38 protein-coding genes are annotated in these 43,699 nt (G+C 61.1%); 26 read left to right on the top strand and 12 right to left on the bottom strand.

Features of this window, described 5'->3' with window-relative positions; all coding sequences use genetic code 11:
• Positions 1–391: 391 nt before the first annotated feature.
• On the top strand, positions 392–1,867 hold the full coding sequence (locus tag LQ220_RS21675; protein ID WP_230190185.1) for a lipopolysaccharide biosynthesis protein: 1,476 nt from the start codon (positions 392–394) through the stop codon (positions 1,865–1,867).
• Positions 1,868–1,873: 6 nt separating this feature from the next.
• Here LQ220_RS21675 and LQ220_RS21680 read toward each other — a convergent pair whose 3' ends face one another.
• A complete protein-coding gene (locus tag LQ220_RS21680) occupies positions 1,874–2,302 on the bottom strand; it encodes a CBS domain-containing protein (protein ID WP_230190186.1) in 429 nt (142 codons plus the stop codon).
• Positions 2,303–2,389: 87 nt separating this feature from the next.
• Here LQ220_RS21680 and LQ220_RS21685 point away from each other — a divergent pair, with 87 nt between their 5' ends.
• Together LQ220_RS21685 and LQ220_RS21690 are read left to right on the top strand one after the other, a co-directional pair.
• Complete coding sequence (locus tag LQ220_RS21685; RefSeq protein ID WP_230190187.1) at positions 2,390–2,689, top strand: hypothetical protein; 300 nt, start codon at positions 2,390–2,392, stop codon at positions 2,687–2,689.
• On the top strand, positions 2,682–3,053 hold the full coding sequence (locus LQ220_RS21690; RefSeq protein WP_230190188.1) for an acyl-CoA thioesterase: 372 nt from the start codon (positions 2,682–2,684) through the stop codon (positions 3,051–3,053). Before LQ220_RS21685 ends, LQ220_RS21690 begins: the two co-directional genes overlap by 8 nt.
• On the opposite strand, the gene LQ220_RS21695 is transcribed toward LQ220_RS21690, so the two are convergent.
• The 6 genes from LQ220_RS21695 to hisS form a co-directional block, all read right to left on the bottom strand.
• Positions 3,023–4,591, bottom strand: coding sequence for a hypothetical protein (locus LQ220_RS21695; RefSeq protein ID WP_230190189.1), 1,569 nt, complete (start codon positions 4,589–4,591; stop codon positions 3,023–3,025). The genes LQ220_RS21690 and LQ220_RS21695 overlap by 31 nt on opposite strands.
• Positions 4,592–4,596: 5 nt before the next feature.
• A complete protein-coding gene (locus LQ220_RS21700; RefSeq protein WP_230190220.1) occupies positions 4,597–5,934 on the bottom strand; it encodes a DUF4139 domain-containing protein in 1,338 nt (445 codons plus the stop codon).
• A 181-nt stretch (positions 5,935–6,115) separates the two neighbouring features.
• Positions 6,116–7,111, bottom strand: a complete 996-nt coding sequence (locus LQ220_RS21705) for a DUF4167 domain-containing protein (protein WP_230190190.1) — start codon at positions 7,109–7,111, stop codon at positions 6,116–6,118.
• A gap of 341 nt (positions 7,112–7,452) precedes the next feature.
• Positions 7,453–8,277: a peptide chain release factor N(5)-glutamine methyltransferase gene (gene prmC / locus LQ220_RS21710; RefSeq protein ID WP_230190191.1), complete on the bottom strand. Its 825-nt coding sequence runs from the start codon at positions 8,275–8,277 to the stop codon at positions 7,453–7,455.
• Positions 8,278–8,419: 142 nt separating this feature from the next.
• Complete coding sequence (gene prfA, locus LQ220_RS21715) at positions 8,420–9,517, bottom strand: peptide chain release factor 1 (protein ID WP_230190192.1); 1,098 nt, start codon at positions 9,515–9,517, stop codon at positions 8,420–8,422.
• The gene (gene hisS / locus LQ220_RS21720) at positions 9,514–10,761 is read right to left on the bottom strand and encodes a histidine--tRNA ligase (protein WP_230190193.1); all 1,248 of its coding nucleotides are present in this window, start codon (positions 10,759–10,761) and stop codon (positions 9,514–9,516) included. The genes prfA and hisS overlap by 4 nt, the downstream gene beginning before the upstream one ends.
• Positions 10,762–11,032: 271 nt before the next feature.
• Between hisS and LQ220_RS21725 the strand changes: the two genes are divergently transcribed.
• Positions 11,033–12,955 carry a peptidase M61 gene (locus LQ220_RS21725; protein WP_230190194.1) on the top strand — a complete coding sequence of 641 codons (1,923 nt, stop codon included), beginning with the start codon at positions 11,033–11,035 and terminating at the stop codon, positions 12,953–12,955.
• A 40-nt stretch (positions 12,956–12,995) separates the two neighbouring features.
• The gene (gene ppa, locus LQ220_RS21730) at positions 12,996–13,544 is read left to right on the top strand and encodes an inorganic diphosphatase (RefSeq protein ID WP_230190195.1); all 549 of its coding nucleotides are present in this window, start codon (positions 12,996–12,998) and stop codon (positions 13,542–13,544) included.
• Between the two features lie 78 nt (positions 13,545–13,622).
• On the opposite strand, the gene LQ220_RS21735 is transcribed toward ppa, so the two are convergent.
• Together LQ220_RS21735 and LQ220_RS21740 are read right to left on the bottom strand one after the other, a co-directional pair.
• A complete protein-coding gene (locus LQ220_RS21735) occupies positions 13,623–14,132 on the bottom strand; it encodes a hypothetical protein (protein WP_230190196.1) in 510 nt (169 codons plus the stop codon).
• A gap of 61 nt (positions 14,133–14,193) precedes the next feature.
• Positions 14,194–15,696, bottom strand: coding sequence for a PLP-dependent aminotransferase family protein (locus tag LQ220_RS21740; RefSeq protein ID WP_230190197.1), 1,503 nt, complete (start codon positions 15,694–15,696; stop codon positions 14,194–14,196).
• Between the two features lie 61 nt (positions 15,697–15,757).
• Between LQ220_RS21740 and LQ220_RS21745 the strand changes: the two genes are divergently transcribed.
• Entirely contained in the window at positions 15,758–16,360 is a 603-nt protein-coding gene (locus tag LQ220_RS21745) for a hypothetical protein (RefSeq protein WP_230190198.1), read from the top strand.
• Between the two features lie 20 nt (positions 16,361–16,380).
• Here the strand turns inward: LQ220_RS21745 and bamE are convergent, their stop codons facing one another.
• The gene (gene bamE / locus LQ220_RS21750) at positions 16,381–16,842 is read right to left on the bottom strand and encodes an outer membrane protein assembly factor BamE (RefSeq protein WP_230190221.1); all 462 of its coding nucleotides are present in this window, start codon (positions 16,840–16,842) and stop codon (positions 16,381–16,383) included.
• A gap of 245 nt (positions 16,843–17,087) precedes the next feature.
• Here bamE and LQ220_RS21755 point away from each other — a divergent pair, with 245 nt between their 5' ends.
• Positions 17,088–17,618, top strand: a complete 531-nt coding sequence (locus tag LQ220_RS21755; protein ID WP_230190199.1) for a ubiquinol-cytochrome C chaperone family protein — start codon at positions 17,088–17,090, stop codon at positions 17,616–17,618.
• Positions 17,615–18,142: a YceD family protein gene (locus tag LQ220_RS21760; protein WP_230190200.1), complete on the top strand. Its 528-nt coding sequence runs from the start codon at positions 17,615–17,617 to the stop codon at positions 18,140–18,142. The genes LQ220_RS21755 and LQ220_RS21760 overlap by 4 nt, the downstream gene beginning before the upstream one ends.
• Here the strand turns inward: LQ220_RS21760 and LQ220_RS21765 are convergent.
• Positions 18,091–19,194 carry an acyltransferase gene (locus LQ220_RS21765; RefSeq protein WP_230190201.1) on the bottom strand — a complete coding sequence of 368 codons (1,104 nt, stop codon included), beginning with the start codon at positions 19,192–19,194 and terminating at the stop codon, positions 18,091–18,093. The genes LQ220_RS21760 and LQ220_RS21765 overlap by 52 nt on opposite strands.
• 93 nt (positions 19,195–19,287) lie before the next feature.
• On the opposite strand from LQ220_RS21765, the gene LQ220_RS21770 reads away from it, so the two are divergent.
• Positions 19,288–20,343, top strand: coding sequence for a glycosyltransferase family 2 protein (locus tag LQ220_RS21770; protein ID WP_230190202.1), 1,056 nt, complete (start codon positions 19,288–19,290; stop codon positions 20,341–20,343).
• A 32-nt stretch (positions 20,344–20,375) separates the two neighbouring features.
• Complete coding sequence (locus LQ220_RS21775; protein ID WP_230190203.1) at positions 20,376–21,812, top strand: oligosaccharide flippase family protein; 1,437 nt, start codon at positions 20,376–20,378, stop codon at positions 21,810–21,812.
• 39 nt (positions 21,813–21,851) lie between these two features.
• Here the strand turns inward: LQ220_RS21775 and LQ220_RS21780 are convergent, their stop codons facing one another.
• Entirely contained in the window at positions 21,852–23,285 is a 1,434-nt protein-coding gene (locus LQ220_RS21780; RefSeq protein WP_230190204.1) for an O-antigen ligase family protein, read from the bottom strand.
• Between the two features lie 317 nt (positions 23,286–23,602).
• Here LQ220_RS21780 and LQ220_RS21785 point away from each other — a divergent pair, with 317 nt between their 5' ends.
• From LQ220_RS21785 to LQ220_RS21860, 16 genes are all read left to right on the top strand, one after another.
• Positions 23,603–25,006 (top strand): hypothetical protein, encoded by a 1,404-nt coding sequence (locus LQ220_RS21785; RefSeq protein WP_230190205.1) that lies wholly within the window; start codon positions 23,603–23,605, stop codon positions 25,004–25,006.
• 90 nt (positions 25,007–25,096) lie between these two features.
• The gene (locus LQ220_RS21790; RefSeq protein WP_230190206.1) at positions 25,097–25,933 is read left to right on the top strand and encodes an alpha/beta hydrolase; all 837 of its coding nucleotides are present in this window, start codon (positions 25,097–25,099) and stop codon (positions 25,931–25,933) included.
• Positions 25,934–26,071: 138 nt separating this feature from the next.
• On the top strand, positions 26,072–27,295 hold the full coding sequence (locus LQ220_RS21795) for a glycosyltransferase (protein WP_230190207.1): 1,224 nt from the start codon (positions 26,072–26,074) through the stop codon (positions 27,293–27,295).
• Complete coding sequence (locus LQ220_RS21800) at positions 27,292–28,251, top strand: hypothetical protein (RefSeq protein ID WP_230190208.1); 960 nt, start codon at positions 27,292–27,294, stop codon at positions 28,249–28,251. Before LQ220_RS21795 ends, LQ220_RS21800 begins: the two co-directional genes overlap by 4 nt.
• Complete coding sequence (locus tag LQ220_RS21805) at positions 28,248–28,778, top strand: DUF2141 domain-containing protein (protein WP_230190209.1); 531 nt, start codon at positions 28,248–28,250, stop codon at positions 28,776–28,778. Before LQ220_RS21800 ends, LQ220_RS21805 begins: the two co-directional genes overlap by 4 nt.
• A 4-nt stretch (positions 28,779–28,782) precedes the next feature.
• On the top strand, positions 28,783–29,952 hold the full coding sequence (locus LQ220_RS21810; RefSeq protein WP_230190210.1) for a glycosyltransferase: 1,170 nt from the start codon (positions 28,783–28,785) through the stop codon (positions 29,950–29,952).
• 118 nt (positions 29,953–30,070) lie between these two features.
• Positions 30,071–31,159 (top strand): sphingomyelin phosphodiesterase, encoded by a 1,089-nt coding sequence (locus LQ220_RS21815; protein ID WP_230190211.1) that lies wholly within the window; start codon positions 30,071–30,073, stop codon positions 31,157–31,159.
• Positions 31,156–32,310: a TonB-dependent receptor gene (locus LQ220_RS21820; RefSeq protein WP_230190212.1), complete on the top strand. Its 1,155-nt coding sequence runs from the start codon at positions 31,156–31,158 to the stop codon at positions 32,308–32,310. The genes LQ220_RS21815 and LQ220_RS21820 overlap by 4 nt, the downstream gene beginning before the upstream one ends.
• Positions 32,300–33,805, top strand: coding sequence for a glycosyltransferase family 87 protein (locus LQ220_RS21825; protein ID WP_230190213.1), 1,506 nt, complete (start codon positions 32,300–32,302; stop codon positions 33,803–33,805). Before LQ220_RS21820 ends, LQ220_RS21825 begins: the two co-directional genes overlap by 11 nt.
• Positions 33,806–33,874: 69 nt before the next feature.
• Positions 33,875–34,684, top strand: a complete 810-nt coding sequence (locus LQ220_RS21830) for a hypothetical protein (protein ID WP_230190214.1) — start codon at positions 33,875–33,877, stop codon at positions 34,682–34,684.
• Between the two features lie 127 nt (positions 34,685–34,811).
• Positions 34,812–37,325 carry a TonB-dependent receptor gene (locus LQ220_RS21835; protein WP_230190215.1) on the top strand — a complete coding sequence of 838 codons (2,514 nt, stop codon included), beginning with the start codon at positions 34,812–34,814 and terminating at the stop codon, positions 37,323–37,325.
• Positions 37,326–37,362: 37 nt separating this feature from the next.
• Positions 37,363–38,589 (top strand): YdcF family protein, encoded by a 1,227-nt coding sequence (locus LQ220_RS21840; RefSeq protein WP_230190216.1) that lies wholly within the window; start codon positions 37,363–37,365, stop codon positions 38,587–38,589.
• A complete protein-coding gene (locus LQ220_RS21845) occupies positions 38,586–40,538 on the top strand; it encodes a glycoside hydrolase domain-containing protein (protein WP_230190217.1) in 1,953 nt (650 codons plus the stop codon). The genes LQ220_RS21840 and LQ220_RS21845 overlap by 4 nt, the downstream gene beginning before the upstream one ends.
• Positions 40,539–41,069: 531 nt before the next feature.
• Positions 41,070–42,290: an integrase arm-type DNA-binding domain-containing protein gene (locus tag LQ220_RS21850; RefSeq protein WP_230190218.1), complete on the top strand. Its 1,221-nt coding sequence runs from the start codon at positions 41,070–41,072 to the stop codon at positions 42,288–42,290.
• A gap of 113 nt (positions 42,291–42,403) precedes the next feature.
• Positions 42,404–42,985, top strand: coding sequence for a site-specific integrase (locus LQ220_RS21855; protein WP_230190222.1), 582 nt, complete (start codon positions 42,404–42,406; stop codon positions 42,983–42,985).
• Between the two features lie 120 nt (positions 42,986–43,105).
• On the top strand, positions 43,106–43,489 hold the full coding sequence (locus LQ220_RS21860; RefSeq protein WP_230190219.1) for a DUF3768 domain-containing protein: 384 nt from the start codon (positions 43,106–43,108) through the stop codon (positions 43,487–43,489).
• Positions 43,490–43,699: the final 210 nt, after the last annotated feature.

Here is a 43,699-nt window from a genome sequence, read left to right on the forward strand (position 1 = left end):
TGTGGATATGTAAATTGAGACATATAGGAACGGCCTAATTTTAACTGATCTCGCACGCCATAAAACCGTACGAAACCAGAGCCGTCGCCCACATGTCCCTTCATCAAACTAACAATGTCAAAGAACCGTTTACACCGACACAAGAGGCGGACAACTAGTGTTCCCCGCTATTGCTATCGGGGGACAGGCTGTCCGTTTATGGTGGCGACCGTAGAGAGCGCTGTCTGTAGGCAGCGCCCCGTCCGGTGAGAGGGCATATATGGGGGAGGCGCCGACCCGTCAAACGGTTTTTGCAATTTTATTTCAAATTAATTTCAGCCACCCCCATTAGGATGGTCTTCAACATAGCTGTGTATACCTCCCCCATCAGTTTACTTTAGTCAGGAAAATCATGAGCTTGGATGACGCCGACGCCACTGATGCCCGCTTTGCTGCGCGCATCCGCAGCGCGGTATTCTGGCGATCCGGGAGCCAGATCGTCGCCCAGATGGTGAGTTGGGCGTCTACTTTGGCGGTCATTCGCCTGCTCGATCCGTCGGATTATGGCCTGTTCGCCATGACCCAAGTCATCCTGAATTTCATGGGTTTTCTTAATGGATACGGCTTGGTGAGCGCACTTGTGCAGTCCGAGACTCTCGATTCGCATAAGCTGCGTCAGGCTTTTGGTATCATGCTCCTGCTCAATGGTGCGCTCGCGCTGCTGCAATTGGCAATCGCGCCAGTCGCAGCGGACTATTACGAACAGCCGATGATTGCGGATCTCCTGCGCGTGCAGGCCCTCATCTATCTCGCAACGCCCTTTATCGCGATTCCCGAAGCGGTGATGGGACGATCGCTGGACTTCAAACGACCTGCCGTCGTCAATCTTGTTGCCGCAGCCGCAGCAGCCGCGATGGCCATCGGCGGCGCGCTGGCCGGTTGGGGGGTATGGACGCTGGTTTTCGCGCCTCTCGCCCTCTTCTGGGTCAAGGGCATCGGGTACAGTATCGCGACTCGGTTCTTGCCGGTCCCCAGTTTCAATTTCCGCGGTACAGGGGCGATGGTCGCTTTCGGCGCATCCTTGCTGGGGTCACAGCTTTTCTGGATCGTGCAAAGCCAGGCCGACATATTCATCGCCGGACGAGTCCTCTCGCCTCATGCGCTGGGTCTCTACGCCGAAGCGCTTTTCCTGACGCAGATATTCGTGAGCAAGTTCATACCCCCGCTCAACGAGGTCGCCTTTCCCGCTTATGCGCGGATGCAGAAAGACCCGGAGCGAATCGCTGCCTCTTTCTGTAAGGCGGTCCGCCTGCTTCTGCTGGTTTCCTGTCCGATTTATTTCGGCATGGCCGTTGCTGCAGAGCCGCTCGTTGCCACGCTATTCGGTGAAAAGTGGCTGGAGATGGCACCGTTCGTCACGGTCCTGGCTTTTGCCATGCCCTTCATGACCCTGCAGGTTATGTTCGCGCCGGTTTCCAATGCGCTGGGCCGACCGGGCGTTACCGCGCAAGTATCCATGGTGGGGGCGATCATCATGCCGGTGGCATTCTGGATCGGGATTCGCTTTGGCGCGATCGGCCTTGCCTGGGCGTGGCTGCTTGCCTTCCCGCTCCTGACATTCGCGACAGTCAGACTTGCCGGAAAGCCAATGGGCCTGCGCTTCCGCGACCTTGGTACAGCCATATTGCCCGCCATTCTTTGCGCAGCCGCAATGGCACTGGTCGTGGCTGGGATCGACCGGATTTTACCGCCGCTGGCGGCACCCGTTCGCCTCGGCGCACTGGTGAGCGCCGGTGCCGCAAGTTTCGCCGCCATCCTCTTTCTATTCGCGCGTGCCACGATGGACGAACTTATCGGCCTCGTCGTTCATCGCACGGCACCCGCCTGAGCATAATCACGCGCTCTGAATATAGTCCCGCATCGCGGCAGCTTCCGATTCGATGCGATCGATCCGGTATTTTACCAGATCGCCAATAGAAACGAAGCCGACCAGCTTTCCACCATCCACCACAGGCAGATGCCGCATCCGGCGTCGCGTCATGAGCGATAGCGCTGACATAACGGGCGTATCGGACGTGATCGTTACAGCAGGCGACGTCATCGCGCCGCTTACAACGGCATCAAGCATGGCCGGTCCGCCCTGACCGAGCTGGTACACCACATCGCGCTCGGAGAATATTCCGACGACTTCACCGCCGTCGACGACCGGCACACAACCGATCCGTTTCTCCGCAAGCATCGCTACCACCGATAGAACCGTGGCATCGGGTGCCACCTGCAACACGTCATTGCCCTTGGTCTTGAGAATTGCCGCTATCGTCATCGCTCTCTCCCTTCTTGCGGATGCTTTTTCATCCACTCATTGGTTGGGGGGCTTGATGATCCCATGTCCAGCCGCCAAAGGGAAGAGATGAAGCAGCCTCAAGCGCTCGATAATCCAGAAATTGCCGCAACAGCCTGGGCCCGCTACCGGCGGTTGATGATATGGATGGCGTTGGGCGCACTGCTGTGCGTCGGCGCCGCCATTGCAGCGCTGTGGTATTGGACCGGGCCCATGCCGATCCACATGATCATCGCCACAGCGCTGGGCGTGTTTTTCACCTTCATGCTGGGCACGGCGCTCATGGGCTTGCTCTTTTTATCGAGCGGCACTGGCCATGACGAGCAGGTCGAGGACCGGATGAAAGGGATGATCGACATCGATGACTGACCGAAATCCTATTTTGCGCACGGTGCCCCGACCCGGCGATATCAACGCCAACGGCCACATCTTCGGTGGATGGGTGCTGAGTCAGATGGACATCGCCGGCGGCCTCATCGCACATCGCGCCGCTGGCGGCCCGGTGGCCACAGTTGCAATCGAAGCGATGGAGTTTCTGGCACCGATCCTCTTGCATGATGTCATATCGGTCTACGCGAACATCGAACGGCGCGGGCGTACCTCTATGGCGATTCGTATCAGCGTAGTGGCAACGCGCGGCCCTGCCGATGAACAGATCCCTGTGACGAGCGGGCTGTTCACCTTTGTTGCGCTGGATGAGAATCATCGGCCCAAGGCGCTACCGTCCGTCTGACGTTGGGGCGCAGATTTAAAAGTGTAAACTAGGCGCACCCTTCCATTTGCGGGAACCGTTGTGGCCCAGAGCCACGCGCCATCCTTTCGGTGAAGTGTGCTTCCTTTCGCCGTTAAGGTGTCCCCATCGTCGGCGTTTAAGCGAATTTCAGCATATGCCGATCGATCCGTTGCGTTGGTAAGGGTGACTTCGCGAATCGGGCGCCCATTGGTTGGGTCGGAGGCAAGGCCCAATTGATAGCGATGTTGAGCGCTTATCCCGGCTTCCAGCTTCACTGTCTCGCCAATGGCATGGTCGCGCAGACGGCTATCCGCCAGCAAAAGCGATTCACCCTGACGCGGCGCGAAGATCGCAACTCCTCCGGACGGCAGCGGCAGCCCCAAACCTTGCGCTGTCTCGTTCTTCATCCGCATGACGCGCTTCAGCGGCTGGCTCTCTGGTTCATTCGTCCGCGCGTCGATATCGGCTGCATAATAAACCGTGAAGGGTACGGTCGTTCGTTCCAGCAGCGCAACTTGCTTCTGCCCCTTTGCGTTGACGTCGACATGCACCGGCACCCGATAAAGCTTGAGATCGCCAAGATCTTCCTGCCGGGCCACACGCGAAGCTGTCACCACGATATTTTCCATGCGCGCCGCCATTGCCATTGGGGCTGGCGGCGGAGGGGGTGGCGGGGGTGGTGGGTAGCGTTCCGTGCCAAACCGATAGTCGGGCAATGGCCAGCATTGCAGAGCCAGATAGGGCGACGGCGCCGAAGACGTCAGTGAATCATAATCCGATTCACGATTAAGCCGCCCGGCGACAGCCAGCATCTCGGCATCAGGAAGGCTGACGGCGTTACCGTTGGCGACGGTCAACCAAGCCGACAGGTCGAGCGTTTTGCCATTGGGCGCGACCCGCGCGACATAGCTTGCAGCCCAGTCAAAGCCCGTCGTCAAATAGGTAAGAGTAACATCGACGGTGGCAGCTTCCGGACTATTGGTTGTCACCGAAAGCGTCGGGCGGGCCGACAGACCCGCTGGAATGTCATCATAGACAAGCGTTTCCGGGAGGCCTGAACATCTCAGCCCTTCAAAACCCTCCGCCGTTTCAAGCACCACGGCATTTTCCGGGCCGGATCGGATAACGACTTCCTGCTCGCGCACTTCGCCAGTAGCGCGATTCGTCCGGCGCAGATGGACGCGATGACCCAGCATGCCATCCAACAGCGCAGCGGGCGAAAGGAGCTTGGCATCGCGATTCTTCTGAATGACGCCCCCAGGCAGACCCGTAACAACGGCGCTTACCGCGATCATGCCATCCACCACAGCTTCAAATCGGATCACCGCATCCCCTTGCGGGAGTGTTATGCGCCGCTTTTCGGTGACGAGCGCGAAGCCTTGTGGATAATAGACGTTGATGTCCCCGGCACCCCTGCCGGGATCGCGATAGATGGTGACGGCCACCGAGGTGGGGGCATCGGACGTTACGATGTTTTGCGCCCTGACAGGGACCGCGAGCCACGAGAGCAGCAGGGCCAGAAGAAGGCGCACCGTCACGCGGATCAGTAACGGGTTTCGAAAACAGCCGTAACAGTGGCACGGCCATTGGCTGGCACCGCAACCTGCCAGCGCGCGGCATTGCTGTTTATCCGCTCGCTGGGCAGGCTTTCGCTAACGATGCGGGTGTCGGTGCTGTAAAAATCCAGGCCCGCCTGCGTCAGTTCGACCTGCGCCACCTTGGCCCGCGCATTACTGAGATCATAACGCATGGTTGTACGCCATTTATATTCCGACAGGCGTTCCCGCTTTTCGACCACGGGTTGCACCTTAACGTCGAACGCATCGCCGGTGGACAGCGCCAACATGCTGCCCATCGGTGTATGATCGATAGCGCTTTCGCCGATGAACTGCGGCGCGCCGGACGCATCCTTCATATAGAATCGGACGGTCCCCGCTGGAAGCGCATCACCCAACCCTGCCCCATTCTTGCCGGATGTCGAGAACGTTACGACACTGCGCGCACTTTGCGGTTCCTCGAACGTGCCAAGCCATGTGTTACGAAATGCATAGCCTGCGCTGGCGGGAACTGCCTGCACATCCAGAAAGCTCACCTGTTTGGTCTGACGATCCGCAATCGTGGTGCGACCGGCGATGGGATACAGGTAAAAATCGCCTAGCTGTTCGCGTCCTGCCGTCTCGGTTCCCGCTGTACGAATGCTGTTGCGCGGTCGTGGGCGATAATTGCCATCATTGGCCTGTCCCACACTGCCCGCGACGAGCAGCGTCTTGGCGTTGGCATAGGTGGTGCCTGAACTGTTGGTGAGCGTGACCCAACCCTGCACATCGATACGGCCCGCCGCTGCGTCGAACAACGCCACATAATCGGCATTCCATCCCAATCCCGGCGTAAGATAGCGCAACGACGCGGCACGGGTTTCCGCTCGCGCGCTGTCGAGCGTAACCGACAAAGTAGGTCGGGCACGCAAGTTGGGCGGCAGCTTGTCATAGATCACCCGAACGGGCAGGCCATCGTCTCGCAGCACCTCGATCTGGTTGCCGATACGCAGAACTACGCCACCGTTCACCGCGAGCACTTGCGCCGCCTGCCGCGTTTCCGCGCCAGTTGCAGGATTCGTGCGAACGATAGTGATCGTCTGTCCGAGGGCCTTCTCCATCAACTTCTGCGGAGAGAGCAGGTCGAAATCGAAATTCTGCTCGATTATTTCAGTGCCATCAGCGGCAAACGAGACTGTTTCGGGCCGGATGCGCGCCGACACATCAGGAAATTCGAGACGGACCTTTCCCTGACCAATTGCCAGTTGCCGTACGTCCTGCACCAGCGCGAGATCGTTATTGTAGATCGTGACTGCCACATCACCCTGCGCTGACCCAGACGGCATCGTTTGCGCGAAAAGCGGCGCGACGCCAAGCAGCAGAAAAAAAGCCAGGCAAGCAGCGCGCGACATAATATCTCTCCCGTAACGTAGGCCGACTGTGACCAATTTTAACGGCAAAGCAATGGCCAAAACGAAAAGGGCGGCACCCTTCGGCGCCGCCCTTTTCGTTTAGTTGCTGCTCAATTTATTCGGCAGCTTCAGTCGCGGCAGGGCGTGCCCGGCGGGTACGCTTGCGCGGCGCTTCTTCGGCCACTTCCGGCACACTGTCATTATCCGCCTGCACCGGTTCAGGGCGTGCAATTGCGGGCGGCAGAACAGCCAGATCGATACCCGCTGGCTCATCCTGATCCACAGCTTCCTCGCGCGGGCGACGCTGACGCTGCGCACGACGCGGGCGCGGCGCTTCCTCTGCTTCGGTCACCGCTACAGGCGCTTCCGCTTCGAAAGGCGCAGCAGCTTCGGCCTGAGCCGGCACCGCGGTACGATCGCGCGGAGGGCGGCCACGTCCGCGGCGCGGTTCGGCAGCCACCGGAACAGCAGCAACCTCTTCACGCGGCGCAGGCGCGGCTTCCGCCTTCACCTCTTCGCGACGTGGCTGATAAGGCTGCCGGTCGGCGCGACCATTATCGCGGCCATTTTCACGACCGTTCTCACGATTGCCGTCCCGACCATTTTCGCGATTACCATCGCGATTATAGCCTTCGCGACGGTTGTTGTTATCCCGGCTACCCTGCTCACGCTGGGCCTGCTCGCGGTTACCGTCACGATTGCCATCGCGGTTCCCGTTACCCTGCTGGGCATAGGCGTTCCGGTCTTCAAACTCATTGCCGCCTTCGACAGCATCGAAGTCGTCGCCATCCGATTCGGGGTCCCAGGGGCGCTGCGGCTGCGGCTGACGCTGCTGGCCCTGCGCTTCTTCCTGACGGGCGCGGTTATCGGCCAGCACCCGGAAATAATGGTCGGCGAACTGCAGATAATATTCCGCGTTCACCCGGTCGCCGGACAGTTGCGCATCGCGCGCCATGTTGCGGTATTTTTCCAGCAACTGGGCGGCATTGCCACGCGAGCGGTTATCGATGCGGTTGCCGTTGTCACTGCCGCCGCGGTTCTGGCCACCGGGACGACCATTATTGTTGTTCCGGCCACGATTGCGGCGGCCGGCCTGACGATTATTAATCAATGGTGGTTCCTAGTATCAAAGTAATCCCTAGAAGCGCCCGCGAACGGATACGCCCGATCCCCTGTTCCTTTTACGATTATCGAGCGGGTTATCTATACGCGCCTGAAATCGTTCACTGCACCGCTCCAGTCGTTTCAGGCATAGCTGCGCCGGGCCGGGCTGCTCCAAGATGGAGACCCGAACCCCCAGCCTGCCGACAGCGCGAAATTAACTGCGCCATCATGACTTTGGGAGCAGGTATCGGCCAGTCCCATACGGACCACGGCTTTCCCTGAAGCCACCTCCTAAACGGTCAAACAGGGGAAACCAAGGAAAATCGCATTGCCGCCCTGTAAATAAGGCTATTGTGGCGTAACTTCCAGACAACGGTCGCGCCCAGCCAAATCCTGACGGACGGCCACGTTCAGTCCAGCGTCGCGGAACAGTACCGCTGCCGTTTCGCCTTGGTCGAACCCTATCTCGATGGCCGCAATCCCGTCGGGTGCAAGCAGTTGGGAAAGTTGCGGGGCAATGCGGCGATAATCGTCGAGCCCGTCCGCACCGGCGAACAGCGCCATATGGGGTTCGTGGTGCAGCACATCGCGCGGCAGCATGGCCGATGTCATGATATAGGGCGGATTGGCCAGAATGAGATCGAACCGCTCGACGATACCCTCCCCCCAATTGCCCAGCCGAAACGCCGAGCGGTCGGCCATAGCGGTGCGCTGCGCATTATCGGCAGCAACAGCAAGCGCTGCATCCGAGGCATCCACGCCGAGCCCGGTCGCGCCACGCCATTCATCGAGCGCCGCGAGCAGGAGCGCGCCGGACCCAGTACCGAGGTCGAGGATGCGCTCTGGCGGCGACCGATCCTTGAAATGGTCCAGCGCCGCTTCGATCAGCGTTTCGCTGTCAGGGCGGGGAATGAGGACATCCGGCGTCACGCGCAAAGTAAGCGTCCAGAAGTCGCGTGTGCCCACGATATGCGCAATGGGTTCGCCCGATGCCCGGCGGTCGATGAGAGCATCGAAGGCGTCGGGTACGGCAACGTCGCGCAGTTTCAGGAGCAAATCGCTGCGTTCGATGCCCAATGTATGAGCCAGGAGCAGTTCAGCATCCAGACGTGGCGTAGCACTCGCCGGAGCAAGGCGCGCAGTCGCGTCGCGGAGGGATTCTGCGGCAGTCACAACACACTCCCCTCCCTTCTAGGGAGGGGTTGGGGGTGGGTGCGCCGCGTCAGCGGCGCTCCAAGCATCGACATCAGGTGCTCGCTACGCTCGCCACCCACCCCTAGCCCCTCCCTTACAGGGAGGGGAGCATAGAGTCGCCTCACGCCGCATCCAGTTGCGCCAGCCGTGCCGCTTCATCCTCAGCGATCAGCGCCGAGATGACTTCGTCCAGCCCCGGCCCTTCCAGTATCTCGGGCAAGCGATGCAGCGTCAGGTTGATGCGGTGATCGGTCACGCGGCCTTGCGGGAAGTTGTATGTGCGGATGCGTTCGGAGCGGTCGCCCGACCCCACCATCGCCTTGCGCGCGCCAGCCTGCTCGCTTTGCGTGCGCTCGCGCTCCGCTTCGTAAAGGCGCGTGCGCAGGATTTTCAGCGCCTTCGCCTTGTTCTTGTGCTGCGACTTCTCGTCCTGCTGCGTCACCACCAGCCCGGTGGGCAAGTGGGTGATGCGCACGGCGCTGTCGGTGGTGTTGACGTGCTGCCCACCCGAGCCCGACGCGCGATACACGTCGATGCGCAGGTCGGTTGCTTCGTTGATCTGGATATCCACATCCTCCGGCTCCGGCAGCACAGCAACCGTCGCGGCGGAGGTGTGGATGCGCCCACCGCTTTCGGTGGTGGGCACACGCTGGACGCGGTGGACGCCGCTTTCGAACTTCATCCGCGCGAACACACCGGTGCCGGTGACCGACGCCACGACTTCCTTGAAACCGCCGACATCGGGCGCATTGGCGGAGATCATCTCGACCTTCCACCCCTGCTCCTCGGCATATTTGGTGTACATGCGGAAGAGATCGCCTGCGAACAAAGCCGCTTCGTCCCCGCCCGTGCCTGCGCGGATTTCCAGCATCGCGGGGCGCGCATCGGCGGAGTCGCGGGGTAGCAGTTGCAGCGCCAACGCCCGTTCGGCGGCCGGAAGCTGCTCTTTTAGGATCTGCATTTCCTCCTGCGCCATTTCGCGCATCAGGGGATCGGCATCAGGATCGTCCCCGCCCCCCGCCATCGCGTCGAGCGCCATCAGCTCCTGCCGCAACCGGCGAACCTCATGCGCGGCGCGCGCGACCGGCTCCAGCTCGGCATATTGCTTCGACAGGCGGACGAATTCCTCCGGCGCAAGATCGGCACGCGACATATTCGCCTGCACCTCATCGCGCAGCCGCTCAATCTGGGCAATGCGTTCGGGGGAGATGGAGGTCACCCTTGATAGCCCAACTCAGTGAGTGCGGCTTTGACCTCGAATAAATCATCGTGCCAAGTCGCTGCATGATAACGGACGTCAACCCGCCCATCCTTCCACTGCAATGACAAAGCCACCTTAGCATTTAGCTTTAGCGCCTTGTCGAAGCGCTTCCGTGGAGAGCCGGTTGCAATCATATCAACCGACATTCCCTTATGCCGCAACTTCGATATGACCCTCCATGCATCCGGCATCGCAAGATCATCTTCCACCGCCATAGCGACCTTCAAAGGTTCGATTTGCGGCGCATCAATCAGCATCCCCAGCCGCTCGATCCCTGCAGCCCAACCCACGGCAGGCGTCACCGGCCCGCCCATATTCTCGATCAGACCATCATAGCGCCCGCCGCCCAACACGGTGCCTTGCGCGCCCAGCCGGTCGGTGACGAACTCAAACGCCGTGTGGCGGTAGTAGTCCAGCCCGCGCACCAGCCGTGCGTTGCGTTCCCATGCGACGCCTGCGGCATCCAGACCCTGCGTAACCTTCTCGAAGAAGGCGCGCGCTTCATCCGTCAGGAACGCGTCGATGTCTGGCGCACTGTCGGCGATGGGACGGTCGCGGGGGTCCTTGCTGTCGAGGATGCGGAGCGGATTGCGGGTGAGGCGCGCGCGGCTATCTTCACTAAGGTCGCCCATATGCGCGTTGAAGTGCGCAACCAGTGCATCGCGCCAGGCGTCGCGGCTGGCGGCGTCACCCAGCGTGTTGAGCGTGAGCGTCACGCCTTCGCTGATGCCCAATTCTTTCAGTAATTGGTCAGCAAAAACAAGGAGTTCTACGTCCGCACCCGGCTCCGCCGCGCCGATGATTTCCGCGTCCAACTGATGAAACTGGCGGAAGCGGCCCTTTTGCGGACGCTCATAGCGGAACAGCGGGCCATGCGTTGCGACCTTGAGCGGCGCATATTGCTGCCACCCCTCGGTGATGTAGGCGCGGGCGATGCCGGCGGTAAATTCGGGACGCAGGGTCAGGCTGTCGCCGCCGCGATCCTCGAACGTGTACATTTCCTTCGACACGACGTCGGTGCTTTCGCCCAGCGACCGCGCGAAGACGGCGGTGCTTTCGAACACGGGGACTTCGATCCGCTGAAACCCGTAGAGGCGGCGGACCCGGTCGAACGTCGCGACCACATGCGCGAAGCGGTCTGCGCTGTCGCCCAGCATGTCCTGGGTGCCACGGATCGGTCGGGGTGTTTCGATTTTCGCCATGGGGATGGGCGTGTAGCGGCATTTTAGGACGAAGGGAACGGGGTTGAAGGGTCGGAAATTAACCCCGTCGCCAATCCCAATTTTCCGTTATTCCCGCGAAGGCGGGAATCCGTCTCCTACCCTGTCGTCGCGGATCGACGTGGGGAGATGGATTGCCGCTTTCGCGGGAATGACAGGATTTGGACACAGCACTGGACGTCCACACAATCACGCGGCATGTAACACAGCAACCATCTACCGTTTTTCCCCTTCTCTTTCGGAGACTTCCGCCATGCGCCGCAGGTTTGCCGCCGTTCTTCTGTTTTCCACTTTGCTGACCGCCCCCGCCGCTGCGCAGGATGCCAATCGCTCAAAGCCCGTCGCCATCCCCCTGCCGGAAATGACTGCGCCCAAGGACGTTCCCTATCCCGGCGGCACCATCAAGCTGGACGTGGACGCCACCGACACGGTGCAGCGCATTTTCCGCGTGAAGGAAACGATCCCTGTCTCGGCCTCTGGCAAGCTGACGCTGGCAATGCCTGCATGGCTACCCGGCAATCACGCGCCGCGCGGGCAGATCGAAAAGCTCACCGGCCTCGTCTTCACTGCCAATGGCAAAGTGCTGCCATGGATTCGCGATCCGCTGGACGTGTTCTCCTTCACCATCGACGTGCCGAGCGGCGTCAAGAATGTCGTCGCGGAATTTCAGTTCCTGTCGGCGACCGCAGGCAATCAGGGTCGCGTCGTCGTGACGGACAAGATGCTGAACCTGCAATGGGAAGCCGTCTCGCTCTATCCGGTCGGCTATTATACGCGGCAGATCCCGGTGCAAGCGACCGTGACTTATCCGGACGGCTGGCAGGCGGCGACCGCCTTGCGCGGCAAGAAGACCGGATCGACCATTGCCTATGACACCATCGATTACGAAGCGCTGGTCGATTCGCCGGTGTTTGCGGGGCAGTATTTCAAGGCGGTCGATCTGGGCCAGAACGTCACGCTGAACATGGTCGCGGATAATCCCGGCGAGCTCATCTACACCCCCGATCAGATGGCCAAGCACAAGAAGCTGGTCGACGAGAGCCTCGCGCTGTTCGGCGCCATGCATTTCGATCATTACGACTTCCTGCTGGCGATCACCGACGAAATGGGATCGATCGGGCTGGAGCATCACCGCAGCTCGGAAAATGGCGTCGACACCGGATACTTCCCCAAGTGGAACGACGGCGTAGGCGAACGCAACCTGCTCCCCCATGAATTCACGCATAGCTGGGACGGCAAGTTCCGCCGCGGCGAAACGCTGTGGACGCCCGATTTCAAGACGCCGATGCAGGACAATCTGCTGTGGGTGTATGAAGGGCAGACGCAATTCTGGGGCTATGTCCTTGGTGCGCGGTCGGGGCTCTACAGCAAGCAGGAAACGCTCGACGCTTATGCGCACATCGCCGCGCGGCTCGACACCACGCGCGGCCGCGAATGGCGCGCGATGGAGGATACCACCCACGATCCGATCATGTCCGCCCGCCGCCCCAAGGGCTGGTCGAGCTGGCAGCGGTCAGAGGACTATTACAATGAAGGCCTGATGATCTGGCTCGAAGCCGATGCGATCATCCGTCAGCAGACGCGCGGCGCCAAGGGGCTGGACGATTTCGCCAAGGCATTCTTCGGCATCAAGCCGGGCGACTGGGGTCAGGTGACCTACAACCGGCAGGAAGTCATCGACACGCTGAACGGCATTGCGCCCTATGATTGGGCGGGCTTCTTCAAGACGCGCGTCGATATGCCCACCCGCGAAGTGACCAAGAACGGCCTGACGATGGGCGGCTACCGCCTTGTCTATGGCGACACGCCGGGCGCGCAGACCAAGCAAGCGGAAAAGGCGCTCAAGGGCGTGGATCAGGGCTTTGGCGTTGGATTGCTCGTCAAGAATGACGGCGACATTGCGGGCGTCATCTGGAACAGCGCGGCATTCAAGGCAGGATTGACCGTCGGCACGAAGGTTCTGGCCGTCAATGGCCGGGAGTTTTCCGGCGACGCATTCAAGGAAGCATTGACGCTGGCCAAGGACCCCAAGCGACCAGTCGAACTGATCGTGCGACAGGACAAGAATTTCCGCACTATTAAACTCGATTATTCGGGTGGCTTGCGCTATCCGCGCCTCGAAAAGACGGGCGCGGGCGACGGTAGCCTCGATAAGCTGCTGGTGCCCAGAACATAAGAATTGCCGCATTCACTTTGTGCAGACCTGAGGGAAATCCATGAATATCGAACTGATCCCGGTTGGCGACGATCCGCCAAACAGCTTGAACGTCGTCATCGAAGTCCCTGTCGGCGGTGAGCCGGTGAAGTATGAATTCGACAAGAAGTCGGGCGCATTGTTCGTCGATCGCATTCTGCACACGCCGATGCGCTACCCCGCCAATTACGGCTTCGTGCCGCACACCCTGTCGCCCGATGGCGATCCGCTGGACGCGCTGGTCATCGCCCGCTCGCCCTTCGTGCCGGGCTGCGTCGTGCGCGCACGGCCAATTGCCGTGTTGAACCTGGAAGACGAAGCCGGCGGCGACGAAAAGCTGGTCTGCGTGCCGGACAACAAGACGTTCCCCTATTATTCCGACGTCCACCAGAAGGACGATCTGCCCGGCATCGTGATGGAGCAGATCGAGCATTTCTTCACGCACTACAAGGATCTGGAAAAGACCAAGTGGGTGCGAATCGGCACGTGGGGCGGCGCGGAAGAAGCGCGGCAGATCACGCTGGAAGCGATCGCACGGTACAAGGCTGACAAGGCCGACAAATCCGCCTGAACGCAGGTTTGACCGAACAGAAAAAGGGGCGTCGCGGTCATGCTGCGGCGCCCCTTTTCGTGTCAGCGGCGGCGCACTCTATTTGGCGCTGAGCGTGATCGCGCCTTGTGTTGTGTTGGCGGCGGCGGGCTTCAGGTCGATGCGGAAAGGGTCGCCATCCTTCTGCGTACCGGTGAGCAGATTGCCGTCGGCAGCGACCGACAGCCCCTCTTCCTTCAGCGCATTCACAAAATATTCGCGGACCGAATCGGGCGACGCGGGCGCCGTGAAGGTCAGCGACACGCGACCGGTATCCTCGGTCTTGCCGGCATTGACGTTGATCGAACGAATGGACGAGCCGGGGTAGAGCTTCACCCCGTCGATATCGAAATTGTCGCTATCCAGCCGGATTTTCGGCAAAGCGATCTTGGCATCGAGTCCGGGTATCTGGATGGACATCTTGCCGTCCTTGCCATTGGCGGCGGCAACCACATTGCCCTCGTCATCGCGGATGCTGATATCGGTGCCGGGCTTACCGTCATCCTTGCTATCGCAGGCCGCCAACAGAACAAGCGGTACAATCAAAGCGGACATGGGCAAGCGGATCATCGGCAGTCTCCAAAGAGTATTGCCGATATAATACACCTTGCGCGACCCCGCGCAAGTCCGGTCAGATAATCCGTTCCGCCTCCATTGCCCATGTCGCTACGTTCACCATCGGACGGACGCGCGCGTGGAGCCTGTCCGCGGCGCTGGCAAGACGGTCGATCGCAAGCATCAGTTGCGCAGGCGGCAAGGTGAAAGGCAGGCGCACGAACCGCTCGAACGCGCCATCTATGCCAAAGCGCGGCCCCGGCACGATGCGCAGACCGTGCGCCTGCGCCATCGCTGCCAGCGCCGATGCTTCCGCACGGGGCATTTCGACCCAGAGGTTCAGCCCACCGGCAGGCACCGGAACGCGCCAGTCAGGCAAGCGGTCGGTCAGGGCCGCCACCAGCCGGTCGCGCGCATCGCGCAGCTCCGCGCGGCGCGCCCCGTCAATCTCAACGCTGCCTTCCAGCAGGGCGGCAACGGCAAGCTGTTCGACCACGGGCGTTGCCATATCGACGGTCGCGCGGATGCGGCCCAGCGCGGCAATCGTCTGTTCGTCCGCGCGAATCCAGCCGATACGCAGCCCGCCCCAATAACGTTTGCTGGCCGAGCCGATGCTGATGACCGTCCCGTCCGTATCGAAGGTCGCGACCGGCACGACGGCACCGCCCGCCCCCTGCCCGAACAGATCCGAATCGAGCGCAATGTCCGCCATCGTTTCATCGATGACCAGCGGCGTGCGGGTGCGCGACGCGGCGTCCACCAATCTGCGCCGGGTGTCGCTGTCCATGTGGCGGCCGGTCGGGTTGTGATAATCGGCAATGATATAGGCGAAGCGCGGTGCGGTCTGCCGCATGGCGGCGTCCATCGCCTCCATGTCCCAGCCCTGTGCAGGCAAACTGACCGGCACGGCGCGACAATTGTTGCGGGCGATGGCGGACAGCGCGTTGTGATAGGTGGGGTGATCCACGACGATGCGATCCCCCGGCCCCGTCAGCAAGCGCAGGATCAGCATCAGCGCATGTTGCGCACCGCTGGTGACGAGAATCTGGTCGGGCCGAGTGGGACAGCCGCGACGGGCATAGTCCGCCGCTATGGCTTCGCGCAGACGCGGGATGCCTGACGCTTCATAACCAAGCCCCGAAAGCCAGGCGGGTAGCTGCGTGAGCGCAGCCTCATACGCCTGCCACACCCCCGCCGGCGCAGGCAGCGCAGCGGCGGTCCAGTCGATCATGCCATCCTGATCGACATCCGATTCGATATCCGTCGCAGCCGCACGGCCACCAGGAACGCGCGTGACGGTCCCCGATCCCTGCCGACTGAGCAAATAGCCTTCGTCGCGCAACTGGTTGAACGCGGCGGCGACGGTCGTGCGGCTGATGCCCAGCGCCAGCGCCAGTTCCCGCTCGCCCGGCACGCGGATGCCCAGCGGAATGCGCCCGTCCATCACAAGGAGTTTCAGCGCGCGAGCAAGCTGCCGATAGGCCGGATCGCCCGCACCCTCGCTACGCCATTGCCCCAGATGCCGCATGAGGGACGCTGCGCCGAGCGCGGATTGGCTAAAAGCGGATTGAAGTGCCATGAGGCCAAATATGCATAAGTGGCCCTAACATTCAATGCCACATTGGCTCATTGGTCCGGGCATGATGATGCCACACCGCCTGTTTCAACTGTTCTGGGGCCTATGCCTCTATGGTTTTTCGATGGCTTTGATGCTGCGTGCCAATCTCGGGCTCGACCCGTGGGACGTGTTGCATCAGGGAATTGCGCCATCGCTGGGCCTCACTTTCGGCATGACCGTTAATCTGGTCGGGCTGGTCGTGCTGCTGCTGTGGATACCCTTGCGACAGAGGCCGGGCGTCGGCACCGTCCTTAACATCGTCGTCATCGGGACGGCGGTCGACCTGTCGCTAATGATCCTGCCGACGCCGGAAGGCTATGCGGCGCGCTTCGCTTTTCTGATCGGCGGTATCGTGCTGAACGGCATCGCTGGGGGCGCGTATATCGGCGCGGGGCTTGGGCCGGGGCCGCGTGACGGGCTGATGACCGGACTATGCGCGCGGACTGGCTGGCCAGTGAAGATCGTGCGGACCGCCATCGAACTTGCGGTGCTGACCATCGGATGGATGATGGGCGGAACCGTCGGTGTGGGCACCGTCCTCTATGCAGTCAGCATCGGGTGGGTGGTGCACCATGCCCTCCCCGCCCTTCAGATCAAACCGCGCAAAGAGCCTGCCGCCCCTTGATCGCCGTTCTCATGTAAAGATCAGCTACCGTTCGGGCCGGGGCCGGAGCGTGTACCCGGCGCGCCGCCTGCGCCCACCGCACCGATATTGCCGAAGATTTCGTCGAACAGGCTGCGATTGCGGCCAAGCGTCGGAGTCTTGTCACCGCTGGGCGAAATGCGCGCGATCTGATCCAGCCCGGTGCGATCCACCGCGACGACATTGCCCGCAGGATCGAAGCGCACGCGCAGCACTGTCTGTTCGACAGGGCGGGGCGACGCGAACGCAAGCTGCCGCATTTCGCGCGAGACATAATACCAGTCGGCCTGCCCGAACTGCGCGGTAAAGGTCGGACGACCCAGCGTCGCTTCCACCGATGCGCGATTGTCGATACCCGGCTGCACCGAATCGACGAGCAGCTTGTCGACCTGATACCCCTGATGCGTGCGGATGCGCGTGCATCCCGAAGCGCCCAGCACCAATGCCAGCGCGCCGACAACCATCGGGACTCGGCCCAGATAACGTGCAGGACCGGGGCGAGTATCGCGCATGAAATTCTCCTGGCGGCAACGTGCCGCGAAACATCACATAAATTGGCAAGGACATTGCCACCGTTTGGCCATTGCATTGCGTGGCCGCGCAATCAATATGGAATTGCACGGCGGCAGACAAGGCCGCTGCGGCAGGCGACCGGCTTTGGTTGCCGATATGACCCGGTTTCACTCCTTTCGTCTGGCCAATATCCTTCATGTCCTTTCTCGATCGCCTCTTCCCATCGCTGTTCAACCGCGACGATCCGCGTAGCCAGATGGCACCGCTCTATACCGCCATCGTCGCGCGCGGACGGGAGCCGCACTGGTATGCGCAGGGGCAGGTTCCCGATACGCTGGACGGTCGGTTCGACATGATCGCCGCGATTTTATGCGCGGTCCTGCTGCGGCTGGAAGGCGAAGACGCCGCGCGGCAGCAGAGCGTGTGGCTGACCGAAGTGTTCATTAACGACATGGACGGGCAATTGCGGCAAATCGGCATCGGCGACATGATCGTGGGCAAGCATATCGGCAAGATGATGGCGGCGCTGGGCGGGCGCCTCACCGCCTATCGCGAAGGCTTGGCCGAGGGTGGTGATCTTGAAGGCGCGCTGGTGCGCAACCTCTATCGCGGCGAATCGCCTGCGCCCGATGCGCTGGCGCATGTCGCGCAGACCATGCGCGCGCTATGGGTGAAGCTGGCCACCACCCCCACCCCTGCCATCCTTGCCGGGGAGCTACCGCAATGAGCCTGCCGCCGCCTGAATTTTCGCGTGTCATCCGCCTCGATCAGGCTGTCAGCAACGCGGCGGGCGCACATATCGTCGCCACGCCGCAGGAATGCGCCGCGCTGGCAAAGCGATTCGGCTTTGCCTCGGTGGACCGGCTGGATGCGGACTATACGCTGGCCGACGAGCATGGCAGCCCGATCGCGCGCGGCGTGCTGCGGTCCGCCCTGTCGCAATTCTGCGTGGCGACCGCTGAGCCAGTGGCGGAAAAGATCAACACGCCCTTCGTCATCCGCTTCGAACGCGAAGGCGAAGTGCCGCAAGACGAAGAGTTCGAGCTGAGCGCCGACGAATGCGACACGCATTTCTATGACGGTACCACCATAGATATCGGCGAAGCCGTGGCGCAGACGCTGGCGCTATCGGTCGAACCTTATCCCCGCGCGCCCGATGCCGACGAATGGCTGCGCAAGCGCGGCGTGCTGACCGAGGATCAGGCCGGACCGTTCGCTGCGCTGGCGGCCCTCAAGGCAAAGAAAGACTGAAGCCGCCGCAATATCCATCGCTCGACAGTCCAGTGCAGCGCGACGGCCACTGCCACGGCGACAATGGCGGACAGAACGAACGCCATCTCCGGCGACAGCGCAGGCAGGCGATTAAGCACGCGCATGACGACCGACAATAAAGGCTGGTGGATCAGGTAAATGAGGTAGGACGCCCCGCCCAGCAGCTTCCACAATGCCGGGAACGGCAAAGTCCAATGCTCCTCCGCTTTCGCAAGTCCGTAGATCAGCACAGCCGATGCGACGAGATAGCCCACGTCGCCCAGCGCGCCCAGCACCGACACCGAATGGTCGGTGTGATGGCCCAAAATCCACTCCATCATGCCAAGCCCAAAGAGCAATCCCCCGCCCAGCAAGACCCATAGCCACGGCGGCGCGACCGAGGGTCGCGCCAGCATCGCAGCGGTCATTATCCCCAGCCCGAAACCCAGGTTGAGCGAACTCGCCACCACCGACCATGCGCCCAGCCCGTTCTGATCGGGCGGCCAGACCAACCCCAGCGCAAAGCTGACCACGATCCACAAAAGCAGGGCCGCAAACGCCCGCCGCCCCAGCCAGATTGCCAGCGCGAACAGCGCGTAAAACATGATCTCATGCCGCAACGTCCACGATATCGACAGGATCGCATCGCCATGCGGCAACAGCAGCAGATCGCTGACGACGCCCGCCGGAGACAGTGCCCGCTCACCCCCCAGCCCCGGCGCCACCAGAAAAGCCGCAAGCATGGCAAAGGAAATCATCCAGAACATCGGATAGATGCGGATGAACCGGCGAATGGCAAAGCGCCCCAGCGCACCCGGATGGCCGATGTCCCGCCGATGCACATGGAAAATGATGAAGCCGCTCAATACGAAGAAATAAGGGACGCCGACATGGCCGGGGCGGAAGATATCGTCGAACACCACGACACCCCGGAAATTGGCGACGATGCTGGTCAGGTGATACAACAGCACCGCCAACGCCGCGAAAAAGCGCCCCGCCTCCAGCGTCAGCAGCTTGCCGCCCGTCCCTTTCGCCGACGCTTCGATATTCACCCCATGCGTCTCCCGCCCCGGTTCTGGTAAACGCAACTGACACAGGCGCTTATTTTAGTCTATCGGCATGACGCAAGGAAGTGGAGCAAGACTATGGTGCCGCCCGATGGGCCAACGACCGCCGCCACGGCAGGGCAGCCCGCCTTGGCGGAACCGCGCGTAGCGGTCGTCATCCTCAACTGGTGCCGCCCAGTCGAAACCATGGCCTGCCTGCGCAGCGTCATGCGCCTTGACCATGGCAATATCGACGTAGTGGTGTGCGACAATGCGTCGGGCGACGGATCGCTGGAAAGCATTCTGGCCGACGCGGCGGAAGCCCTGCCCGGCATCAATGCGGCGCGGCAGGCACGCGGCTTTGCACCCTTCGCGCTTCAGCAGACGCCCTCATACGAGAATGCCGCGTCAGGCCAGCGGCTCACCATCGTCCCTACGGGCCGCAACGGCGGCTATGCGTTCGGCAACAATGTCGGCATCCGCATTGCCCTGCAAGACCCGCGCATCGAACATGTCTGGGTCCTCAACAACGATACGCAAGTCGATCCCGCGTCGCTGTCGCATCTGGTCACACTGATGACGCAGCGCCCGGATGTCGGCATCTGCGGCGCGAAGGTGCTCTATGCGTCTGAAAACAGCAGGGTGCAGACGCTGGGCGGCGGACATTTCATGCCTTGGCGCGGGCGCAGTATCCAGATCGGCGAAGGGCTGGCGGCAGATGCACCGGTCGATGCTGCCAATGTGGAAGCACAACTGAGCTATGTAAACGGTGCCGCCGCCTTCGTCCGTCGCGCAGTGATCGATAAGGTCGGCTACATGAACGAAGGCTATTTCCTCTATTGGGAGGAAATCGACTGGGCCATGCGGATGCGGACGCACGGCCAATATCGCCTCGGTTTCTGTCCAGACGCCCGCGTCTATCATCAGGTCGGCAGTTCCACCGGATCGAGCGACCATGACATCCCATCGCTCGGATCGACATATTGGATGACGCGCAGCAAGTTCCGTTTTCTGCACCTGCATCGTCCACTAACGTTGCTGACTGCCTATCCGTTGCTTTTCAGAACCGTGCTGAGGGAAATGCGCGCCGGTCGCGGTCCGCGTGGCCGGATCATGCTACGCGCCGCCTTCGGCCTTTCGATGCCGTCCAACTAACGTCCCTTTTTCCGTCAACGCTGCCGAGGTTTATGTCGATCAAGAAATCGCTGATGTGGATGGGGGGCGCGCAGATCCTGTCGCTGGTCCTGCAATTCGCTTCGACCATCGTCCTCGCGCGCTATCTCTCGCTGCACGATGCGGGCATCTATGCCGTCGCGCTGGCGCTGGTGGCGGTGCTGGCGCTGGTCCAGCATCTGGGACTGCAGGCGCTGATCGTGCGCGAGGAAGTGCTGACCCCCGAAATCTCGACGACGGCGTTCACCATCAACGCGCTCATATCGCTGGCGCTTGCCGGGGTCATCGGCGCCATCGCGACTTTCGGCGGTGCGTATCTGGGCGATCCGGGGGTGCAGCGGGCCTTGTCCGTGCTAGCCATCACGCCGCTGTTTCAGATTTTCATCTTCCTGCCAGCCGCCACGCTGGAACGGCATGGCCAGTTCAAGGAAATCGCGCTGGTCGGCACGGCGGCCACCGTCTGCGGCACCATCGCCACCATCGTCTTCGTGCTGCTCGGCTACAGCTATATGAGCGTCCCTTATGCGCAATGGGTGAACGGCGGCGTCAATGCCGTGCTGATGACCATCGTGGGCTTTCACCATGTCAGCTTCCGCATCGGCTTTCGCGCGTGGCGGCGGATCGGCGATTTCGGGCTGCAGATGCTGGCCGTCTCCGGGATCAATTCGCTGTCGACCCGATTGTCCGACATCATATTGGCCCGCACTTTGGGGCTGTCGGCGCTGGGTCTCTACAGCCGCGCAAGTAGCCTCAACGGCATGATCTGGACCAACGTGCATCTGCTCATCGGCCGCGTGATGCTGGTGGATTACGCCGTTCTCTACCGCAGCGGCACGTCGCTGCGCAGCCGCTATCTGCAGACGGTGGAGATCGTGACCGCGCTGTTGTGGCCGCTGTTCATCGGCTTTGCCGTCATCGCCAAGCCGTTCATCTTCACGGTGTACGGCGAACGCTGGGTCGGCGCAGCGGTGCCGCTGGCGCTTATCATGCTCGGCTCGGCGATACAGGTTGCGATCACCATGACGTGGGAGCTGTTCGCCGCGACCGGCCAGTTGCGCACCCAGACGCGCATTGAGTTCATCCGCAGCGGCGTGGCGCTGGGCGCGTTCGCAATAGGCTGCATGATCAGCATAGAGGCAGCAGCAGCGGCGCGGGTGATCGACGCGATCTTCGCGCTCATCCTCTATCGCCCGCATCTCAACCGCATGACCGATACGCAGCTTGCCGACTTTCACGGCATTTATGGGCGCAGCTTGCTGCTGACGCTGCTCGCCTGCGGCCCTGCGGGCGCGCTGAGCATCGCTTATGGCTTTGCCGCCGACATACCGCCTTTATATCTTGGCGCGGCCATCGCTGTCGGCATCGGCTTATGGGGTGGCGGTCTTCTGGTGTTGCGACACCCGATGCTCACCGAACTGCGCAGACGGCCCAAGACACCTGCCGCGTCCTGACGGGCATAGGGGCCGTGCCGCAATGACGAGGAGGCAAGCCTATGTCTTCGGCCTCTGATCTCGGTCGCTATCTGTATCTGTATCTGGATCGGTCATGGTCAGTGGGGTGTAGTGATCCGCGCCATAAATGCGGCGATGCCGGATGCTGACAACCGCCATCACGCGCTGCATTACTGTTCCCTGATCGGTGGAGACAGCTTCGAACCATAATTTCTCGAACTGGAATACCCGGAACAGCGGCCCGTCTCTCAGCCGCGCCACGATCAGCATCATCAGGAACACCGCATTGGGCTCCAGCAACAGCGACGGGCTGATGACACCGAACGCCGCGCAGGTGAACGCCGTCAACTGCACCCCTCGGAATCCCGACCCGTCATGCCGCCCAAGCGACGGGACCATGCACAGATAGGTTGCCGCGATGAACACCAGCAGGCCGGGAATGCCGAACAGGATCAGCGGGCCCAATATCCCCAGATCGGAGGGATAGAGCGGCAGATACTCGCGGGTTTTGAAGAATATCTGCTGCGCATCGAAATTATTGGCGATGCCGACCCCCAGAAACCAGTGGTCCTTGATGACTCGCATCGCCACTTCATATTCGAGCGACCGGGCAAAGCCCGAACCGTCCGACGACATCTGCGCAAACGGGTTCCAGCCGGGGACGAGCAGACCCAGCATCACCAATCCGCAAATAATCATGACGATGGAAAACAGCAGCACGCGGGTCGCCATGCCGAACAGCCTGATCGACGACAGGCCCAGCACCAGCATGAATATGACGCCGTATGTGCGCGATCCGCTCAGCACGAGAGCATAAAAGGCGACGACGAAGATGATCGCGCGTACCACGATTGGTATCGACTTGTTCGTGACGCTGTAGAACGCGACGAAAGCCGCGAACACCGTGGCCAGGTACAGCCGCGCGCCACGAGCGAAATCCCCGTCCTTGATCGCCCGGTTATCGCCAAGCGATCCACTCAGGATGCGGTCATAACCCACAACATAGGTAAATATATAGATCACGCATATCCAGAACAGGATCTTCGCAATCGTGTTGATCGAGACACCACTTTTATACAGCGGTAGAAAACTTAGGAACGGTAGATAGAATAAAAGAGAATTAAAGTTATAGGACTCATCCGCCATTACGCAAAATCGGACATGTTCCACTATCAGGAATATCAGTATTATTATCGCTGAACCCACAACCGATGGGCGAATACGTGACAGCGGCAGTATCAGATAGAAGAGGAAAACCGCCGCCTGTATCCAATAGCCGACATAGGTTGCCGCAGGCCAGAACAGGTCGAATATCATCGCCGACTGAATGACGATGGCACTCAGCAACGCCGTGATCATGATGTTGTTGAACAGCGGCGACCGGCGCCACCGATGCCTGCGTCTGATGATCACCAACATTGCGCGGTCTTCATCATGGAGCGCAAGCAGGGCAGGATCGAAACTCCCCGCCAAGGCGGTCTGATAAATGGTCTGGCGGCCATCTCTTCTGTGCAAAGGGCCACCGATATCTCGGCGTCATATGCGCGACTTAGCAGCAATCGCCCAATGCACAAATGGCTGGCGTCAAAATGCGGTAAACTGATCGCCGAATATTTTCACGTGTCGACTTATTTGCTCCGGCTGGCGCACCCCACCAAAGCATAGCGCGCTTCGACCTGTCCAAAGTGGAGATACTGTCGTACCCTGCGCCAACGAACGCGGCATATGCCGAAATCACTTTTTACGTATCGACTTATTTACGCCCGCCCTATGATGACATGGACCATGAAATGCGAAAAAAGCAGGTGCGCAAAGTGGCGCTGATCGGTCTGGCCGCCGCTGCGGGCATCGCGCTGCTGTCCCTCGGTCTGGCAACGACACCCATCGATTTTTCGACGGCGCCGCCTGAAGAGGCCAGCGACATCATCGGCGATGGGGCAGCGCCGCCGTCCGATCTTGCACCGGTCGCGATCCCACGCCCCCAGCCGCTTGGCACCTTCGCGTCCCGCTCTGCCCTGCTGGCGCCCGACGCTGCAGTGACCGATGTGTCCGGGAAAGCAGGCAAGCGATCAGCGGTGCGGCTCACGACACGAGGGGCAACGGTTTACACCATTGCGCCAAAGGAGGCTCTGGCCACCCCCGTCGATATACGCCGCGGTTTCGTCATCCTGCCGTTCCGGCCAATCTCATATGTCGAACATGCGCTGCGCTGGTCGCTGCAGTTCCACTCCGCAGGCACGCCCGCTTCGCCGACCGGCAATTATCACGAGATGGACGCGGCGCGGGACGGGCCAAGCGCGCTACGCAGCGTGCTGACATCACAGGCGAAGAACGCCGCGCCCGGTCGCTGGCAGAATTTCGGCGTCAGCGCGAACGATCTCTACAAGGTCGGCACCGGCGCGGATCTGGCGCATATCAGCTTCGTCCGCCTGATCGTGCGTGGCGGCGCGGAGCCAATGGTCATCGAACTTGGCAACCCCTATTTCCAGCCCTCGGCGCTCGACAAGGCCAAGGCGATGATCAGTTTCGACGACGGCTATGCCAGCGTCGTAACCAATGCCATGCCGCTGTTCGAAGCCAAGGGGTTTCGCGGCATGTACAATCTGGGCGCGCTGCAGAATACGCTGGGCACGCCCGGCCATCTCGACCTTTCGCAACTGAAGCAGCTGCGCAAGGCCGGATGGCAATGGATGCAGCAAGCCTACTCCACTGAAGAAATCGCGCCCTATGTCTTGATGACGCCCGCGCAACGCGACGCCGACATGCGCAAGCAGGTGCAATTTGCGAAGGACAACGATCTGGGCGATCCCGGCTTCGGTTCCTATTTCAGCCAGGTCAATCAGGCGCAACTGGATGTATTCCCGATGTTCGCGCGCAACCAGCGCGCAACCCGTGCCTACTTCACGGCGCGCGGCGTCGATGCGCCGGACTATCCCATACTTTACGGCGAAAATTACCCGTTCATCGACCCGTATCTGGTCAAATCGCTCGCGGGCGATGTCCCCACCGCCAACTTTGCGCGGCTGACGCAACATGCCGAACAGGCCATCGCGACGAACGGTGTCGCGATATACACATTCCACAATACGCTCGATAACTTGCCTGCGCTGCTCGACTGGCTCGATCAGAACCGCGACCGGATCGACGTTGTGACCGAAGCCGATTTGAACGCGGCAAGTAGAAAGCCCAAGTAGCTACGCTGCCCTTCATTCGAGGACAGGGCAGGTAATATCCATGACACGAACTGCATGATAAGATGTAACCACTAACGACGGAGCATGATCATGGCATATGTCACCACCACCGACGGCGTAGAAATTTTCTTCAAAGACTGGGGGCCAAAAGATGCCCAGCCAGTCATGTTCCATCATGGCTGGCCCTTGTCATCCGACGACTGGGACGCGCAGATGCTGTTCTTTCTGGCGAACGGCCACCGCGTCGTGGCGCATGATCGCCGCGGTCATGGACGCTCGTCGCAGGTAGATACGGGCCATGATATGGATCATTACGCAGCAGATGCTGCGGCGGTCGTGGAGCATCTGGACCTGCGTAACACGGTGCACATCGGCCATTCGACAGGCGGTGGCGAAGTGGCGCGTTATGTGGCCAAGTTCGGAGAGCCACAGGGCCGCGTGGCCAAGGCTGTACTGGTCAGCGCTGTGCCGCCATTGATGGTGCAGACAGAGGCAAATCCCGGCGGCATCCCGATCGCCGTGTTCGATGGCTTTCGCAAAGCGCTTGCCGACAACCGTGCCGGCTTTTTCCTCGATGTCGCGTCCGGTCCGTTCTACGGATTCAACCGTCCGCACGAAACTCCATCGGAAGGCGTTATCCGCAATTGGTGGCGTCAGGGGATGATGGGGAGTGCGCTGGCGCATTATGAAGGCATCAAGGCTTTTTCCGAAACCGATCAGACTGCAGACCTGAAGGCAATTACCGTCCCGACACTCGTAATGCAGGGCGATGACGACCAGATCGTTCCCTATGCCGAAGCGGCGCTGCGCCAGATCGAACTGCTCGCGAACGGCACGTTGAAAATTTACGAAGGCTTTTCGCACGGTATGTTGACCACGCAGGCCGACGTCATCAACCCGGACCTGCTGGCGTTCATCCGCGGCTAAACATGAACCAGGCAGCGGCCAACCCGCCGTCGCTGCCTGGTTCAAGCATATCGCTCCGAGCGGTAAATACGCGACCGTCACGAACCCGTCACTGAACTGGCATCAGGATGTTACATTCCGCGCCCATTGGCGATCGCCATGGCGCGCACAGTTGCATCGGTCGGCCCCGATATTGCGGAGGCATCGGACGGCGCGGAAACGCGCGTGTTGTTGTACCTCAAGGGTTTCGGACCCGGCGGCGTAGAACGCATTGCCTTGCGTCTGGCCGATGGCTTGCGGTCGGCGGGGATCGACATCGCCGTCATAGTCGGCGCAGCGACTGGGCCTATGCAGCCCCCGTCCGGTCATTGCAGTGTCGCGAAGCCCTGGCCGGTCGTTGGAACGCGCCTCCCTATTGTGCGCATTTCGGTGTCGCTCTGGCGGCAAATACGGCATGCCCCGCCAGCGCTGCTATTCTGTCCGGGCAATGCCTATACGGTCGTTGCCGTCCTGTTGAAGCTCCTGCTGGGCAAAGCCTGTCCGCCAATCGTCGCCAAGATCAGCAACGACCTTCAGAGGCGCGATTTGCCCCGTGCGGTCCGTCCGCTCTATCGCCTCTGGCTACGAATTCAGGGACGAACCATCGATCATTTCGCCGTGCTGTCGCGCCCGATGGCCGAGGAAGCGTTGGCTTTCCTGCATGTCCCTTCGCATCGCGTCCATGTCGTACCCAATCCGGTGCTGGACAGCGTGGAGCCTGCGTCGGAACGCCCCCGGCACCGCTTAGAGGTTTCTGGCAGACGCTTCGTCGCTGTCGGACGGCTGGAGCGGCAGAAGAACTATCCGGCCATGCTGCGCGCCTTCGCCAAGGGCGCACGCAATGGCGATAGCCTGACCATTTTCGGCGAAGGGCGTGAACGCGCTGCGCTGGCCGCGCTGGCGACATCCCTTGGCATAAGCGATCGAGTGGCAATGCCGGGGCATTGCTGCGACGTCCGTACGCAATTGCAGGCGTTTGACGTGTTGCTGCTATCCTCGTCTTATGAAGGCTTGCCCGGAGCCGTGATCGAAGCGCTGTCGGCTGGTCTGGGGATCATCGCTACGCGATGCTGCGCAAGCATATCCGACCTGCTCGGACAGGGCGCGTTGGGCAGCCTTGTGGATTGCGGCGACGAAGCAGCCTTTGCTGTAGCTATCGAGACGGCCAGCCCCGGCACGCCGGACCGCCAGACCGCCATGCGCAAGGTTCGAGACTGCACCATAGAGGCAGCCGTACCTGCCTATGCCGCACTCTTTGCCGCCGTCATCGCCGAGCGCCAGATGCGCATAGGTAAACCGCGCCACACGCCCCTATTTGTTCCAGCGACCACGAGGCCCGCATGAGCACTGCCGATATCGCCGCAACACGCCGGATAGAGGCAGCACCGCTGATGGATGGAACGACCATCCGGGATTTGTATGTCACGACCCCACTGATGAAGTCCGGCCGAAACTGGACAGCCTGGTTTGGCCCGCTCATCTCGCTCGCTCTGCTTGCGGCGGTGTTCGTGCAACTGGGCAGCGTGGACTTCCCGATGCTGCTTGGACTGGTCCCGCGCACATTCACGTTCTGGGCGGTTTTCGCGCTGACATATAGCCTGACGCCGCTGTTCGACTGGTTCATTTTCAATCGGCTGTGGTCGATCCCGGCGGGTGGACTTGCCGCACTTTTCCGCAAGCGGCTCAGTAATGAGTTGCTGCTGGGCTATGTAGGGGACGTCTATTTCTACGCATGGGCGCGTCGGCATGTGCGGATGGACGGATCGCCTTTCGGTGCCGTCAAGGACTCCGCGATCCTGTCCGGCGTGATGGGCAATGTCGTGACACTGGCGATGCTGTTTTTTACCTTCCCGCTCTTGTCCTCGCTGCAACTGGCCATCGATGGCCGCACACTCGGCATTTCGCTCGGTATCCTCGTTCTGACGTCGCTGGTGCCGATGCTGCTGGGTCGCCGCATCTTCAGTTTGCCGGCAGCGAAGCAGCGGTTGGTCGCCGCAGTGCATTTCGCCCGGATCGTCGCCAATCTGCTTCTCTATGCGCTGCTCTGGCACCTGATGCTGCCCGATGTCGCCATTAGCTGGTGGGTGATGCTTTCCACGGTGCGCCTCGTACTCTCGCGCCTTCCTCTGGTCCCCAACAAAGACGTGCTGTTCGCCGGGGTGGCGACGTTCCTCGTCGGTCGCGAAGGAGAGATCGCCGAGATCCTCGCACTGCTCGCCAGCCTGCTGTTGGCAACCCATTTGCTGGTAGGCCTGCTGCTGGGCGCTAGCGGCGTCATCCGGCGGAGGATTGCAGCATGATCTCGCCACTCCTTCTTTCCTCCGCGCTGGCGCTGTTGTCCGTTGTCGGCATTCCATCGACGCCAAATCTGGGCAAGGCGGAAGCGCAATGCCGCGCCAACGAAAGCGGACCGGCCTTCCTGATCGACATCGTCGGCCTGAAGGATCGCAAGGGTAAGCTGAAGCTCGAAGTCTATCCCGCGAACGACACCGATTTCCTTCAGGACGACAATATCCTGATCGCGCAGGGCAAGACCTTTCGCCGGGTCGAAGTGCCTGTGCCCAGCAGCAATCCCGTAACGCTTTGCGTCCGCTTGCCCGGCCCGGGACGCTATGCCGTGACCGTTCTTCATGACCGCGACGGCAATCGCAAATTCGGCCTCTCGGTCGACGGCGTCGGCTTCGGCGGCAATCCGAAGCTGGGCCTGAGCAAGCCCAAGGCCATGAAGGCATCGATCGTCGCAGGCGGCAGCCTGACGCGCGAGCGGATCGTAATGAACTATCGCCGGGGTCTGATGTCCTTCGGCCCGACAACGAAGGGGCTGTAGCGGCATGCGCATCGTTGACGTCTGCGCTTTCTATTCCGACCGGGGCGGCGGGGTAAAGACCTACGTCCGGCATAAGATGCTGGCAGGTCCGAAGGAACATCACGAGATCATCATTCTTGCCCCGGCAGCGGAAGCAGGCGTGGAAATCATCAACGACCACGCCCGGATCGAGTTTGTACGCGCACGCCGGTTTCCGCTGGATGGCCGTTACCATTACTTCCACGACGAGCCGGCGCTGCACGCCAAGCTCGACGCGCTACGCCCCGATCTGGTCGAGGCCTCTACGCCTTGGGCCAGCGCCTCGATGGTCGCCAATTGGCGCGGATCTGCGCCGCGCAGCCTCATCATGCATGCCGATCCGCTGGGGAACTATGCCTATCGCTGGTTTCGCGCGCTGGCTCCGCGGCCGGTGATCGACCGTGGTTTCGACTGGTTCTGGCGCCACTTGCGGCGAATGGATGCACGGTTCGACCATATCGTGTGCGCCAGCGACGATCTTGCCGCGCGGCTGATCGCGGGCGGACTGCGCCATGTCGTGACCAATCATATGGGCGTGCAGCCGGGAATCTTCTCACCGGCCCATCGCGATCCCGAATTGCGCCGGAGCCTGCTGGCGTCCTGCGGATTGCCTGAGGAAGGGGTACTGTTGCTGGGTGCAGGACGTCATGCCCCGGAAAAGCGGTGGCCAATGATCATCGACGCAGCCACAGCCAGCGGCTTTGCCAGACCGATAGGACTGGTAATTGCAGGCGACGGTCGGGCGCGGGCCAGCGTGCAACGCGCTGCGGCAGGCAATCCCCATGTTCGCCTGATCGCGCCCATCACCGACCGGGCTGCCTTCGCCAATGTCCTCGCCAGTGCGGATGCCCTTGTCCATGGCAGCGAGTCCGAAACATTCTGCATGATCGCGGCGGAAGCGCGCGCCAGCGGCATTCCCATGTTCCTGCCCGATAGCGGCGCAGCAGCCGATCATCTCGTGCCGGGCGCAGGCTATCATTATGCCGCGGCGGATGGCGTGAGTCTGGTCGACCGGCTCGACCGGTTCGTAACGGATGGACCGGCATCGCATCTTGCCACCGCACGGGCCGCCGCTGCCGGTACGCGGACGATGGACGCGCACTTCGCGGACCTGTTCGCACTATATGCCCTGCACGGTCAGGCCTTGGCAGCATGACAGAGTGGCGTCGGTTCGATGACGCCTATGCAGCGAAAGTTTAACTGCACTGAAGCATAACCGAAACGCTGACGACTCATTGCTCCCTTATGCTCGCGACAAACGGGGGGCCGTCATCATGTACCGACCAATTCGCGCATTGCTTTTCGCCGGGCTTGCTTCGCTTGCTGCAGCGGGATCGACGCAAGGTGGCATACATGCCGCCGCGCGAAGGGAAAATGCGCAATCGATCCCGGCGGACGGCCGCCTGTCGGTGATGACCTACAACGTCAAGGGGCTGCCCTGGCCTGTCACGATGGGACGGGAGGAAGCGCTGGACGCCATCGCCAACCGGTTGGCCATGTTGCGTAAAACCGGGCGCCAACCGCACGTCATTCTGTTGCAGGAGGCCTTCACGCCCGAAGCGATGCGGATCGCGGCGCGCGCAGGCTATGTGCATGTGGCGCAGGGACCGGACGCGATCCAGCTATCCCGCGCGGCGGGCGATCAGGCAGACCGAAGCTATATCGCGCAAGGGCGCTGGGATCGCGGCGAGGGGATCGGCAAGCAACTGGGCAGCGGCCTGCAAATCCTGTCGGACTATCCCATTGCGCGGGTCGATCGCATGGCTTTTCCCGATTTCGCCTGCGCAGGGTTCGATTGTCTGGCGAACAAAGGTGTGCTGATCGCACATCTGCAGGTGCCGGGCTTCGACCAGCCGGTCAGCATCGTCAACACGCACCTGAATGCACGTACTGCCGCCGGTGTGTCGGTCGAGCGAACCTACCGCGCCTTTTCCCGGCAAGTCGATTTGATGACGCAGTTCGTTGCGTCCCATGTTCCCGCAACACAACCGATGATCCTGGGCGGCGACATGAATATTGGCAAAGACGCACGCAGGGCGGAGGCCTTCTTTGCTCGCTTTGCGCGCGCTGGCATGCTCTTCATTACGCCGAACCTGGGGAGTGCGCGCCGCGCACTTGCGCAATCCGCCTGTGCCGATCCGGCGATGCGGCACGACCTGGCCTATTCCAGCGGCAGAGCAAAGGACTGGATGTTCGCCCGTGATGCACGGCAGCAGCCATTGCAGGTCGTGGCGGCACGCGTTCCCTTCGGCTCCGAACCAACGGGCGCGCCCCTTTCCGATCATTTCGGCTATGTCATCGACTACGCACCGCCCAGCCGCACCCATCTTGCCCAACGAACCGAGGCGGGAGAAACGCTGTGAAACGGGGCTACGCGTTGTTTGCGCTGCTAGCATGGGCCACGCAGTCCGCGCAGGCGCAATCCCTTCCACTGGAAGACGGCATTCGCTTCTCGCTGCAACGCCATCCCGGTCTGTCCCCGCGATCGCGCCCGCTCAGCGCCTCCCCCGCCTTTCGCGCGCGCATGGATACGATCGATACGGTGAACGCCGATGACCGCGATCAGGACATCCTGATCGGGGTACAGCGGACTACGCAGCGCTTCTTTGAGGATAGCCGCGCAGCCTCGCTCGACCCCCACGCGCTCTCGCGCAGTCGGATGACGCGTTACATGATCGAGGATCGCTTGCCCGTCGGCGAACAGGCGGTCGTGACCTTCGGGTGGCACGGTATCAAGGTCAGCAATCGCAGCGCCAATGTCACCGTTGGCCCGGAAAGCGACCGCTTGCGGACCCGGGACTGGTTCCTGCCGCGCGCAACTCTTGCCATACAGGCAGGCCGCGATCTGCGTCTCTCGGTCGGCTACGCCGAAAAGCTGCGCGCTTATGGCGACACCGGCACGAACGGACCGATGGGTCTGACGCACGATGCCTATTTGTCACTCCGCCGGACGCTGAAGCCGGAGACGCAGAGCCGGACGCAGGTACGCGGAGACTGGTCCGCTACGTCCGCCATAGATGTGTCGCTTGCCCTGATGAGCGGACGGCTGGACGATCAGTTGAGCTTTGCGGGCCGGGGGGTTTTGCCGATCAGCAGCGGGTCTGCGCGGATCGAAGGGGCAGTGCTGGAGGCGCAGCATAGATTGACGCCGCGCCTTTCATGGTCGGTGCGTTATGGCGACGCCCGCGTTCACATATCGGGCGGCGATATGGTACGCGAACGAAGCCTGTCTGTCGGCTCCAAATGGCACAGCGGCCCGTGGAGCGCGGCAGTATCGTTCGCGCGCAACAGCGCCCCGGCGCTCGTTTCCGGTGATCGCCGGGCGCTGCGGATCGCGGGAGGCATTGATTATGCTCTTGCAGGAATAGGCGGTCGACCCGTTACCCTGTCTTTCCATATGACCGACCCGGATCGTCTGGCGAGCACAAGCTTTGCGCGTGACGATCTGTCCGGCCCGCTCCGTGCGTCCGATCAGGTACGCACCGTGATGGCGAGCGCGCGGTTTGGCTGGTAAATTCGCCGGTTACGGAGGGCGGTCAGGGCTGGTGCTGCTGTGCACCGTCCTCATGCTGGTTTTTGCCCTGTTCGGCCCGGTCGACCATGACGAAGGTCAATATGTCGGTGCCGTGGCGATGATGCGCCATGGCCTGCCCTATCGCGACTTCGCCTATCTCCAGACGCCTTTGCAGCCTCTGCTGTTCGCGCCGTTGGCATGGCTTGCGGAAGGATGGCTCTTCCTCACGCTGCGGGTGACCAACGCGCTGCTGGCGACAGGCGCAACGGCTTGCGTGTGGCTGGCGGCAAAGCGCGCGGGGGCATCGGACCGGGGTGCGGTGATCGCCGCAATTGCCCTGTTTTCCAGCCATGCGCTATTGTTCGCCGGCAGCGTCGCACGCAACGACGCGCTTCCCCTTCTATTGACCACGGCAGGCCTTGCGGCCTTCCTTGACGTCGTGGGCAACAGCCGAAGGCACTGGACGGCGGTGCTGGCGGGCGTGCTGCTGGGCGCGGCAGCGTCAGCGAAGATCAGCTACGGGCTGCCTGCCGCCGCTGTCGGCCTGTTCGCGATGCTGCATTGGCGGAGCCTTGGTGCGAGAGCGGTCTGCGCCCTCGCGGTGGGGGGCGCGCTGGGTGGATTGCCGACCCTATGGCTGGCGCTTCTGGCACCCGATGCTGCGTGGTTCGGGGTCATGGATTACAGCCTGAAGGCGCCCATCGAATGGCGGACTTTGAACGGGCAGGCGTTCATGTTCGACTGGCCGCTGAGCCTCGCTCGGCTCCTGCGCTATCTGGCGCAAGGCTGCGGGCTCATCGCGCTGGTCGCTGTGCTGCTCGTCGCGACACGGCGACGCACGGCCACCGAACGACTGCTCGACATGATGATTGTCGCAGGGCTTTTCGCCGCATGGCTCCCGCGCCCTATCTATGTCCAATATCTTGGACCACTCTTGCCTGCACTGTTCGTTCGCTTTGCTTTGCTGACAGACACCTCCTTCTGGCGCACGCATATCGTCGGGCGCGCGCTGATTGTTGTCGGCGTTATTGCCGGTGTTGCGCAGTCCGTTATCGCGACCGGCCCCAATATCTGGGGGCAGATCAGTCCAGTCCTCGCAATCACCGACGATGCCCACACGCTTAGTGACATAGCCGCTGCTGCCCGCATATCCGGCACCATCGCCACGCTCTCGCCAGAGCGGGCGGTAGACGCCAGTCTTCCAATAGATCGTCGCTTCGTTACCGGGCCTTTCCTGATGCGCACCCGCCATGTCCTGACGGTCGATCAGGCGCGCGCCTTTCACGCGACGACATCGGCTACGCTGGTGGCGGATTTGAATGCCGCGCCGCCCGCCGCCATTCTCGTGGGTGGCGAAGCGCAGGCCAGCTTAGCCTATCCGCACGGGCTGGACGCGCCGCTGGTAGAGTGGGCACAGACCAATCGCTATCGCGCGGTCGCTCTGCCTTCCGGTCTGAGCCGGGTTTTCCTTCGGCCAACCAAAACGGAAGAGTGAGCTTGCGCGTTGCCATGTAAAGGTAGCACTCCCGTCTTATCAGTGCCGTCCCTGTTGCATTTTGAGGTCATGATGCCCCGCCTGTTACCGACCATCGCTAGCTTGCTCCTCACTCTGGCTCCGGTGCACGCGCAGGAGAGTGCCCCCGCGCCAGCCCCGATCACGCTCCGCCTATCCGCTGTCGAAGCGCATCAGGGGGTCGCGTCGGACGGCATCCATGCCTACGCCATCGACAACGACCGGATCGGCAAATATGTCATCGCCACGGGCAAGCGGATCGCCCAGTGGCAAGGCGAACGACGCCTGTTCCCGCACATGAACAGTTGCACCGTTGCGGGCGACGATCTCGTCTGCGCTGCATCCAACTATCCCAAGGTACCGCAAACCAGTGCGGTCGAGATTTTCGATACGCGCACAATGCAGCACAGGCGCACGGTCAGTCTGGGCTTCGGTCCCGGTTCATTGACGGCGCTGGACCGGCATGACGGGAAATGGTGGGCGGTTTACGCCAATTATGCAGGCAAGGGTGGCGAACCCGGCCGGGATTATCGTTATACAGTGTTGGCGCGGCTCAATGATGCATTCCAGCAGGAAGCGGCATGGGCATTCCCCGCCGATGTTCTGGCCCGCTTCGCGCCTTTCAGTTGCTCGGGGCTAAGCTGGAGCAACGACGGTCGCCTATACGCGACGGGCCATGACCGCCCGGAAATGTACGAACTGGCGCTTCCCGCTGCAGGGTCGGAGCTAGAACTGCGCCGTACGATCGGCATAGCTACACCGGGGCAGGCAATCGATTGGGATCCGGTGCAGGCCGGTCGTCTATGGTCCATCGATCGGCAAGCCAGCGCAATGGTTGCAAGCATTATTCCCGATCGCTGATAGTCCGTCGCCAAGCCAATCGACGTTCAACAAAATACCTGAATTTTCTGCAATCGCATGATCGAACTGTCACGGGTCTGTCGCTAAGCGCCCCTATCCGCCCCTCATCCAACGGGGGAATCGCACAATGCAACGCACATTCAAGAAATCTCATACTGCCATTCTGCTTACGTCGCTAAGCGCGCTGGCGTTATCCATGCCCGGCATGGCGGCCGCTCAGGAAACCGCGCCAGCGGCCGCGCCGGATGCGGACGCAGAACCGCAATCGGACATCGTGGTAACCGGCAGCGCGCGCGCCCAGCGCCGCTTCGACGTATCCTATGCAGTCAATTCACTCAGCGTTGACGAAGTCCAGCGGATCGCGCCCAAGAACTTCGCAGACCTGCTCGGCACCGTTCCGGGTATTCAGGTGGAAGCGACCGGCGGCGAAGTGCAGAACATCACCCGCGTACGCGGCATTCCCACCGATCGCGGTTACCTGATTTTCCAGCAGGACGGCCTGCCGCTGTATCACGAAATTGACGGCGTGTTCTTCAACTCCGGCGATGGCATGAACCGCTACGACCTGATGACGGAGCGGGTTGAAATCGTCCGCGGTGGCCCCGCACCCATTTATGCGAGCAGCGCCGCTGCCATCGCCAACAATATCACGGTGACCGGCGGACCGGAATCACGTGGCAAGGCGCAAATCACGCTGGGCGACACCGGGCTGTACAGGCTGGACGCGATGCAGTCCGGGCCGCTTGGCGAGAACACCTATTACGCAGTCGGCGGCTTTCTGCGTCAGCATGACGGGTATCGCGACGCAGGGTTCCCCAACGACAAAGGCGGTCAGATCCGCGCGAACCTGAAGCACGATCTGGACAACGGTTTCGTCAAGGTCACGATGCAGTACACCAACGATCACAACCTGTTCTATCTGCCAATCCCCATCGCCGATCCGCGCAACCCGTCGGTCTCGCTCGATAAGTATATCGACTATCACACCGGCACCATGAACTCGCCGTCGCTTCGCAACGTCAACATCAAATATCGCGATGGCGCAGGTGTGACGCAGGGATTGACCCGCGATCTGGCCGATGGTCGGCACATGCGCTTCTTCAATGCGGGCCTCCAGTATGAAGGCGATTTCGATGGCTGGCTCGTGTCGGCCAAGGGAGGCTTCACCAAGGGCAAGAGCAGCTTCGACGCTTTCTATTCGACCACTAACCCAGTCGATGGCAATGCCTTCATCGCCAGCAATTTGGCCGCAGCTCAGACTGCGTTCGGAACAAGCGTGGCGCGCTTGGGCTATGCCATCGCCGGCACGAACGGCGCGACGGCTTACGATCCCTATTCCGCATCCGGGCTGGTCATGTCCGGCCAGTACCGCGTTTCAGAATCGAAATTCTATTCAGGACAAGCCGATCTGAGTGTTACCCGCAAGTTTGAGACGGGCTTCGGCACGCATGATGTACGCGTCGGCACATATGGATCATTTTACGGCAATACGCTGTTTCAGGTCTATCAGGACATGTTGATCGAAGTACGCAACCGGCCGCGCACGCTGGATCTCGTTGCCTATTCGGGCACGGGTGCTGTTCTTGGATCGGTCACGCAAAATGGCGTGCTTCGCTACACGACCACGCTCAATCAGGGCAAAGCCGACGCAAAGATGATCGCCCTCTACGCCAATGACACCTGGGACGTGACCGACGGGTTGAAGATCGATGGCGGCATCCGCAAGGAATGGTATGATTATGAAGGCTACTCGCTGCTTTCGGGGACCGCCAATCTGGGCGACGCCACCACATTGGCCGACAATAATACCCGCGCCTTCACGGGTGCCATCGTTTCGCGCACTCTAAAGCCTTCTGCAACCAACTGGACGCTTGGTGCCAATTACGACTTTAATGGCAATCTGGGTGCTTACGGACGCATCTCCAATCTGGAAGTACCACCGCAGATGGGCGTGGTGTCCACGCCTGCGCCTACCATCATCAAGACCAAGGCTCGCCAATATGAAATGGGCGTCAAGGCAAGCTACGGTCCGGCCTATGTCTATGTCACGGGATTTTATACGAAGTTTAACCCGTTCAACGCATCGTTCATCGCCTTCAATCCGATAACGGGCCGCAACGATCAATCCGTGCCTTTCATTGGCGAAGCGGTTGTGAAGGGCGTGGAAATCGACGGTAAGATTGCACCGGTTCGCTGGTTCGAACTGGCGGGGTCGGTCACCTATTCCGATGCGCAATATCGCAACCTCCAGAACTCATCGGGAGCCGACCCCAGCGCCGTGAACGGCAACCAGATCATCCGTGAACCAAAATTCTTCGGCAATGTGCGCCCTGCCTTGCGTTTCCCGGTCGGCGGGAGCGAAGTTGAGATCGCGGGTCGTTATGAGTGGGTCGGACGTCGTTATGTCGACCTCTTCAATCTGACAGCGCTGCCCGCCTATCAGACAGTCAGTGCAAGCGCTTCGGTCAGCTATGGCAACTGGCGCTTTCAGGTCGCCGGCGACAACCTGACCAACGCGAAGGGATTGACCGAAGGCAATCCGCGTACCGATCAGCTTGCCGGTCAGGGCGCGAGCGATGCGATCTATGGTCGTCCGGTGTTCGGCCGCAACTTCCGCTTCATCCTTAGCCGGAGCTGGTAATTTGCGAGCGATGCGTACCTCTGCCCTGGGAGCCTGCGTGGCCCTAGCCCTGTCGCTGGCGTCGGGAACGGCGGCGGCGCAGGAACCTGCGGGCTACGCATCGCCTTTTGCCGATACGTTGCCGACCCGTGTCTTTCCGCTGTTCGCCATGATGCGGACAGCGGATGGCTGGGAAAAGGCATTGCGCAACGATAGCGTCCTTCAAACGCTGACGACCGAGCGCGCGGCACGGATACCCCAAGGCACATGCACGCCGTTGCCGCAATGTCTGGCCGATGCGTGGGTCTGGACCGACGCGGACATTGCTTTGGTCCAGACGCGGTTGCGACTGCTGACGAGCGATCCGAAGCTGGCGCAAGCGCTGGTGGCGCGGCAGATGCGGCCTTCCGTTCGCTTTGCGCGATATTCCGCTTTGTCCGACGCCGACCTTGTGGCGACAGCCTGGGCAGAAACGGCGGCTGCAACGAACCGGGTTATCGCTGTCTATGCCAAGGGGGTCGCACCTCGCTATCCCGTCATAGACTCGATCATCTTCAACACGGCCCTGCCACAGATGGCCGACATTTTAAGCGCACATGGCGTCGCCACCGCCGCACAGGTAAAAACCGACGACCTGTTTTTCGACCCGTCGCTGCGATATGCGGCAGGTCTACTGCAAATGAACGAGCGTATCGACGCTGGAAATTTCCGGCCTTTGCTGGACGGAGAAAATGCCCAAGCCGTTCGCGCGGTTCGCAGGATGAACTGGCGTGCCAAGCCCTATACCGCGCTGCTGGTATTTGGGCATGGACCGGAGGACACGCAATCGCACACCGGCGTGATGGGACATATCCGCTTGTCGATCGCGGCGGACATGTTCGCACGGGGCGTTGCGCCTTTCATCGTCGTGTCGGGCGGGAATGTGCATCCCAACCGCACACCATTCAACGAAGCGGTGGAGATGAAGCGACTGCTCATTACGCAATATGGCGTGCCCGCCGACCGCATCCTTATCGAACCGCATGCGCGGCACACCACCACCAACCTGCGCAATTGCGCACGCCTTTTGCTGGCGACAAAGTTTCCGACCGACCGACCCGCTCTGGTCGTGTCGGATCATCGCACGATTCAGTATATTGGTAGCGATGTGCTGGCTCAGCGCAATCTTGTGGAAATGGGTGTGCAGCCCGGTCGTCTGGCACCGGGGCCGGATCAGTTCACACTGTCATTTACACCTGACCCAATCGCTTTCCACGTCGAAGCAACCGATCCGCTCGATCCATGAACCGGATGGTGATTGCCCTGCTGGCCGCGTTGGTATTCGGCAACGTTGCACAAGCCGCCCCGGCGCGCGAACCAGCGCGGATGGTCGATCCGTTCGTGGGGACTCTCGCCGATTTCGGACAACTCAGCCCGGCGGCGGTGGCGCCTTATGGCATGGTGCAGCTTGGTCCGGATACCACGCCCGCCAATCACGCGGGCTATGACTATGCGGCCACGCAACTGACCGGATTTTCGCACACGCGCGGCGTCGGTGTCGGCTGTGGCGGGGCGGGCGGCGACGTGAAGGTAACGCTGGCCTACGGCGATCCAGCGCCTTCCGCGCCCATCGACAAAAGGCACGAACGCGCTCATGCGGGCTATTACAGCGTCCGCTACGGCCCCGGCATCGTAGCCGACATGACCGCCACGCGCGGTGCAGGCAGCGTGCGTTTCACCTTGCCGAAGTCCGGGCAGGTTGCCGTGGTCGTCGCTTTCGATCGCGGCTATTCCAAACGCATAGCAGCCCGCTGGCAGGCACAACCGGACGGCGATCTCCGCGCGAGTTTTTCGGCAGGCACCGTGTGCGATGTCGGCACCTATCACCTCCATTCCGCGACCCGCCTGACGCATAATGGCAAAGCCCTGGCAGCCGTCTGGCAGGGCGACGCAGCAAAGGATGCGCGCGTGATGCTCAACGTGCGCGGCGGCGACATAGTCGAGTTGCGTACGGGTCTTTCGTCAGTCGATCCATCTGCCGCAGCAGCCGTGCGGGACAGCGAATTGGGCAATCGCCCCTTCCAGGCCATCGCCGCCCAGACGGTGGCCGATTGGAACAGGCAATTGTCGCGCATCACTATTGGCGGGCCGCCGAAGCAGCAGGCGCTATTCTATACATCGCTATTTCGCGTAATGCAGTCGCCGGTCGCCATCGCCGATCCCGACGGTCGTTTTCGCGGCAGCGACGGCGTCGTCAAACAGCTTTCTCGCGGCGATCAGCATTATACCAGCTGGGCATTGTGGGACAATTATCGCACGCAGATGCCGCTCCTTGCGCTGATCGATCCGGAGCGCGCCGGACAGATCGCACGCTCCCTCGTTCGGCTTTATCAAAGCGGCAAGAAACGCTGGGCCACGCAGACTGAGCCGTTTCTGACCGTTCGTACCGAACATGCGGGGATTGCCCTGCTGGACTTCCGGCGGAAGGGCATCGTCGATTTCGACGCGAAGGCCGCGCTGGCGGGGATGGTGGCCGAAAGCGCAACGCTCGCCCGCAAGACGCCTGACGAACAGATAGAGGCAGCCTATGACGACTGGGCCATTGCTGAACTCGCATCGGACCTGGGCGAGACCGCCATCGGGCAGGATTTCCGGACGAAGGCGCTCAGCTATCGTTCGATGTGGCGTGCAACCTTCCGCGACCTTGGCGATGACGCCGACATCGTGAAGGCGCGAGGGCTCTATCAAGGGACTTTGGCGCAATATCGTTGGGCTCCCGTGTTCGACTTGCCGTGGTTGGCACAGACATTGGGACCGAAATTCCAGCCCGAGCTGGAGCGCTTTTTCGCTGACAATCTGTTCAACATGACGAACCAGCCGGACATTCATGTGCCCTATCTCTTTGCGTGGGCAGGCGATAAGGCCGGGACCGAACGGATCGTGCGCCGCTACATCACCCAATCCGTACCCCATCGCTATGTCAATTCGGGCGTCCGGCCTCAGCCATGGGTCGGGCATAGCTTTGCGCTTTCGCCGCAGGGCTTTGCCGACGGGATGGATGACGACGCGGGTACGATGTCAGCGTGGTACATCTGGGCGATGCTTGGCCTTTATCCCTTGACGCCGGGTGAGCCGCGTTACGTCATCACCACGCCAATGGCGCAAAACATCCGGATCAACGGCAGGGCTTTGGCCGATATGGCCTTTCAGCAATCGATCTTCCTGTCATCGCTCCGTTCTTTAGGTGGTCAATGATAATGAAGTGTGCAGCGGGGCAGATGGTTTAACGCCCAAAACAATCGGGCGGCACACCTTTAGCGCCGGAATCCATTTCGCAGAGCGCCCCGTCATATTCGGACTTTGATAAGCCCGTGGCAGCGGAAGACACGAACATTTAATCGAGCGTTCGGCCAGCAAAAACAATGTTGGTTATCTGGCGCGCGGGCAAGGTGATGGTCTTTTCCAGTTCCCATTCGGACGTGAATCGGCTGATGCCTTGAGGTTGTCGGAGGTCAGATGGGTATCATTCAATCGAAGTTGCGTCTCCGCCACACATCGCTGGGAAAAACCGGCGTAAGCTCAGTGCGCGCTCAGAGAGCGAAATGGCGGAGACGGAGGGATTCGAACCATGTCGGAAACCGTGCGTCATGCTTCTACAAATAGCCAGTATCATTGGACTTTAGCGCAAACACTGTCCGCCGAAGTTCGCCAAAGGTCGTCTAATCCCATGTTGAAAGTGGGCATTAAAGTGGGCATGATAGGGCATGACTAATGGGGAGTGTGAGCATGGCGCGGGCAATCAACATATTGACCGTAAGGGCTGCTTCCGCCCTGAAAGAGCCCGGGCGTCATTCGGATGGGGGAGGACTTTACCTTCGCATCACGACGGGTGGCGCGCGCTCTTGGGTCTTCATGTCGGCGGTGGGCGGCAAACGAGTCGAGATTGGACTGGGGCCTGCCTCTTCAGTGGGATTGGCAGCGGCACGGTCGCTTGCAGCAGAGATGCGGGAGGCAGTCGCACTGGGCAGCGATCCCCGCACCCTGCTAGCTCCAAAAGAGGTTGCGGAAGTAGTCCCCATTGCTACCTTCGGTAGCTTCGCGGAGCATTACATCGCTAGCGTCGAGGCGGGATGGAAAAATCCTATCCATCGGCAGCAATGGCGAAACTCCCTTCGTGACCATGCGGCGGTGTTGAATGATAAGCCGTTGGATCAGATTACCACCGACGACATACTTGCCTTGCTACAACCGATCTGGCTGACCAAGGCTGAGACGGCAGGACGGGTCCGAGGGCGGATTGAGCGCATATTGGACGCTGCGCGGGCTAAAGGCCTAATGCCACGCGACATGGCCAACCCTGCTCGCTTCAAGGGGCACCTCGATTTTCTGCTGCCAAAGCAGGGCGGAATGGGACGCGGGCATCATGCAGCTCTCGCCTACAAGGATGCGCCCACTTTCATGGGCGCGTTGCGCGGACGTCATGCCCTAGCTGCCCGATGCCTGGAGTTTACTATCCTGACTGCCGCGCGATCGGGTGAGGCACTGGGGGCGACCTGGGGCGAAATCGACGCTGACAATAAACTGTGGCGCGTCCCGGCAAGCCGGATGAAGGCAGGTGCCGAGCATATCGTGCCCCTCTCCGATGCAGCATTAGTAATTCTGAGTGCGCTAAATGGGGATGACGCTAAGCCGCACGATCGCATCTTTTCCATTAATGGTGCGACCCGTAGCAACATGGCCATGGCGATGCTCTTGCGCCGGATGAAAATGAACAATGTGACAACACACGGGTTCCGCTCGACGTTCCGGGACTGGGCGGGCGACTGCACCAACTATCCTCGCGAGATCATTGAGGCAGCCCTCGCCCATACCATCCAGAACAAAGCCGAAGCCGCTTATCGCCGTGGCACCGCTATCGAGCGTCGTCGCCTCCTGATGCAGGAGTGGGCTGATTATCTCGGAAATTGGGAACCGGAAGGCGTCGGAATACAGTCGACATTGCCATAACGCATTGATTTTAACCCTTAATTTGACATGTTTGCGCTGATCTGCTATGCTGAAATAACGTAATGCTGGACTGTCCAGTGCTCAGCATTTCACCAACATACAGATCATCATTTATGTCCAGGCAACCTGCCAAGGTGCTGGAACCGGATGACGTGCGCCTAGCGCTGGTACACGTCGGGATCCAGCGCCATCCTGCCCGTAATAGGGCCATGATATTGCTAAGCTTCAAAGCAGGCCTTCGAGCTTGCGAAATAGCGGGCCTCACTTGGCCCATGATACTTGCCACCGACGGCAGTATAGCGGTCCATATCAGCGTCGCAGGGTCGATCGCTAAATATGGATCGGGACGGCAAATCCCCATTAATCGCACGCTGCGCACTGCCCTGTTGGCCTTGCACAAAAGCGAAGGCTATCCAGACCGAGGTCCGGTAATTCGATCGGAACGGAGCACGGCGATGCAGCCTGGGGCTGTCGTCAACTGGTTTAGTGCAACGTATCGGGCTTTGGGAATGGTGGGCTGCTCTTCGCATTCAGGCCGACGAACGTTCATCACCCGCGCAGCTCGACTGCTACCAAAGACCGGCGGCTCGCTGCGTGACGTGCAGGAGCCAGCCGGACATCGCTCGATCGGTACCACTGAGCGTTATATTCAGGGCGACCGAGATGCCCAGCATAAGCTCATCCGACTGATTTAGCGATCAACTCCGCTCCCACGCCACACGACGCCGAGCAAATACTCCTCGATCGACAAACGCCTATCCCCGCTTTGACATCAGTCGAAGCGTCCCTTTTTACGTCCAGCAAAGGAGCCCAACATGAACGCAGAGGAAGAGACCGGCCACAAAAAAAACAAAGAAAGAACTGCAGATTTGGAGGCCCGGGTGGCGCGCATCCGTGCTCTCAACGACGAACTTCGCGCATTTCGGCGGGGCGGCTACGTTACGATCACGCCCGGCCTGCAGGCGCTTGGCAAGGAAGCTTTGAAGGCCATACTGCACGAAGTTGCCACGTTTGACGGCTTTACAGACGACAACGATCCCTATGGCGAGCATGATTTCGGCGGTCTGGAGCATGATAGTCGAACCATTTTCTGGAAGATCGACGCTTACGATAAAAGCATGGAATATGGCTCGCCTGACCCGACCAACCCCGATGCCACTACGCGGGTACTCACCATCATGCTGGCGTCGGAATATTGAGCGAGGAAGCAGCACTGGCGCTAATGGAAGCCAGAGAAGACATGGAGCCGCTTAGGCAAGGGGAACTTGATAGTCTCTGCGGCTTGTAGCGCGACAAACTGGGTGAGATGCTGGCGTCAATCAGGATGAGAATTGATTGTCGCGGCGTGGTGATGATGCCAACGGTAATTGTCGCTGGCAAGGGTCAGTCGTTGGTTTGATTGTCGCTGG

It is taken from the genome of Sphingobium sp. CECT 9361 (genome assembly GCF_918741285.1).
In the GTDB taxonomy this organism is placed as follows: Bacteria; Pseudomonadota; Alphaproteobacteria; order Sphingomonadales; family Sphingomonadaceae; genus Sphingobium.

Coding starts and splice junctions, on each gene's coding strand:
- LQ220_RS21860 (WP_230190219.1), top strand. CDS start 43,106: ATGAACGCAGAGGAAGAGACCGGCCACAAAAAAAACAAAGAAAGAACT.
- LQ220_RS21685 (WP_230190187.1), top strand. CDS start 2,390: ATGAAGCAGCCTCAAGCGCTCGATAATCCAGAAATTGCCGCAACAGCC.
- LQ220_RS21830 (WP_230190214.1), top strand. CDS start 33,875: ATGATGCCCCGCCTGTTACCGACCATCGCTAGCTTGCTCCTCACTCTG.
- LQ220_RS21735 (WP_230190196.1), bottom strand. CDS start 14,132: ATGATCCGCTTGCCCATGTCCGCTTTGATTGTACCGCTTGTTCTGTTG.
- LQ220_RS21745 (WP_230190198.1), top strand. CDS start 15,758: ATGATGATGCCACACCGCCTGTTTCAACTGTTCTGGGGCCTATGCCTC.
- LQ220_RS21770 (WP_230190202.1), top strand. CDS start 19,288: ATGGTGCCGCCCGATGGGCCAACGACCGCCGCCACGGCAGGGCAGCCC.
- LQ220_RS21845 (WP_230190217.1), top strand. CDS start 38,586: ATGAACCGGATGGTGATTGCCCTGCTGGCCGCGTTGGTATTCGGCAAC.
- LQ220_RS21855 (WP_230190222.1), top strand. CDS start 42,404: ATGTCCAGGCAACCTGCCAAGGTGCTGGAACCGGATGACGTGCGCCTA.
- LQ220_RS21760 (WP_230190200.1), top strand. CDS start 17,615: ATGAGCCTGCCGCCGCCTGAATTTTCGCGTGTCATCCGCCTCGATCAG.
- LQ220_RS21740 (WP_230190197.1), bottom strand. CDS start 15,696: ATGGCACTTCAATCCGCTTTTAGCCAATCCGCGCTCGGCGCAGCGTCC.
- LQ220_RS21680 (WP_230190186.1), bottom strand. CDS start 2,302: ATGACGATAGCGGCAATTCTCAAGACCAAGGGCAATGACGTGTTGCAG.
- LQ220_RS21850 (WP_230190218.1), top strand. CDS start 41,070: ATGGCGCGGGCAATCAACATATTGACCGTAAGGGCTGCTTCCGCCCTG.
- LQ220_RS21835 (WP_230190215.1), top strand. CDS start 34,812: ATGCAACGCACATTCAAGAAATCTCATACTGCCATTCTGCTTACGTCG.
- LQ220_RS21805 (WP_230190209.1), top strand. CDS start 28,248: ATGATCTCGCCACTCCTTCTTTCCTCCGCGCTGGCGCTGTTGTCCGTT.
- LQ220_RS21810 (WP_230190210.1), top strand. CDS start 28,783: ATGCGCATCGTTGACGTCTGCGCTTTCTATTCCGACCGGGGCGGCGGG.
- LQ220_RS21790 (WP_230190206.1), top strand. CDS start 25,097: ATGGCATATGTCACCACCACCGACGGCGTAGAAATTTTCTTCAAAGAC.
- ppa (WP_230190195.1), top strand. CDS start 12,996: ATGAATATCGAACTGATCCCGGTTGGCGACGATCCGCCAAACAGCTTG.
- bamE (WP_230190221.1), bottom strand. CDS start 16,842: ATGGTTGTCGGCGCGCTGGCATTGGTGCTGGGCGCTTCGGGATGCACG.
- LQ220_RS21755 (WP_230190199.1), top strand. CDS start 17,088: ATGTCCTTTCTCGATCGCCTCTTCCCATCGCTGTTCAACCGCGACGAT.
- LQ220_RS21815 (WP_230190211.1), top strand. CDS start 30,071: ATGTACCGACCAATTCGCGCATTGCTTTTCGCCGGGCTTGCTTCGCTT.
- LQ220_RS21690 (WP_230190188.1), top strand. CDS start 2,682: ATGACTGACCGAAATCCTATTTTGCGCACGGTGCCCCGACCCGGCGAT.
- LQ220_RS21775 (WP_230190203.1), top strand. CDS start 20,376: ATGTCGATCAAGAAATCGCTGATGTGGATGGGGGGCGCGCAGATCCTG.
- hisS (WP_230190193.1), bottom strand. CDS start 10,761: ATGGCGAAAATCGAAACACCCCGACCGATCCGTGGCACCCAGGACATG.
- LQ220_RS21725 (WP_230190194.1), top strand. CDS start 11,033: ATGCGCCGCAGGTTTGCCGCCGTTCTTCTGTTTTCCACTTTGCTGACC.
- LQ220_RS21700 (WP_230190220.1), bottom strand. CDS start 5,934: ATGCCGTCTGGGTCAGCGCAGGGTGATGTGGCAGTCACGATCTACAAT.
- LQ220_RS21675 (WP_230190185.1), top strand. CDS start 392: ATGAGCTTGGATGACGCCGACGCCACTGATGCCCGCTTTGCTGCGCGC.
- LQ220_RS21800 (WP_230190208.1), top strand. CDS start 27,292: ATGAGCACTGCCGATATCGCCGCAACACGCCGGATAGAGGCAGCACCG.
- LQ220_RS21785 (WP_230190205.1), top strand. CDS start 23,603: ATGCGAAAAAAGCAGGTGCGCAAAGTGGCGCTGATCGGTCTGGCCGCC.
- LQ220_RS21795 (WP_230190207.1), top strand. CDS start 26,072: ATGGCGCGCACAGTTGCATCGGTCGGCCCCGATATTGCGGAGGCATCG.